This window comes from Pseudomonas sp. TH37 (assembly GCF_016650735.1).
GTDB lineage: Bacteria > Pseudomonadota > Gammaproteobacteria > Pseudomonadales > Pseudomonadaceae > Aquipseudomonas > Aquipseudomonas farris.
Window position 1 is genome coordinate 56,425 of record NZ_JAEKFD010000004.1, and the last position, 54,781, is coordinate 111,205.

The following is a 54,781-nucleotide window of genomic DNA, read 5'->3' on the forward strand; positions in this document are numbered from 1 at the left end:
CAGCCACCTGCACGAGTATCAGGTGCTCGACGGACTGGTCAGCGCCTTGCTGCACAAGGGCGCCAAGGTCGACAGCGATCAGCGCACGCCCATCGAAGAGCGTCCGGCGTTAGTGTTTTCAAGGCGCAGCACCCTGCATGTGACCTTCGCCGAAGTGCAGTGGACGGCGGCCAAATGCGCGCAAGTGCTCGACAGCCGTGAGGAACGCGAATACTTCATGCAGGCCGTCGATCTCGGCCCGGTGCATTGCCAAACCGGCGGCGAGCATCTGTTGACGGTCGCGCAAGGCAAGCAGTGGCTGGCGGAGATTGCGACGGACGCAGCCACTCAAACGCAAACGGAGCAAAGTGCCGACGAGCCGGACGCCGTTCTATTGCCGACGGTGCACGTCAGCGATGCCCCCGCGCACGAACGTGAACCGTATCTGTGGGAACAGCCTCGGCGCTTTCGCGAGGCGCACATTGGCGAGTTTCTCGGGCGGGTGCGCCCGGCTTATCAGGACGACACGCTGTTCCTCGTGGTGCAGGATGACCTCGGCGTTCTGCGCGATCTGGCCGAGTATCAGGACACCGTGGTCGGCTGGGTCGACGACTGGAGCAATGCCGACAACAACGAACGCGATTACCTGCTGGCTTGTTACATCGAATCCTTGAGCCAGCTCAGTCCGGTGGATGTCGGCAAACTGGCCGACGCCAGCGACGATCCACGCGTTAAAGCGTTGTTCGCCGATCTGGAGCAGTTGCCCGAACCGGAGCGGGAAAACACCCGCAATGCCTTGCTCGACTACCTGAACAAGGGTGGCAACATCGAGCCTTCGAATGTACCGGCAACGCCTGAATTGGAGCAGTTGCGCGATAAAGCCATAGACCACGCGCGCGAGATCAGCAGGTTCGACAGCCTCGCCCCCGATTTCACGGCCGAAAACCGCGCCATTGCAGAAGCGGACCGGCGTTATTACACGCGCCAGCATTTCGAAGCCGCCCCCGCCGACTTCGTCGACCGCCACCTGCAAACCCTGATCAACCTCGGCCAGGAGAATAACCGGCGCATCCGGGACGTGCTCGAAGGCCCGGTGTTGAGCGGAAAGCGCGGGGTCAATGATTTCATTGACCGCCCGACCATGGACGCCGCGTTGTTTCAGCATCGCGACGACCTTGGCCGCTGGAACCGGATGCTCGAGCGCATCACCGCCGACCGCACGATGCTGGTGTGTGCCGGGCGTTACCACCGTTCGGCCTGGTATTACGATGCGCACGAGCCAAAACAACTGGGGCAGGCCTTCAGCGCCGAATACGCCTGCCTCAAGGACATCTGCCGCAGTGACCACGCCAGCGAAGCCCTCCTCGATTATCTGGAGAAACACCCCGAGCTGACCCGGCCACTGTTCTACACCTTGCCCCTTCGCTTACAACCTGAACAAGCCGCGCAATACACGACGTTGTTCAACGCCGGCATGGGCATGTTCAACAACCTACCGCACTGGTTGGGCGAGTTGCAGAAAATCGAACAGCCGTACCTGCCGGCCCTCGACGACTTGCCCGAACACACCCGCGCCGTCGCGGACGCAGCCCAGCACAGCCTGAGCCCCGCGCTGAACCTGGGCTTGAGCCGCGCATTGGAAGGTTTCGATCTGGCGGGAGGGAAAATCCCCGACCTTGACGAACTGTTTCGGCGCCTGCCCAAAGCCTTGTCGCCACGGATACTCGACGCCGCAAAAACCACCGGCGTGACCTTCACCGTCGCCAGCCCGGCGGAACATACCGCGCTGCAAACCAACCTCAAGGAACTGCTCAGGGAGCGCGATTACCTGAAGACCCTGACCCGTGAACGTAATCAGCTCACCCACAACAAAAACCGCCAGGGGCACAAGACTCCACGGGCGGTGGAGTTGCAGGGCGAGATCGTGCGGGTGCGCGGGCAGTTGACGCAACTTGAAGGCCGATTGGCCGGGGCGTTGAGCCCGATTGCGGAGTTGCCGGATCAGTCGGTTCGGCTGTATGGCGCGACGCAGGCTCGGGCGGGAGTGACGGTGGTGTTTCCGCCGGCGCAGCAGTTGGAGGTGCGGAGTTTGCTGAAGGATATTCGGCTGGGGGTTAGCTCGGTGCCGAATGGGAAGTTGATTCGGAGCGAGGGGATGGGGTTGTTGGTGTTTTTGGTGCAGGGGGTGAATTTGGTTTCGGTGTATAGGGAGATGATGAATCAGACCAGAAATCCCAAGAAACGGGCCGAGTTCTTTGCCGCGTTTGCCGCTACGGGTGCCGCGGGATTTACGGCTGCGCAAAGTCTGGCGGATACCGCTCTGAAGGCGCGTAGCACGGAACTCGTTGCTGGACTTCAACACCATGCTTTACAGAATGTGCGGGTGCAGATGGGCAAGATGCATGTTGGACTGGGTTTCTTTACCTACCTTTTTGGTTTTGTGTCATCTCTGTCCAGCCTCAATTCCCAACAGCAGAAATGGCAGCAGGCGACGCGCAGTGGGGATCATTTGGCACAGGGTAGTGCGGCGCTTGCCACACTGGGTGCGGGGGGCATGACGGCGGCTAATGCCTATGGTTTGGGTCACACCTTGCACGCGGGGTATACCGTAGCGATTGCCAGAAACGCTGCGGCAAGAACGGCTGCTTGGGCTGCTGCGGGGACAAGGCTATCCACCGTATTCTTCCGCTTCAATCTGGCCGGTGCCCTGTTCACCATTTTGGAATTGGGCGGAACCTGGCTGTACAACCGCTACAACATCAGTGCCCATGATAAGTGGCTGAAAACCACACCCTGGAGCTTGGACGCCGATCATCGCGGCGACCATACCCTGGATGAATATCAGCGTTATCTGGCCTATTTGCTCAACGCCCCGTACGCGCAACTGGGCCCGAATGAGCATGACTCCTGGCTGAAAAACTTGCTGCTAAAAGCCAAGCCCAGCGACATTCACTTGGTGCTGCCAAGGCTCAAGCTCAATGATTTCCAGCCACCGTTGAGTGGACAACCGGCTCATCGTCTTGGGATCGGCGCCCACCGTCTTTCCGTTCCCGTCCACAATCGTGGTGTACCGCGCGAGCGCAAGGACGTCATCTGTGAGGAAGTCGCAAACAGCCTGCGCATCGTGCAAACAGGACCCGACCGGCTGGTGTTATGCCTGCAATATCCCGTGGACCCTGACAGCGAATTTACCCCGGCTTCCGAAACACTGGAGCTGGCCGTTTGCATACAGACCTTGAACGCCAAAGGGGTATGGGAGTCGCTGACTGACGTCATTCACCTCAATCCGCGCGGTAAGGGCCATTTTCCTTCGTTGCCCCGTCAATCCGTTACCGAGCATCCACCGTTGTTGTTGGTTGAAACCCATCTGCTGGAGCTGGCCGACCATGCCCACCAAGATTGATATGCCTCTACCTTCCCCGCACCTTGAGCAGTCCCGCAAAGCCGGCGATGTCGAACCGTTTCCCAGCGGGAGAATCACCTATCTCGCGCCATTGCCATTGCCGACACCGCTACCGCCGCTTGGCCCTCATATCGGGGAATTAAATGAGGTGTACATGGACTTTGGGGTGGGTTCACCTCAGGTGTTTATGTGGCAAGTAACATTGGGCGGGCCATTCAGCGGCACTTTAATGCTCGCTTTTCTACCTCCAATGCTTGCTGCGTTCCTCGGGGTTGTGTTCGGTTACAGCCAAGTAGAAATCTGGGACTCGGTACTCGGCGTGTTTGATGAAAGCTATGGCTACGCGCTAGTAAGTGGCTTTTGCTCTCTACTCATCGGCCTCGCCGTCTGGCACCACAACCACAAAAAACGCCTCCACATCATCCCCACCCGCTTCAACCGCCAACGCCGTGAAGTCTGCTTCATGCCCGAAGACGCCACCGCCCCCGTCTTCGTCCCTTGGGAATCCCTATCCGCCTGGGTCATCGAAGCCCAGGGCGCGACCCAATACGGCATCCACCGCCAATACGGCATGGGCATCGGTTTCCAGCACGGCGAGACCCTGACCAGCGTCGAATTCCCCTGCTTCGGTCTTTCCCTGGCCATCAGCCACTGGGAAGCCATTCGCGGTTACATGGAATACGAAATCCACGACCTCAAACCCATCCAGGATCCGCAAGACCTGCAAGGCCCCGACGACCCGCCCCACGAAGGCCTGCACACTTTCCACAACGCCCGCGCGCGTATGCACCAGCAAATCCGTGACGGCCAACGCAGTCGGCTGTCCGGCTTCTTCTGGTACCTGTATCACGTCATGACACTGTGGACGATTCCCAACCACCTGACCGAATGGGAAGTCCGCCGCCTCCAGAAAATGGCCCCGCATGCCTTGCCTGAAGCAATGCGCCAATGGTCTGAGCCGTTGCCAAAGGAGCAATGGGCGAAGCCGAGCGAAGAACTCACTCGGATGAGCGAACAGGTCCGACAGCTGCATAAACGCCAACCGCGACGCCCAATTACCGAGATTTTTGCCGAGGTTCAGGGCTTGAATCCGACCGACAAACGTCGCGCATGAGCTGTTACAACCGTAAAACCCTGCTCGACTATCAGGAAAAACACCCGCAACTGATCCGGAGTGGCAAAGCGGCTCATCGCCTGGGGATCGGCGCCCACCGTCTTTCCGTTCCCGTCCACAATCGTGGTGTACCGCGCGAGCGCAAGGACGTCATCAGTGAGGAAGTCGCAAACAGCCTGCGCATCGTGCAAACAGGACCCGACCGGCTGGTGCTGTGCCTGCAATATCCCGTGAATCCTGACAGCGAATTTACCCCGGCCTCCGAGACGCTGGAGTTGGCCGTCTGTATCCAGACCTTGAACGCCAAGGGCGCGTGGGTTTCTCACATTCGGGTCATTCGTCTGAACCCTCGGGGTGAGGGCCGTTTTCCGGCGTTGGCCCCTCAATCCGTTACCGAGCATCCACCGTTGTTGCTGGTTGAAACCCATCTGCTGGAGCTGGCCGACCATGCTCACCAAGATTAAAAGCACCCTGCCTGGACCGCACCTTGAGCAGTCCCGCAAAGCCGGAGATGTCGAACCGTTTCCCAGTGGGAGAATCACCTATCTCGCACCGTTGCCATTGCCGACACCGCTGCCGCCGCATGGTCCTCATATCGGGGAGCTGAATGACGTATACATGGACTTCGGACTGGGATCTCCCCAAGTCTTTATGTGGCAAATGACTCTAGGCTTACCATTCAGTGGTGCCTTCACGATTGCATTTCTTTTCCCACTATTTACTGGTTTTCTAGGGATTGTTTTTGATTACGGCTGGGAAGACATCTGGATCTCAGTGACGGCTATATTTCATGAAGGTTATGGATATGCAGCAGTAACCGGCCTTTCCACCCTACTCATCTGCCTCGGCGTCTGGCGACACAACCACAACAAACGCGCCGCCATCATCCCCACCCGCTTCAACCGCCAACGCCGCGAAGTCTGCTTCATGCCCGAAGACGCCACCGAGCCCGTCTTCGTCCCCTGGGAATCCCTATCCGCCTGGGTCATCGAAGCCCAGGGCGCCACCCAATACGGCATCCACCGTCAATACGGCATGGGCATCGGTTTCCAGCACGGCGAGACCCTCACCAGCGTCGAATTCCCCTGTTTCGGTCTTTCCCTGGCCATCAGCCACTGGGAAGCCATTCGCGGTTACATGGAATACGAAATCCACGACCTCAAAGCCATCCAGGATCCGCAAGACCTGCAAGGCCCCGACGACCCGCCCCACGAAGGCCTGCACACTTTCCACAACGCCCGCGCGCGTATGCACCAGCAAATCCGTGACGGCCAACGCAGTCGGCTGTCCGGCTTCTTCTGGTACCTGTATCACGTCATGACACTGTGGACGATTCCCAACCACCTGACCGAATGGGAAGTCCGCCGCCTCCAGAAAATGGCCCCGCACGCCTTGCCCGAAGTGATGCGCCAATGGTCCGAACCGCTGCCGAAAGAGCAATGGGCCAAGCCGAGCGAAGAACTGCTGCGCCTTAGCGATCAGGTCCGACAGCTGCACAAACGCCAACCTCGTCGACCGATTACCGAGATCTTTGCTGAAGTGCAGCGCTTGAACCCGACCGACAAACGTCGGGCGTGAGTTGTTTCAGGTTAATCAACCGACCAACACCAGCGTCAGCCCTACAACGGCTGCCAACACCAACGCCCAGCTCACCATCAACCGCCGCCACAATCGCGGGGCATGGCGCATTTCCATAAAGCCATCGGCAATCAGCCAGGCCTTGCCAACCGCCACCAGCAAAATGGCCACCGACAGCAGCCACGTCGCGCCCATCTGTGCCAGCACCACCGTGCACACGCTTAATGTGGCCAGCGCTGCCCAGCAGACCAGCAAAAACCTGGAAGCGGACATCAGAACCTCCGTCAATTCAGAACGTAGACCAGCGGAAACAGCACGACCCAGATCAGATCGACCATGTGCCAATACAGCACACCCGATTCAAGCCCACTGCGGTTGGCGGCGTTGTACAGGCCACGACGGCAGCGCTCGGCCAGCCATCCGAGGATGACCATGCCGAGCAGTACATGAAGAAAATGAAAACCGGTGAGGATCCAGTAGAGGGTGAAAAACGTGTTGTGCTCCATGCCCAGCCCCGAGACCAGCAAGTGTCGGTATTCCGTGATCTTCAACACCACGTAGACACTGGCGGCGAGCAACGCTGCCAGCAGGTAGACAGCGCCGTGGCGGGACCGAGAGCGCTTGACTTGCTCCTGAGCCAGCGCGGCGAACAGCCCGGCGGTGAGCAGGCTGAGGGTCATCGCCAGGCCGGTAGAGGTGTTGAGCAACAGACGGCTTTCGCCGAACAGCTGCGGGTTGAGCGCCTGGGTCACGGCGAACGTCAGAATCAGGATGGCGAACACCGACAGCTCGGCCAGAATGAAAAACCACATCGCCAGATCGCCCGGCAAGTGAGCCGGCGCAACGCGTCTGGCCTCAGCCGAAGTGGACATCAACCACGTCCATCAGCGCCGCAACCGTCAGCGGATCATCGCTCAGCGGCTCGGCCAGGCAGGCCATGCAAGCCTCACGCGGGCTCATGCCGGAGCGGATCATTCGCGCGGTGAAAATCAGCAGTCGCGTTGAGGCGACCTCCTCCAGGTCATGTTGATCGAGCCGGCGCAGTGCCTGTCCCAACCTGACCACTTGCGCCGCCAGCGCGCTGTCTACCTGCGCCTCCCGGGCGACAATGCGCTCTTCATCGGCCACCGGTGGATAGCCGAAACGCATCGCCACGAAGCGTTGTCGGGTGCTGGGTTTCATGCCTTTGAGCAGGTTCTGGTAGCCGGGGTTGTACGACACCACGAGCATGAATGACGGCGGCGCCTGCAGCACTTCGCCGGTGCGTTCCAGGAACAACTCACGACGATCATCGGCCAGTGGATGCAACACCACCACCGTGTCCTGGCGCGCCTCGACCACTTCGTCCAGATAACAAATGCCGCCTTCACGCACCGCACGGGTCAGTGGCCCGTCCTGCCACCAAGTGCCCTGGGCACCGATCAAGTGACGGCCGATCAAGTCGGCGGCGCTCAGATCGTCATGGCAAGCCACGGTGTACAGCGGCAGTTTCAGCCGATGGGCCATGTGCTGGACAAAGCGGGTCTTGCCGCATCCCGTCGGGCCTTTGATCAGCACCGGCATGCCGTGTCGCCAGGCTTGCTCGAACAGCGCCTCCTCATTATTGAGCGGTTGATAGAAGGGTTCGCAAGACTGGATTCGGTCCATGGGCTGTCTGTTCCAAAAGCGGATTCAAGCCACACGCTACGGGCCCCTGCGACAACCTGGCAAGTGACATGGCCGGCAAACTTGATCGCGGTCAAGCGAGCATTGGCCTGCTCGGGCATAGCCTTGCACGGCACTAAGAACCTGCGTTCTGCGCTGCCGTTTCAGCACATCGCAAAGGTCTTGCCTGAGGAGAAATGGAATGCTGATCAGCAATAGAAAAACGTTTGCTCTGACTGTCGCCACATTGTGTTCGGCGCTGGCCCTTGCGGTGACTCATGCGGCCCGGGCCGAAGAGCCCGCTGCCGCTGCGGCCAGCCCGCTGATGGTCAAATCCGCCGGAGCGCCCGACATGAGTCAGGCCGAGTTCGACTCTTCCAAGGAAATTTACTTCCAGCGCTGCGCCGGCTGCCATGGCGTACTGCGCAAAGGCGCCACCGGCAAACCGCTGACACCGGACATCACCCAGTCCCGCGGGCAACCGTTTCTGGAAGCATTGATTACCTACGGTTCACCGGCGGGCATGCCGAACTGGGGAACGTCGAATGCGCTGACCAAGGATCAGATCACGTCAATAGCCAAGTTCATTCAGCACGCGCCGCCGACGCCGCCGGAATGGGGCATGGCCGAGACGCTGAAAACCTGGAAAGTGCTGGTCAAGCCTGAGGATCGTCCGAAGAAGCAACTGAGCAAACTCAACCTGCCGAACCTGTTTTCGGTGACGTTGCGCGATGACGGCAAGATTGCCCTGATCGACGGTGACAGCAAGAAAATCGTCAAGCTGATCGAGACCGGTTATGCGGTGCACATCTCGCGAATCTCCGCCTCCGGTCGCTACCTGCTGGTGATTGGTCGAGACGCACGGATCGACATGATCGACCTGTGGCCGGTGGAGCCGACCAAGGTCGCCGAAGTCAAAGTGGGCATCGAGGCGCGCTCGGTGGAGACCTCCAAGTTCAAGGGCTACGAAGACAAATACACCGTCGCCGGCTCCTATTGGCCACCGCAATTCACCATCATGGATGGCGAAACCCTGGAGCCCAAACAGATCGTCTCGACCCGCGGCATGACCGTCGACAAGCAGGAATACCATCCAGAACCCCGGGTCGCGGCGATCATCGCCTCCCATGAATGGCCGGAGTTCATCGTCAACGTCAAGGAAACCGGCAAGGTCATGCTGGTCAATTACCAGGACATCAAAAACCTCACCATCACCTACATCGATGCCGCGCCGTTCCTGCATGACGGCGGTTGGGACAGCACGCACCGCTACTTCATGACCGCCGCCAACAACTCCAACAAAGTCGCCGTGATCGACTCCAAAGATCGCAAGTTGGCAGCTCTGGTGGAGGTCGGCAAAACCCCTCATCCGGGGCGCGGCGCCAACTTCAACCACCCGACCTACGGCCCAGTCTGGGCCACCAGCCACCTCGGTGATGACGGCATCTCCTTGATCGGCACCGACCCGGTCAAACACCCGCAATACGCCTGGAAACAGGTTGCCTCACTCAAGGGCCAGGGCGGCGGATCGCTGTTTATCAAAACCCACCCTGACTCCCGTCACCTGTATGTCGACACCACCCTCAACCCCGACGCCAAGCTGAGCCAGTCGGTGGCAGTGTTCAACATCGACAAACTCGACGCCGGCTACACCGTGCTGCCCATCGCCGAGTACGCCGGCATAAAGCAAGGCGCGATGCGGGTGGTACAGCCGGAATACAACAAGGCCGGCGATGAAGTCTGGTTCTCCGTGTGGAGCGGTCAGTCAGAGGAATCGGCGCTGGTAGTGATCGACGACAAAACGCTGAAGCTCAAATCAGTCATAAAGGACAAACGACTGATCACACCCACCGGAAAATTCAACGTCTACAACACCCAACACGACATCTATTGAGCTCCATCAATGCAAGGAACCATCATGAAAAATACTCTGTTTTCACTGTTCGCCCTGACCGCTGCGCTGAGCGTGCAGCCGGCCATGGCTGCCGAGGACGGGCCGGCGCTGTTCAAGAGCAAACCCTGCGCCGCCTGCCATTCCATCGACACCAAGATTGTCGGCCCGGCGCTCAAGGATGTCGCGGCCAAGAACGCTGGCGTGGCCGGGGCCGTGGACACCCTGGCCAGCCACATCAAGAACGGCACACAAGGCAACTGGGGCCCGATGCCAATGCCGGCCAACCCGGTGACGGATGAAGAAGCGAAGACACTTGCAACCTGGGTCCTGAGTCTCAAATAGCCAACTGGAGGGCGTCATGAAGGTTTATCGACACGCTGCGATTCTGGCGGCCCTCCTCCTCATTTGCGCAACCTCGGTTGCCGCGCCCGACGCCAAGCGTCAGGCACAACTCGAACACCTGCTGGCCCAGGACTGCGGCGCCTGCCATGGCCTGCACATGACCGGCGGGCTGGGTCCCGACCTGACCCGCGCAACGCTGGCGGGCAAATCCAGGGACAGCCTGATAGCCACCGTCAGCCAAGGCCGGCCCGGCACCGCGATGCCCGGTTGGGCCCCGCTGCTCAGCCCGGATGACATCCGTTGGCTGGTCGATCTTCTACTTCAGGGATATCCCGCACCATGATCCGTTCAACCCTGCTTTTAGCGGCGACCGGGCTATTGTTGTCCGCGTGTGTTCAGCCACCGTTGCGTGGTACCGGCGATCTGGGCGTGGTAGTGGAGCGCGCCACCGGCAGCGTGCAAATCATCGAAAGCGACACCCGCACGGCACTGGTCCGACTCGAGGGTTTGGGCGATCTGTCCCATGCCTCGGTGGTGTTTTCCCGCGACCAGCGTTATGCCTATGTGTTCGGTCGCGACGGTGGGCTGAGCAAGATCGACCTGCTGACCCAACGCATCGATCAACGGGTGATACAGGGCGGCAACAGCATCGGCGGCGCGATCAGTCAGGACGGCAAACTCATCGCCGTGTCCAACTACGTGCCCGGCGGGGTCAAGGTGTTCGATGCCGAAACCCTGCAACTGGTGGCCGACATTCCGGCCACGCCCCTGGCCGATGGCAGCAAGCGCTCACGGGTGGTCGGCCTGGTCGACGCGCCCAGTCAGCGTTTTGTATTCAGCCTGTTCGATACCGGCGAGATCTGGACCGCCGATTTCAGTCAGGGCAACACGCCTCGGATCAGCCGCTTCACCGACATCGGCCAGCAACCCTACGACGCGTTGGTCACCCCGGATGGTCGCTATTACATGGCGGGACTGTTCGGCGAAGACGGCATGGCGCAACTCGATCTCTGGCATCCGGAGCGCGGGGTGCAACGAGTGCTCGGTGGTTACGGGCGCGGCCAGGCGAAATTGCCTGTCTACAAAATGCCGCATCTGGAGGGCTGGGCCGTCGCCGATCACCAGGCCTTCGTGCCCGCCGTTGGCCGTCACCAGGTGCTGGTGATGGATTCGCGCACGTGGAAGCAGACCGCTGCCATCCCGGTGGCCGGCCAACCGGTGTTCGTCACGTCGCGGCCGGACGGTCGGCAGCTGTGGGTCAATTTCGCCTACCCGGACAACGATCGGGTTCAAGTCATCGACAGCGAAAGCCATGCCGTGGTCGCCGATCTGCGGCCAGGGCCGGCGGTGCTGCACATGGAATTCACCGCTCGCGGCGACCAGTTGTGGCTGTCGTTACGCGATGGCGATCAGGTTCAGGTCTGGGACCCGTACAGCCTGAAGCAGCTGAGCACCCTTCCCGCCACCGCGCCGAGCGGCATCTTCTTCAGCAGTCGCGCGCAAAAAATGGGCTATTGAAATGAACCTGGACCTGCTCAGCCGCCAACTGATCGACCGCTTCCAGCATGGCATGCCGCTGTGCGCGGAACCTTACAAAGAGATGGCGCGGATTCTCGGTTGCCGCGTGGCCCAGGTGATGGCTTGCCTGGAAGAAATGGATCAGGCCGGTACCCTTTCACGGATCGGCCCGGTGTTCGAACACAGTCGCGCCGGGGCCAGCACCCTCGCCGCGCTCGCCGTGCCCGCCGAACGCTTGCAACAGGTCGCCGAGCACGTCAGCCAGTATCCCGAGGTCAACCATAACTACGCGCGGGAGCATTTCTACAACCTGTGGTTTGTGCTGACCGGCCCTGATCGCCAACACATCGAGCGCGTTCTCGAACAACTTGAGAAAGACACCGGCCTCATGCCGCTGGATCTGCCGATGTTGACTGCTTATCGCATCGATCTCGGTTTTGCCCTGGGAGAAAACCCGTGACGCCGGGCTTGAATCCCAAACAGGCACTGGCGCTGCGTCGGCATCTGGAAGGCGGATTGCCGCGGGTATCGCGCCCCTATCAGGCCCTCGCCGAACGGATAGACGCCGACGAAAACCAGGTGCTCGCGCAAATGCATCAGTGGCTCGAGCAAGGGCTGTTTCGCCGGATCGGCCTGGTGCTCAACCATCGCGCGCTGGGTTTTACTGCCAACGCCATGCTGGTGCTGGACGTTCCGGACGCACTGATCGACGAAGTCGGCCAGCGCCTGGGGCGAGCGCCCGGCATTACCCTCTGCTATCAACGGCCACGGCGTTTGCCGCAGTGGCGCTACAACCTCTTTTGCATGGTTCATGGGCGCCAACGTGAGCGGGTCGAAGCGCAGATCCAGGCGTTGTTGGAAAAACACCTGCTGAGCGACCTGCCCCACCAACTGCTGTTCAGCACTCACGCGTTCAAACAGTGCGGCGGACGCTTTACCCCCTCACCAACCGGAGCCCCCAACCATGGATGACCTCGACCGTCGGCTGATCAACCGCCTGCAACTGGGCCTGCCGCTGGTGCGCCACCCGTGGCAGGCACTGGCCGCCGAACTGGAGAGCAGCAGCACCGAACTGCTCGACCGCCTCCATGAACTGCTGGAAGACGGCATGCTCACGCGCTTCGGCCCGATGTTCGACATCGAACGCCTCGGCGGCGCCTTCACCCTCGCTGCGCTGGCGGTGCCGGAGGAGCGTTTCGAAGACGTCGCCGAGCAACTGCAGGCCCTGCCTGAAGTGGCGCACAACTACCGCCGCGAACACGCCTGGAACATGTGGTTCGTGCTCGGCTGCCCGACCGAACAAGGCATCGCCGAGACCCTGCAGCACATCGAAACCCTGACCGGCCTGCCGCTGCTCAACTTGCCCAAAGAGGAGACCTACCATGTCGGTCTGTACTTCCCGGTCTGAAGACACCCTGGCGCAGCGTCTGATCGAGCTGACCCAGGCCGGCCTGCCATTGCTGGACGACCCGTGGGCCTGGCTCGCCGAACAACTGGAGCTGAGCATCGAATCCACCCTGGACTTGCTCAAGCGTTTGCAGGCCGAGGGCGCCATCCGGCGCATCGCCGCCGTCCCCAACCACTATCGCCTGGGCTATCGCTACAACGGCATGACGGTCTGGGATGTGCGCGACACGGACATGCCGCGCCTCGGGGCGCTGATCGGTGCGCAGCCTTTTGTCAGCCACTGCTATCGACGCCCGCGCAAAACCGCGTGGCGCTACAACCTGTTCGCCATGGTCCACGGCCGCAGCCGCGAGGAAATCGACAGCTACCGCGAACACCTGCGCTACTTGCTGGGCGACGCCTGCGTCGCCGACGAGATGCTGGTGAGCAGCCGCATCCTGAAGAAAACCGGTTTGCGGCTGCCGCCAGTGCCACGCTGAACACGCGCTTGTTCAAGGAGATTTGCATGTTGAGGATCAGCCAATACCTGCGTGCCCTGACCGGCCAGGCGCCTGCCCCCAGAACCAGCCCACCGGGCAGCAACCGTCCGCCGGTGGTGATCTGGAATCTGCTCAGGCGCTGCAACCTGACCTGCAAACACTGTTACGCCACGTCCGCCGACAGCGTCTTTCGCGACGAACTCGATACGCCCGCCGCACTGACCGTGATCGACGATCTGCACGACGCAGGGGTGAAGGTGCTGATTCTTTCCGGCGGTGAACCGCTGTTGCGCGACGATCTGTTTGTACTCAGCGCCTATGCCCGCACCAAGGGTTTCTTTGTGGCGTTGTCCACCAACGGCACACTGATCAATGAGCAGAACATCACGCAGATCCGTGCGGCGAATTTCGATTATGTCGGGATCAGCATCGATGGCCTGGAAGCCACCCATGATGCGTTCCGCCAACTCAAGGGCAGTTTCGCCAGTTCCATGCGGGCGATCCGCCTATGTCGCGAACAAGGCATTCGCGTCGGTCTGCGCACCACCCTGACCCAAGAGAACCATCAACAACTGCCCCAATTACTGGCGCTGATGCGCGAGTACGACGTGCAGAAGTTTTATCTGTCGCACCTCAACTACAGCGGTCGCGGCAAACGCAGCCGCAAGCTCGACGCCCGGCAGCAGATGAGCCGCGAAGCGATGACGCTGATCTTCGAACGGGCCTGGGAAGACATCGAGCACGGTCGCGACAGCGATTTTGTCAGCGGCAACAACGATGCCGACGCGATTCTCTTGCTGCAGTGGGTGGGCTTGCATCTCCCCGAACATTACTCGCGCCTGGAAAACATGCTCCGCGCCTGGGGCGGCAACGCCTCGGGCAGCGGCATCGCCAACATCGACAACACCGGTGAAGTGCACCCTGACACCTATTGGTGGCAGCACTCGGTGGGCAACATCCGGCACACGCCGTTTCGCACGCTCTGGCTGGACCAGCCAGACGCCTTGTTGCAGCAGCTACGTGTGCATCCGCGCGGCGTCGGTGGCCGTTGTGGTCAATGCCGCTGGTTGAACATCTGCAACGGCAATACCCGCACCCGCGCCTGGGCCGAAGGCGACCTCTGGGGCCAGGACCCCGGTTGCCACCTCAGCGATGAAGAAATCGGTATGCCGCCATTAATGACCATTCCTTGCGTCATGCACTGAAGCACCCGCCTGGCGAGCCATCTTGCAAAGGATGGGGCCGGCCCACCTGATGAAGAACCAAGGACGTCCCATGCACCCATCGATTGTTTTACCGGCCGCACTTGCGTCCCCGTTCAGACCGGGCGAAGTGGCCCTGGTCGGCGCGGGGCCCGGCGATCCACGCTTGCTGACCCTGCGTGCCTGGAGCCTGTTGATGCAGGCCGACGCCGTGGTTTACGATCGCCTGATCAGCCCCGAGCTGCTGACGTTGATCCCCCTCACCTGCGCCCGGCATTACGTCGGCAAGGCCAGCGGCTGCCATAGCCTGCCCCAGGAACAAATCAACGAACTGCTCGCCGCTCTCGCCGATTCGGGGCAGCGCGTGGTCCGGCTCAAGGGTGGCGACCCGTTCATATTCGGCCGTGGCGCCGAGGAGCTGGAGTATCTGCTGCAACGCAACATTGACTGCCAGGTGGTCCCGGGCATCACCGCCGCTTCCGGCTGCAGTGCTTACGCGGGCATTCCGCTGACCCACCGGGATCTGGTCAACTCCTGCCGCTTCATTACCGGGCATTTGCAGCGCGATGGTGAGTTGCAATTGCCCTGGAGCAGCCTCGCCGACAGCAGCCAGACCCTGGTGTTTTACATGGGGTTATCGAACCTCGGAATTATCGCCCAGCGCTTGATCGAAGCCGGAATGGCCGCCGATACACCGGCGGCGCTGATCAGCAATGGCACACGCCCCGACCAGCACGTCGCCCGAGGCAAGTTGCACCAGTTGCCGACCCTGGCTCTGGATTGCCCACCGGGCATTCCGACGCTGACGGTGATCGGCAAAGTGGTCGATCTGTTCGCTACCCAACAGCAGGAATACCCGGCGCGCTTTTACTCCGCTCCCGTGTTGCAACGCCACGGTAAGGTGGCGATATGAGGCGCATGCTGCTTGCCCCATTGTTATGTATCGGCGCGGCTCATGGCGGTGTAGCGCTTCCATCCTCCGACGCGGCCGCCGACCTCTACCGACAACATTGCCAGAGCTGCCATGGCGCCAACCGTTTCGGCGGTGCGGGGCCGGCCTTGCTGCCGGAGAGTCTGAGCCGGATCAAACCCGATGAAATCCGCAGCGTCATTCAGAACGGTCGGCCCGCGAGTCAGATGACTGGGTATGCCAACGTATTCAGTCCGGCACAGATCGACGCGCTGGTTGATTACCTTCAGCAACCACCCGCCACCCCACCCACCTGGAGTAACGATGACATTCGCGGCAGTCATTCCATTCTCGCCGACATCAGCAAACTGCCCGACACGCCCCAGCATGGCGCCGACCCGCTGAACCTGTTTGTGGTGGTGGAAGCCGGCGACCATCACATCAACATTCTCGACGGCGATCGTTTCGACGTGCTGGCGCGGTTTGCTTCACACTTTGCGGTGCATGGCGGGCCGAAGTTCTCACCGGATGGACGCTTCGTCTACGTGGCCTCACGCGATGGTTGGGTCAGCCTGTACGACTTGCACAACCTGAAGCTGATCGCCGAGGTCCGCGCCGGGCTCAATACCCGCAACCTGGCGGTGAGCAAGGATGGCCGCTGGGTGCTGGTGGGCAACTATCTACCCGGCAATCTGGTGGTGCTCGATGCCCGCGATCTGTCGCTGGTCAAAACCATCCCCGCAATCGGCCAGGACGGCACCGCGTCACGGGTGAGCGCGGTCTACACCGCTCCGCCACGAGACAGTTTCATCGTGGCGCTCAAGGATGTGAAGGAAGTCTGGGAGCTGTCGAGCGCCGGCACACCGGACTTCGAACCACGACGGATCCAGGCCGAAGACGTGCTGGACGACTTTTCCTTTTCACCGGACTACAAGCAACTGCTGGCCACATCGCGCAAGGCCAAGGGCGGCCAGGTGATCGACCTCGACAGTGGCAAGGTGGTCACCGATATACCGCTGCCGGGCATGCCGCATCTTGGGTCCGGGACCTACTGGAAACGTAACGGTGAGTGGGTGTTCGCCACGCCGAATATCAGCAAGGGACTGATCTCGGTCATCGACTTCAAGACCTGGAAACTGATCAAGGAAATTCCGACCCTGGGGCCGGGGTTCTTCATGCGCAGTCATGTCAACTCGCGGTATGCCTGGACTGACGTGTTCTTCGGGCCGGACAACGATGCGATCCACTTGATTGACAAACAGACCCTCGAAATCGCTCACACCTTGCGCCCAATGCCTGGCAAGACGGCTGCCCACGTTGAATTCACTCGCGATGGCCGCTACTTGTTGCTGAGCATCTGGGCCAGCGATGGCGCACTGATTGTGTATGACAGTAATACCCTTAAGGAGATCAAGCGACTGCCGATGAACAAGCCGTCGGGCAAATATAACGTGGGGAACAAGATTGAGTTTGTGGAGGGGACTTCGCATTAGGTCTTGGTGTACATATCCGTTTCTGCGGTCACGGCGGCTATTGGTTCCGCTCTTACAGCGGGTCACTTTCGAAAAGCGCGAAAGTAACCAAAGCGCTTTTGCCCCTTTCGTTCGGTGCCTCGCCTAGGCTCGGCATGCCCTCGCTCCGGTCCTGCTCCGTGGGCCCGCCGCGATCGGCCATCCATGGCCGTGCGCGGCTAACCCGGCATCCATGCCGGGTTGCCCACTGCGCAGAACCTCCACTCGGCCTCTCGAGGGGGCGAGTACCGCAAAAGCACCGCGAGGCGGCCTACCGGCCGGCCTTATTTCGGGTTGTGTACACCCTGATGATCGTTCCCACGCTCCGCGTGGGAATGCATCCCGTGACGCTCTGCGTCACCATTGCGCAGGACTCAAGCCTTGCGTCGACAGCGGGACGCGGAGCGTCCCCGGCGGCATTCCCACGCGGAGCGTGGGAACGATCAGTGTGGGAACGGCTCCTGTTGTTTTGTTTTGCTTTGCTTTGCTTTGCTTTGCTTTGCTTTGCTTTGCTTTGGCTTTTGATGTTGATCTTGACCTGCCCCGTCGGAAGGCCGAGCGCAGGTTCTGCGCAGTGGGCACCGCGGCAAGGATGCCGCGGTAGCCGCCCCCGGCCATGGATGGCCGATGGCGGCGGGCCCACGGAGCAGGACCGGAGTGAGGGTACCCTGAGCCTAGGCGAAGGGCCGTACGTCAGGGGCGAAAGCGTTTTGGTTACTTTGGCGCTTTTCCAAAGTGACCCGCCGTAAGGGCGGAACCAATAGTAGTCGTTACCGCAGCAACGGATATGTACACCATCAAAACCTACGTCACCCGACACGCCGCCATCGCAGGCAAGCCCGCTCCCACAAGGGTCCGGGAACATCCGCAAAATTGTGAGTTCCCCCATCACCCCAAGGTATAACCATTATCAACCTTCCAATCCTGCCCATAGACACCCCGGGCGCCTTGGGACAGTTGAAAAACAATCACATTGGCCACCGCTGACGCATCGAGAAAATGACCAGGCAGCAGACGCTTGCCAAGGGTATCAGCGACGTCATCGAGCTCCCCATCGCTCAACCCCAGGTTGTCCCACATCGAGGTCGCGGTCGGCCCCGGCGAGACCAGATTGATGCGCACGTCATAACGCGCAAACTCCACCGCCAATGTGCGTGCCTGAGCCGCCAGCGCGGCCTTGCTGGCAATACAGGCAGCCAGACCGGGAAAGCTCGAACCGGTCAGAAAACTACCGACAAACACCACCGAAGCCGGGTTCGCCAACTCACCGCGCAACGCCGCCAGGGTGTTCAACGCCCCGGCACCGTTGACCGCCCATTGGCGCTGGAAGGCCGGCATGTCCAGGCTGTCGGCCATTTCGGCAATGCCCGCGTTGGGCACCAGATAATCCACCGGCCCCAACGCCGCAGCCCGACGGGCCAGCTCGTGAAGATCGTCCTGGCAAGTGACATCCCCGGCGCACCATTGCAGCCGTTCACCGTAGATCTGCTGCAAGACTGGCAATTCACCGACAGTGCGTGACATCGCCAGCACCTTGACCCCGCGAGGCAACAGCGCGGCGCACAACGCCAGGCCAATCCCGGAGCTGGCGCCGGTGATCACCGCCAGACGATCCTGAAACTCGGTTTGCATCATGTTCTCCTGGGCATCGTTAATGCCAAGCACTGGGGACGTTGTGAGCCCCTATCTTTGAACAGACGCAGAAATATCGACTTGACGGTGATCACTTTTCTCGATGGCTCGCCGATCAATGAGTCGAATGCGACATCACTGGCTGCTGCTGAAGCACCGCCTGATCGATCTCGCTGAACCGCAGCATACGACCGCCCTGCTCGGCGGCCAGTTTTTCCGCAGCCTGCTGGCTGGAGAAGGACGCCAGCACTACACCCATGGCGCCTTTGAGTTGGGTGCCGACCACGTAAAACGCATCCTTGGCATCGATCAGATGGGCGTCATTGGGTGCGTTCCACGGGCTGCGGCCCATGTCGTGAACATACAACCGGGCCTCGCCATGATGATTTTCCGGTTGCAGCCACCAACCGATCATCTCCGCCGTGGAGCAGAATTTCTTGATGCCGCTGCGCTCGACCACTTCGCCCTTGGGCCCGGGGAAGCCGTCGATGATCATGCCGCAAACATGGCATTCATCACTGGGATGAAAAGCAGCGGCGGCATCGTTGTAGGTGGCTTGCACGGGTTTGTCACAGGCCGCCAGCAGCAGACAAACCATCAGGCCCGCCACGGCGCGTGCCGTCGTCGAATACAGATTACTCATCGTCAGATGCTCCAAAAACCAAGGTGTGAATTCATGTCGCCCGTCGACGGAACAGCAGCCAGGCCAAGCCCAAAGGCACCGCCACCCACAGCAACAGGCACAACCAGAGCATCGAGCCCGGCACAGGCAAATCGCTGCCCAGGGTCAGCACGCCAGCACTGCCGGCGCCGGGCTCGAAACCGGAAAGATTGATCAGGCGATAGATGTCGGCGGGGTTGAGCAGCAGTAACCAGGGCAGCACCTTCGGGTTGAACTGCCCTTCGCTGAGCACCAGCAATGCCAGCAGCGCCAGGTCGAACACCAGCACGAAGAAGAACCACACCCCCAGCGCCAGCCCGGCGGCGGTGGATTTCTCGGCAGACACACTGCTCAGCACATAGGCCAGCCCTAGAAAGCCCCAGCCCAGTAACGTCGACGACAGCATGAATCGTCCAAACGCCCAGAGCAGCAGGTTCAGTTCGACGTCCTCCACCAGCACCGCAATCGCGAGCATCGCGCAGCCAAAACCGATGAGGGTCGCCAGCGCCAGGATCAATCCGTGACCGACGAATTTGCCGAGCAGGATGTGCCCGCGTCCCAGCGGGTAGGTCAGCAACAGCAACAACGTGCCGCTTTCGTCTTCGCCGACAATCGCGTCATAAGCCAGCAGCAAGGCAATCAGCGGCATCAGGAACGTCGCCAGGCTGGCGAGGCTAGCGATGGTGGCGGGCACCGAAGTAAAGCCCAATTGCCCGGAAGCCGCCGCACCCAACCAGGCGATGCCGGTCGCCAACACCGCGAACAACAGGCTGATCGCCAACAACCAGCGGTTGCGCAAACCGTCATTGAATTCCTTGCGGGCCATGCTCCAGATCGGGTTCATACAGTCTCTCCACTGGGGGTCGCGCCGGCCCGGCCCATGTAATAGCGGTAGATGTCCTCCAGGGACGGCGGGTCGATTTCCACATCAGCTGGCTCGTGTTCATTAAGCAGTTCGCGCAACAGGTCCAATTTGTTGCCATTGAGCGCAGCCACTTCAAGGCCCTCCACGCCCCAGCGCTGGGTGACGTGCCCGGCGTTGTTCCAGGATCGCTGCAATGGCTCGGTGTGCTTGAGGCCATTGGCGCGAATCAGCGTCGGCAACCCGGCTTCCTCGCGCAAACTGCGTAGACTGCCGAGGGCCAGCAGGCGCCCCTGGGTCAGAATCGCTGCACGGTTGATATGCGCCTCGACTCCCGGCAATACGTGGGAACAGAGAATGATGCTGGTGCCCTGGCTGCGCAGCCGATCGAGTAACCGATAGAGGTCTTGAGTGGCGATGGGATCGAGGCCGACGGTCGGCTCGTCGAGCAGTAACAAACGCGGCTCGCCGAGCAAGGCTTGCGCCAGTCCCAGGCGCTGGCGCATGCCTTTGGAATAGGTCTTGACCCGTCGATGCGCCGCGCCCGCCAGACCGACTTCCTCCAGCAGCACGTCCACCTGCGCGAGCGCTGCGCCTTTGAGTCGGGCGAAATGACGCAAAGTCTCCAGGCCGCTCATCTGCGGATAGAAGGTCACGTTCTCCGGCAAATAGCCCAGCAAACGCCGAACGTGCGGATCACTGGGCATGCGACCGAACACCCTGACCGATCCTTCACTGGCCTGGAGCAGACCGAGCACCAGTTTCATGCTGGTGGTCTTGCCCGCGCCGTTGTGCCCGAACAAGCCCAGCACTTCGCCTTCGCCCAGGCTCAGGTTCAACTGATGCAACACGGTGGTGTACCCATAGCGCTGGCTGACGCCTTCCATGTCGATGACGTTCATGCGGTGGGCTCCTGGGTCAGGGGTCGTGTGGTGGGATTCATCAGTGGATGGCTGTCCAGGACGCCCGGCGATTTCATGACCGGAAAGGCCCGTTGGACCCAACGCAGCAATTCGATCCCGGGGCTGTTCATCAACAGCCGCACCTGCGGGTACAGCCACAGCAAGCGGTCGACGTTGTCGTTGGGTTCGTAGGCGATATCGCCCAGGCCATCGTTGTTGCGATCCCAGCCCAGGTAATCACTCCAGTAATTACCCCGGCCATCCGCCGACCATTCCTGCAAGCGGGTGGCGACGTATTTGACCTGCCGTTGGTTGCCGATAAACGCGTTGTCGGCGATGCGGTTGTCTTCGGAGCCGGCGGTGAGGTGAATGCCCACGGCGCTGTGCTCGAAGTGGTTGTGTTCGATGCTGTTGAACAGCGAGTTGTAGATGAACAACGCCTTGCCTTCGGCGCCGCTGATCATGCTGTCGCCGGTCGAGCCATCGCGCACGTCCGTGACGAAATTGTCGCGCAAGGTTGAATAGGTGATGTAGTTCATCAGGATGCCGTAGTTCTGATCCTGTTCGGAGCGGTTGCCGATCACCGTGAGCTTGCGGCTTTGCATCAAGGCGTAGCCGGTGCGGGTGCGGCGGGTGGTGTTGCCGATCAACCGGTTGTCGTTGGCAAACATGTAATGCACGCCGTAACGCAGGTCTTCCAGGGTATTGCCCTGCAGCAGGTTGCCGTTGGAGGTATCGATGTAGATGCCATCGCGGGTGTCGCGCACCTGGTTGCCGATGACTCTGGCGCCATGCACCGCATACAGATGAATACCGTTGCCGCGATCCTGGGAGCGCAGCGCCGGATCCCCCTGGATGCGGTTGTCGATCAGGCTCGCATCCTGCGTGCTGTCGACCCAAATACCGAAGCCCTGGCCCTGCAGGCGATTGCCTTTAATCACCGCGCCACGGGCCTTGGGCTGGAGAAACACCGCCGCATTCATGGCGGTAAGGTCGTGCCCCCAATCCAGAAAGGTACAGCCCTCAATCCGCACATCGGGCGCGCTGACAATCACGCCGTTGCCCTGCCCTTGCGCCTGAAACACCGCGCCGGGGTCGCAAACAATCTGCATCGGTTGATCGACGCTGAACGAGCCACGGTACTCGCCCGCCGGCAAGTGCCAGCGTTGTTCAGCGTCAACCCACAACGGCAACGTGGTGATGGGTTGCACCGCCGCCAGTGCCCCGCCTGACATCAACAGGAGCACAAGGGCAATGGCCTTTACCGGACTTTCCTTGATTTCGATCATCGGCCCGCTCCCGTCGAATGCCAACCGTCAGGCCCGCTCGACCTTCATGCGACCGACCATTTCCATGTGCAGCGCATGGCAGAACCAGCTGCAGTAGTACCAATGCAGGCCGGCCTTGTCGGCGGTGAAGGTGATGGAAGACGTTTGCTGCGGGCTGATCTCCATGCTGGCGCCATGGTTGGTCATGACGAAACCGTGGGTCACGTCTTCAATCTGGTCGATGTTGGTGATGATCACGGTGACCTCGTTGCCCTGCTTGACGGTGAACTCGGTCAGACCATAGGCCGGCGCCATGGAGGTCATGTAGACCCGCACATGATTGTCGTCGCGGATGACCTTGTTGTCGGTCTCCAGGTTGATCCCGTCTTTCTTGGCCTGCTCCACGGTGGCGGCGAAGAACGGGTCGTTGCGGTTCCAGATCTTTTGGGTCTTGATCTGGTCCCGGCGCGCCAGGATGCAATCGTGGGGTTCGGCAAACGCAGGGCCGTCATGCACCAGCTTCATCTCCTCGCCGGAAATGTCGATCAACTGGTCGTTTTCCGGATGCAGCGGACCGGTCGGCAGGAAGCGGTCCTTGGAGAATTTGCACAACACCACCAGCCACTTGCCATCCGCTTCACTGGTTTCGGTCAGCGAAGCATGGTTATGGCCAGGCTGGTACTGCACGTCGAGCTTCTGCTTGATGTAATTGACCTTCTCGCCCTTGTAGGCGCGTATCGCTTCCTCCATGTTCCACTTCACCACCTGGCTGTCGATGAACAACGTGGTGTAGGCATTGCCGCGACCGTCGAAGGTGGTGTGCAAAGGCCCCAGGCCCAGTTCCGGCTCGGCAACGATAACTTCGCGCGGGTCCTTGAATTTATCGGCGAACAGGTCGTCCAGCCGGTCGATGGCAATCATCGAGACCGTTGGCGACAGCTTGCCGTTGGCAATGAAGTACTTGCCATCGGATGAGGTGTTGAGGCCGTGGGGGTTCTTCGGCACCGGGATGTAGCGAGTGAATTCGGAGTCCTTGCCATCGGTTTTACGACCGTCGACCACCGGCACTTTCGAGTCTTCCAGGGTGATGAATTTGCCGGCCTTGATCGCAGCCTCGATGCGCGGGATGTTGAACACCACGACCCAGTCGCGCTCGTTGCGCATCATGCCGCCAAGGTCGTAAGCCTTCTCCGAGTTGTAGCAGGTGGACGCGGCGTACTTGCCGGTGTAATCGGCGTCGGAGTTGTCCAGGTTGCCGTCGACGATCACCTGGAAGGCCATCTCCATTTTCTCGGCATCGATGGCGTTGAACATGGTGAAGCTGTTCTTGTCTTGCAGGTCGAAGGTGCTGCCGTCATTGGGGTGCGGGATGACGAATTCGGCATTGGCGAACACGTACTTGGTGTAAGGCACTTTTTGCAGACGCAGGCCGTGGATGGCCTGCACGTTCGGCACGGTGAGGATCTTGTCGCACTTCATGATGTCCAGGCGGATGCGCGCGACCCGGGAGTTGGCCTTGTCGTTGATGAATAAGTATTTGCCGTCGTACTTGCCATCGGTCATGGAGATATGCGGGTGATGGCAATCGCCATTCTGGAACTTTGCACTGTCGCCCAGAATCCGTTTGCTTTCGTTGGTCAGGCCCCAACCGGTGGCCGAGTCGACGTTGAACACCGGAATACGCATCAACTCACGCATCGACGGCACGCCCAGCACTCGCACTTCGCCCTGATGACCACCGCTCCAGAAGCCGTAGTATTCGTCCAGCTCACCGGGGCCGACATGGATTTTCGCCTGAGCATCCTTGACCGCCGCGGCCCACGACTCGCGGCTGAACACTGCGCCGCCCAACGTCGTGGCGCCCGCCAGCACCGCACCGGTGACGGCACTGCTGCCCAGAAAACCGCGACGACTGAGTCCCGCGCGTTCTTCTTCCTGCACGGGTTTTGTGGATTCTGTGTCAGTCATGTTGCGTACTCCTTGAAGGGATAAAACGGTCACTGCGGACGTGCGCTCGCGAGCTTCATTCAGCAGCCGGCGCTTCCACGACAGGTATCAGTTGCACCGCCACGGGTGCCGGTTTGCCGCGCTTTTTGCGCTTGTTGATCAGCGGCGGGCATTTGTTTTCGTTGTGATAGGTCATCTGGCAATCGAGGCAGTAGTGGCACTCGTTGGCATTGATCCGGCCATCGGGATGGATCGCCTGGATCTCGCATTCCTTGGCGCACAACTGGCAGGGGCTGCCGCATTCCTTGCGGCGCTTGAGCCAGTCGAACAGGCGTAATTTGGTCGGGATCGCCAGCGCCGCGCCCAAGGGGCAGATGTAGCGGCAATAGACCTTGCGCGTGAAAATGTTGATCACCAGCAGCCCCACCGCGTAGAGCACGAACCACCACTGGCGGTCGAACTTGAGGGTAATGGCGGTCTTGAACGGTTCCACCTCGGCGAACAGTTCGGCGGTGGACATCGATTCCAGGGAGATGCCGAAAAGCAGCAGCAAGATGATGTATTTGATCGCCCACAGCCGCTCATGCACCGCAAAGGGCAATTCGTACTGGGGAATTTTCAACGTGCGCGCGGCTTCGTTGATCAACTCTTGCAAGGCGCCAAACGGGCACAGCCAGCCGCAGAACACGCCACGGCCCCACAGCAGGATGCTCGCGGCGGTGAAGACCCAGAGCATGAAGATCAGCGGATCGGTGAGAAACAGCTCCCAGCGAAAGTGCTCGAACAGCGCATGCACAAAGGTCAGGACATTGACCACCGACAACTGCCCCAGGGCATACCAGCCCAGAAAGACCACGGTAAAAAGCAAGTAACCACGACGCAGCCAGTGCAGAAAACGTGGCCGGCGGGTGAGTTTGTCTTGCAGGAACAGGATGGCCGTCAGCAGCAACAACGCGCTCGCGAGGACGGCGATCTGGAAGTGTTTCTGGTACCAGATGTTCAACCACATCGGCCGGCTGGCTTCCTCGATGGCCACCTGTTCTTCGGCACTGGGCGCGGGTCGCTCAAGGTAGGGCTCGGGCAGTTGATAAGGCAGTTCGAAGCTGCTGAAGGTGCCGCTGACCGGTCCCGTCTGACGCCGCACCAGGAGCTCCAGCGACCAGGGCGATCCCGGGTCGAATCCGGCCGGTTTGCGGACAATGAAAATCGACATTTCATTGAACTCGGGCATGCCCTCGGCAAATACATCGGAGAGTCGCTGATGGTCCATGTCGCGAAAGCTGATGACGTTGCCGAACTGGCGCAATTGCACCCGATCGAAAATCCCGCCGCGCACATAACCCGAGCCTTTATAGGAAAACAGCCCACGCCCCAGCACCACGATGGCCTGCTCGCCGGGTTTGAGTTCCTGCATGAGAAAGCGATATTGGTTATCGCCCAGCAACGCGCGGCCAATGGTCGGCGGGTTCAAGTCGGCGGTGTACAGCTCGATAAAGGTGTCATCGACTTGATCCGGGCCAGCGTTGTCGACGCCTTCGGCTTCGGTGCCCTTGAAGGCGGCATCGACCTGCCCACGGGTCAGGTTCAACCGGCGAATGGCGCCGTTACCGGTCAGTTGCTCCCAGGTGGCAGGCTCGAAAAAATCCTGGCGCACGATGGCGGGCTTGTTCACCACCCCGCCCCTGTCCTCGATCAGCTTCAACGATACGGCCACCTCATGGGCGGCACGCATGATGACCTCATTGACCACCATGGCGGTGACGGTTGCGCCGGCGATGGCATCCACGGTGACCGCGCTCGGGTCGCTGGAATGGCCGACCACCACCCGCTGACTGACCTTGATCCCTTTGTATCGGGCGCTGAAACCGTGGAGTTTTTCCTCGGGAATGCCGATCAGCAGAATCGGTTCGTGGTGCTCCAGCACATAGGCGTCCTGAATCACCCCGGCGGTGTCGAGGATCACTTGGGTGTTGATGGGTTTGCCCGAGTAGGCCGGAATATCCACCACATCCAGGCTCTGGAACACATAACCGATGACCTTGCCGGCGGCGGACAGCGTGCGCACCTTGAACTTGCCTTCGGCTGCGGACACCGAATCGGTTTGAGGGAAAACCTTCTCGATGCGCTGCTGCTCGATGTCGCCGTATGACTTGGCCTGCACCGTCGCGAACGCTGCGATCATCAGCAAGACCATCACCACCAGCCCGACGCTCCAGATGCGCAGGTTGCCATGTATCGAAGGCTGATGGATTGTCATGAGCTCGCAGATTTCAAAGGGGCTTGCGGCAATGTTAGGGAGCGCTGTGTGCCCCGCCCTTGATTGAAATCAACTCGATAAAATTCCTCGCGCCAGAGCGCCAGAAGCCTCAAACGGTGCGGGAAAACCGGCCTTTTTGCTCCCCTCCCAGATAGGCGTCAAATGCCATCGCGGCACTGCGCATCATCAAATGCCCTTGCGGCAACAGCACCAACTCGTCGCCGTGAATCTGCAACAGTCCGTCACGCACCTGCTCGTCCAGTTGCGTCAGCGCATCGGCAAAATACTCGGTGAAGCAAATGCCATGACCGGCTTCGAACTTGGCGAAATCGATCCTGCCGTGGCACATCAGGTCGCTGATCACTTCGCGGCGCAGCAAGTCATCAGCGCTCAAGCGATAACCACGATGCACCGGCAACAAACCTTGATCGATACGGGCGTAGTACTGCGAAAGCTCCTTGACGCTCTGGCTGTAGCTGTCGCCGACCTTACCGATCGAAGACACTCCCAGGCCGATCAAGTCGCAGTCGGCATGGGTCGAGTAGCCCTGAAAATTGCGTTGCAGGGTGCCATGGGTGCGGGCCAGCGCCAGCTCGTCGTCCGGCAAGGCGAAATGATCCATGCCGATATAGACATAACCGGCTTCGGTCAGACGGCGGATCGTCAGCTCGAGCAACTCCAGCTTGCGCTCCGGTGGCGGCATGTCCGCCGGGCGAATCAGCCGTTGCGCGCGCACCAGCTCCGGTAAATGGGCGTAGCTGTAAGCGGCAATCCGGTCCGGGCGCAGGGCGATGATCTTGCCGAGGGTGACGTCGAAACTGTTCACCGTTTGCAGTGGCAGGCCGTAAATCAGATCGACGCTGATCGACTTGAATTGCGCCTCGCGCGCCGCCGCGACCAGCGCGTAGATCTGTTCTTCACTTTGCTGGCGATTGACCGCGGTTTGTACGTCGGGATCGAAGTCCTGTACGCCGAAGCTCAGACGATTGAACCCCAGTTGGCGCAGCGACTGGATTTGCTCGGTGTTGATGGTGCGCGGATCGACCTCGATGGAAAACTCATGATCATCGCTGTCGTCCATGTCGAACGCCTGGTGCAGGCAGTCCATCAGGTCCGCCAGCTGTTCACTGGTCAAATACGTCGGCGTGCCCCCGCCCAGGTGCAGTTGCGTGAGTTTGCGCGAGCTGTCGAACAAGGCGGCCTGCATCACGATTTCACGCTTGAGGTACGTCAGGTATTCGACGGCCCGATGGGTTTTCTGGGTAATGATTTTGTTGCAGGCGCAGTAGTAGCAAAGGCTCTTGCAGAACGGAATGTGGATATACACCGACAACGGCTTGGGCACCGCCGCCAGGTTGCTGTCGGAGGCGGCACGCTGGTAGTCGTCAACGGCAAACGCCTGATGAAACTGCGGCGCCGTGGGATAAGAGGTATAGCGCGGCCCGGGACGGTCATACTTTTCGACCAGGGCTCGATCGAAATCGAATGCAGGTTTCATGATCAATCGACTCGCAGGTGGGTTAATGCCTTGCACTGTCCGAATCCTTTTCAAACAGGTTGCAGATGGCATCCACTTCCGGCCGGCCGGCGGGAAGAATGCTGATGAAACGGTCCGACAATTCAATCAACCCGTCGCGACTCAATTGCTCCAGCAATGGCCAGACAGATGCAAAGTACTTGGAGAAAATCAGCCCATAGCGCCGCTCGATGACGCGGATATCCAGCTCTTGATCACACGCCAGTCGCTCCATGACCATGTGTCGTATCTGATCCCCCGCCTCGAAACGCCAGCCACGAGACGTCGGCAATTGGCCCCGGTCCAGTTGCTGCTGATAACGCTCGATGGCGTCGGTGTTTTGCGTATACAAATCGTCGATCTGACTGATAGCCCCCAAACCGAAGCCGATATGGTCGCAATAGCCGTGACGGGTAAAACCGTCACACGTGCGACGTAACCGGCCCCGCTCCTGAGCGATCGCCAGATCATCGTCGGGCCGAACAAACTGCCCCATACCGATGTAGTGATAGCCCACGGCGATCAACTGTTCGAAGGCGATCTGGCGCATCGCGCCTTTATCGTCCTGACTGCACAGTTCCCTGACCTTGTCGCCGAGCCTTGGCCGATAGCGGCGTGGTGGTCGGGCATAGTCGAACACCATCAGCCTGTCCGGCTCCAGCTCAATGATCGCCGCCAGCTTAAGCGCGAAGCTTTCTGGCGTTTGCCAGGCATGACCAAAACCCAGATCGACATTGATCGATCGATAACCAAAGGTGCGGGCGGCATCAATCAGTGAATGAATAGGGGCCGGGTTCTGGTAGCAGGCCACCGACATATCACAGTCGGTGTCGATATCCGGAACGCCAATGCTGACATGATTGAATCCCTGGTTGCGCAACGCGCCCATGGTCGACCAATCGGTATGGTGAAGGTCGACATCGACACTGTAGTCGCCGCACTCATGCTCGAGAAAGTTGAATCGATCACGCAGGTGATTCATCAGGCGCTCGAGATGAGCGATGGTGGGTGTTCCGCCGCTCAGATGAAATTGTTCGACCCGTTGCTCCGCTCCCAGATGACAACCGACGAGGTCGATCTCCTGTTCCAGGCGTTGAAGGTACTGTTCGATTTCGCCGTGCTCGCAGGCGACATCGCGCGGGGAACAAAAGGATGGCTTGAGGCTGGAAGGCAGCTGCACGTTCAGGGCGATCGGGCGTCGTTTCTGGCGGCTGACGCGCAAGGCACGAAGCAAATCCAGAGAGCCGATGCCGTCATGAAACTTTTGCGTGTCGGCATGGCAGTTGGGGTCGAGTACGCCCGGATCGCACCGAGCGATCAGATCGCCGGGGGCGTGAGAAAAATCGAGCATGACAGGTCTCCGAGACTGGCTGCGGATCAACAGTGTCCGGGATAGGCGATCAATGCTCCTTGACTTGTATCAAGCGCAAGCCAAGTGCTTGCAGGACAGACCTTGGGGCAAGGCCGCTCACCACGTCAGGTAAAACATCCCCTTGGCCAGCAGCACAATGACGACCATATGGCAGAACACACTGCCATGGATGAAATGCAGGTATCGAGCGTTCATTCGGCCGCTTTTGAACAGAAACATGGCGGCCAGGAAATGCAGCAACACGCTCACGGCGACCATGATTTTCAACAGCAACAAGGTGCTGAACGATGAGGCCATTGGCGTTGCAAGGACGGGCAAATAGCGCAGCCAGACCATGCCCAGCCCCGCGCCGAACAATACCAGTAGCACCCACGGCATCAGGGTGCGGGCTCGGCGGCCAATACCCTCCTCGACCAGCAGCATCACTTTGGCGGGCAACTGTTTGCGGATGCTCTCCAGGAACAGGACTTCGAAGAACACCGTGCCGATAAAGATCAAAGCGGCAAACAGATGAAAGGTTAGAAACAGCGGATAGAGCATGAATGTTCGCCCTCAATTCAGCTGTCGGTTTCTCCAGAGAATACAGAGCAGCTCGACTCAGGCGATTGACATCAATCAAGAAACCCCCGAATCCGCGCCGCCAGGGGCCGCGCGACACCGATCCTGTGCGGCGCGATCGGCCAGGCTATCGAACACAAGTTCGACTTCGCGCCATTCATCGACAATACTCAATAGTCGAAAGTACCTGCCGATAGTCAAAACAATGCCCCGGCATTAGGGGATTTCAGAACGTGTAGTAGTGGGTTCAAGCTTATGAAAGACATCTATCTGCTGATCGAGCATGGAATGGATCAGGGCGAAGTTTATGTACTTGGCTGGTTCGATGATGAGAAAAGGGCCAAGGAAGTGGCCGAGGAGAAGGAGTGGGAGGTGTACCGCGCCAGCTTGAAAACCGAGCATCCCTGGTCAAATCACAAACCGCTGGCGCCAGACCAGACTAAATATCGTCGTTTCTGGATCAAAGAGATTTCCAGATTTGATCACGTCCCGGTTCCCAGGTCCTCAGCGGTTCATTGACCCCATCCGACTTCGGCTGCTCGGGGTACGCCCCACCCTGAAACTATTGTCTAAGCTCAGGATTAAGCATGAGGGCTCAGCCATGTGCGGACGACTTTCGCAGTATCGAGGTGTTCACGAGTTCGTGGCGGCGTTGAGTATGCCCAACGCCCTGGTCAACAATGCTGGCGATCAGCCGCTCGAACTCTACAACGCCGCGCCGTCGACTCAGCTCGCCTTGTTCCACGAGGAAAGCGGCATGCTGCACGCCGACAGGGTTCGTTGGGGCTGGCGACCGCACTGGGCCAGGGATCACGCGACACCGATCAACGCCCGGGTTGAGAAAGTCGCCCACGATCCATTCTTCAAGGAGATATGGCCGCACCGGGCAATTATTGCCATCGACAACTGGTTTGAATGGGTTTACGAGGGCGGTCCGAAGAAACAGCCTTACCTGATCCGTCGCAAGGATCACGCGCCGATCCTGTGCGCCGCAATTGGTCAGTATCCAAGGTACGAAAAGGAGCCGGACGAGCATGACGGCTTCGTGATCATCACCGCGGACAGTGAGGGTGGCATGGTGGATATTCACGACCGTCGGCCTGTGACGCTCAGTCCCGAACTGGCGCGGGAATGGATTGATCCCTACACGCCCAAGGAGCGCGCCGAGCAGATACTCCTGCAGCAACGCGAACCTTGCGATGCCTTCGAATGGTTCAAAGTGGACATGGCCGTGGGCAATGTGAAGAACCAGGGCTCAGAATTGATAGAGCCTATCTAGGGCCTGAGCACCATGACCCGCCCCAATCAATCCGTCACCATGACGAGTGGGGATAAAACAATCTGAACCCGCCCTTCCCCTCCAAAGTCAAAAAAACTGGCAGCCCTTAATCACTGAAGCAGCACTTTAAAGGAGTCTTTTCATGAAGATTTCGGAAGTTATGACGAAAGATGTTTTAACAGCCAAGCCAAGCCAGACGATCCAGGAGGCCGCGAACATGATGGCCAGGATCGATAGCGGCGCCATCATGGTTGAGGAGCAAGAGCGTCTGATTGGCATGATCACGGACCGGGATATAGCCATCAGAGCTGTAGCCGAAGGACTCCCTGGCAAAACCCCTATCAGTAAAGTAATGACTGGCGGCATCCGCTATTGCTTTGAGGATGAAGACATAGAGCATGTGGCAAAAAACATGGCGGACGTGCAACTGCGTCGCCTGCCCGTGCTCAACCGAGACAAGCGTCTGGTTGGAGTCGTGTCGCTGGGAAACATTGCCAGCACTCGATCTCAATCCGCCGCTGCGACGGTTTTGCGCGGAGTGGCACAGGCTCATCATTAACCGAGCCGCTTAAGCGTTCTCAGGATTAAAACTCGCATGGATCTGGCACGCTCGCCTGGCCTGAAATCCCGTTCGAAACCCGGCTTCAGGGTCAGGCGAGTCCTTGTGTGCGCATCTACCGCAATCGCCTCGCAGAGATAACCTTCCCACACCCAGCGCGTCGTTCGCTGGGGCGCATGCTTATTGCGCGACACATCAGTTTGGCTCGACGAGCAGGTCTTTGTCCTCCGCGCCTAGCGCCGGCTCTTGGTCTTCCAATTTGTCGGTTTCACGCTTCTTTTTCAGTCGGGCTCGAGTGCGCTCGGTGTCATAGGTTTTTCCGTCGGCCAAGGCATTCAGGGTTGTTGAAATCCGATAGAAACCACCACACGGCTCACAATAAATGCGCAAGCCGCCCCCGAACGAAAGATCTTCCAGCGCATTAGTGTTTCCACACAGCGGACAGCTCATAGCCACCTCCTGATCATTCAGTTAGCCGCTTTCAGCCCGCCATAAATGCTGACAACCTGGGTAGGGTGTGATGACGAATAGCGGGGACATGTTGATATCGACAGGGGCTATCCATGGAGGTTGCTTGTTTTTTGTCGATAGATCGAGCAATGCCTGCGTGAGCCCCTGCAGGAGCTGCCGAAGGCTGCGATCTTTTGATCTTTCAGGAGCCGCTGAAGGTCAAAAGATCGCAGCCTTCGGCAGCTCCTACGGGTGGACAGGGTTACAGCCAGGACAGACGGATTCTAATCCGAAGTCAGCGGCTGCCTGGAGCGAATCGGCGCGATGACCGACCTTTCCTCGGTGTCGCGATGCAATAGGGAAACGAAGTAGTCATAGGTGGATATCAACGGCACCGGATCGTCATTGCGCGCCATCTCAAGCCATCGTCTTGTGCGTTCGATGTCAAAGAACTCGTTCTTGAATTTCATTTTCGCCACAAGGTTCGCCGAGACCTTGTAGCGTCCACATCCAGCCGAGCATTTGACTTCTGACCATTCTCCAGCCGCGTGAACAGTATTAGAGGCAGCCTGACAGATTAGGCACTTCATGTTCGATCTCCGTATCCATGAACTACCAACTGTAGACGATCCGCGACCAAGGAGCGTTCACTTGGAAGAAAGATAAGAACATCAAAAAGTGAAGAGCCCAGCGCAATGGCTGGGCTCCGGTTATCTTCTGTTTTCCAGCATCTTATCGGCGAGTGCTTTGGCCCTTTGGATTAACAGATTCTGCCTGTCTTCGTGGGTGGCCTCTCCAACCACCGGTGCCGTCAGATTGCTTTCCGCAATCAACGCGGCACAGAAGTATTGATCCCAAACAGCGCTTTGCTCCGACTCCTGTCTATTCATTTGGTCGGCGATCATATGCGGCTCCTTTTGATGAGGTAGCCTCTTAAGTTTACGCCCGAATCATGGACCACCCGCGTCGCGAAGGATGACCGGCACCTCATTGCAATCCGTTCACTGGCGACAAGTCGTTTCCTCAACTAGGATTTTTAGCGCACAGGACTTCGCCCACTGTGTTGTCGGGCGATTCATCAAAGGAGAGATAGATGACATCTACTCGAATTTCCGAGCAAACCTATCGTGGATGGTCCAACCCCATCTTGCTCGAACTCAAGGAGAGAGAACATCAGCTAAGCCCCTCGGCACGCCAGGCCCTGCAAAATGTCCTGGTGGAGAGGAGGCTTCTTGACACTGGCAACCCATCCGGCAGCGATCGCCGCAAGGCTGATCCGGCCGGGTAACGACAGGTATCAATAACGTTTGTCCTTCACGCTCATCATCGACGCTGCTGGCTCTCTGCCGGCAGCGCGCTCATAAGCCATTCCAAATTCCAGACAAAAAAAAAGCCCAGGCAGCTGATGGACGCCTGGGCTTTAAAAATGCATAAACCGTGGTGGTGAACGCGGGGCAATATTACCCAATCGCGCGACTTGTAACAAGATATTCTGACTCACTATCCAGTTACTAAATCTCCTAACTCATTAAATATCCACACTATTTTTAAGTCATCTACTGACTGATCCACTCCCGACACCGTCGATTGCAGCGGAAAAAGCCCCTCGCGCACCGCGCACCAGTTCACGCCATTCAGCGTTGTTGATGAGCCCGGCTCCCTCCATTTCATCCGCCGCTTTCAGCAGTTTGTCGTAGTGTTCTTCACAATCCATCCCGGCCTCCGGTTCTCTCAAGAGCCGGTACCAGGCATCGAGGGCTGCCTTTTTTCGATCATCATTCATAGCCAAACTCCCGGGGACTGTTTGCTCTTGGAAGTTATTTCAGGAATGACCGTTCCTGGATTCCGACATATGGCTCCGACATACGGCACAGGCCGTCACGCACGAACGAACAAAGTACGAACGAAGCGAGCGTTACAAACAATCCCGGACAGCTTGGCGTAGCGCCCCTGACTTGGCCCACGGTGGCCCTTGGTAAAGCGATACCTGGCTGCCATCCTTCGATTTCACGATAACCAGAATTTCGTCAGCCGTGATGATGCTCGGTGCGGTGATCCGGTAGCCATTGGAAATTGCTGATTGCGTCGATCCCGGAATGTCCTGACGCCACAACGGCAATACACACGCGGCATATTCCTTGGGCGCCTTATCACTGTATTTGCTGATATTGGGCTCGCCGGGAACCACGGATGCGGGTAATGAACAGCCTGCCAACACAGCCACCGCTACTCCCGCTATCAATATGCGCATAACGCTTCCTATCCTGAAAAACGGGAAATGTAATCTGTACATCCAGCGGACACCCGACGGTCTCTATACAGGGGCTTCGCCCTGCCCCGGCTCGGCCCCCGAGCCAGAATCGGGATACGACCTCGCATTCAGATACGTCATCCATCGCTCGTACGCTTCATGCTGCCATTTTGTGACCCGCTCCCATTCCGGGCCGCTCAACTGATGGGCCGAGATGAGTTTCATCATTTCCGTGGTTGCCGCATCCAGGTCAACAATCAGCTCATGCGCATGGTGTCTGAAATCATCGGTAGTCGTCATTCGAGATGGCCTCCCTAGCGAATAGATCATTACCTCAATACGACAGCAGAGCTGTTCACTCGCGTTAATGTTCCCGACCAATGGAGGTCCTTCCCTTCCTACCCCTTCACGCAGACCACCTGTCGCAAGGTGTGCAGTACTTCCACCAGATCACGCTGGGCGTACATGACTTTGTCGATGTCCTTGTAAGCCATCGGAATCTCATCGATGACCGCCGCATCCTTGCGGCACTCCACATGAGCGGTCGCGCGGATCTGGTCTGCGACAGTGAAAGTATTTTTGGCTTTGGTGCGGCTCATGGTCCGACCGGCACCGTGACTGCAGGAACAGAACGATTGTTCGTTGCCGAGCCCTCGAACGATGAAGCTTTTGGCCCCCATGGAGCCGGGAATGATCCCCAGCTCGCCCTTCTTCGCTGACACCGCGCCCTTGCGGGTGACCAGGACGTCTTCACCGAAGTGCCGCTCTTTCTGCACGTAATTGTGGTGGCAGTTCACAGCCTCCAGCGCGACCTCGAAAGGTTTGCGAATCACTTGCCGCGCGGCCTGAATCACCGCCTGCATCATCAACGCGCGGTTCTGCCGGGCGAAGTCCTGAGCCCAGCCCACCGCTTCGACGTAGTCGTCGAAATGCAGGCTGCCTTCCTTGAAATAGGCCAGATCGCGGTCCGGCAGATTGGCGATGTGCTGGCGCATGTCCGCCTGGGCCAATTGAATGAACAGGGTCCCGATGGCATTGCCAACGCCGCGAGAACCGCTGTGCAGCATGAACCAGACGCGATTGGCCTCGTCCAGGCAGACCTCGATGAAGTGATTGCCGGTACCGAGGGTGCCAAGGTGATGGCGGTTGTTGGTACTGGCAAGTTTCGGGTACTTGTCGGTGATCGCCTTGAACCGTGAACTCAGCGCCGCCCAGGCTTGATCGGCTTGATGTGGAACGTGATTCCAGGCGCCTTCATCGCGGCGGCCACGGCTCAACGTGCGGCCATGGGGCACGGCCTTTTCGATGGCGCTGCGCAGGCCGTGCAGGTTGTCCGGCAAGTCGGCGGCGGTCAGTGAAGTGCGCGCGGCAATCATGCCGCAGCCGATGTCCACCCCCACGGCCGCCGGAATGATCGCGCCCACGGTGGGGATCACGCTGCCGATGGTGGACCCTTTGCCCAGATGCACATCCGGCATCACTGCCAGGTGCTTGAAGATGAACGGCATCTTCGCGGTATTGATCAATTGCTGCCGGGCTTCGCTTTCAACCGGCACACCCTCGGTCCAGAGTTTGATCGGCTTGCCGTTGGCGACTTCCAGCAGTTGGTAGACGGGTTGTTGCATGATTTCGACTCTCTTGCGATCAGACGAACATAACGCTCCAGACAGGTAAATGGGACTACTATTTCGTAGCGGGGAATTGCAGGAGGTCATCATGTGGCTTAATGAATATGAACAGCAACTTCGGCGCGACCTGCAAGGTGTGGCCTCGGATCTGAGGTGGTCGGCGGTAGAGCTTTTGCGCATTGCAGAGCAGTTGCGCCTGGCCGGCAATGATGTGGACGCAGAGGCAACGCTAAGGCTGTGCGCGTTGTTCCAGGGCGATGAAGAGCGACTGGCGGGCTATGCTGAAGAAGTAAAAGCAAAATCCATCAGTCGGATGAAAGCTCATTAGAGAGCGCTGCCATGAACAAGCGTCTATGCGCGCTGATCGCCGTGCTGGCGGCGTCAGGTGGCTGCAACACGGAATCACACGTTTATCGAGACCAACCGCTGGTCGCCAAGGTCGAGACCGGCATGAGCAAGGAACAAGTCCAGCAGATTGGCGGCCAGCCTTTATCGATAACGCAGCGCACGGTGGAACCTGGCACCTGCTTTGACTACAAGCTGACCCAGGCCGGCCATCAGCAGCCGTATAATGTCAGTTTCGACAGCCAGGGCAAGGTCGACCACAAAAGTTTCATGACCTGCGCGCAATGGAGTCGTGCCCAACAAAAAGCCAGAGAGTACTCCCCGTCCACAGGCGGGATGGGTGGCAGCGGTTACTGATCTCCACGCCTGACAGCGATTAAAAGCCCCGGCGAACCGGGGCTTCAGGCGCACTATTTGTCTGATTTGTGGCTTTCTGATTTGTGGCTGCGCGACGCTTTACCCGACCGGGCTCTGTAGGCGGGAAGCGAAGCCGCATAGGCCAGTGCTTCCTCTCTGCTGCCAAAGGCTCCAAGCCGGTCACCTTTGGTGCACACCCGCCAGGGGCCGTTGTTCACGCTGAGTACGTCATAGCCGTTCATGTGCATTTTAGTCAGCATCGGAACGCTCATAGTCACCTCCATTTCGGCAGTGATAGTCCTGGATCGACTCAACTACCTTACACCCGACCTTCACTGAGGTGCCAACCAGACGTCGCGTCAGGATTCCGGCATTTCATTGCACTTTCAGCCGCCCTGTCGACTCCAACCCTTGAAGCACACACTTCTGCGGATTTCGGTCTGAATATTGCATTTTCATAACTGTTTTGTGACAGATAGCAGTCGGGTAATCCATGAAAGTACGTGCAACCGTCATTTGCGAGCAGGATCGGCATATCCTCTTCGTGCGCAAACCCAGGGGGCGCTGGACCCTGCCGGGCGGAAAAATCGAGCCTGGCGAAACTGCTGCGGGCGCGGCCACAAGAGAGCTTTACGAAGAAACAGGGCTTGAGGTCGACGACCTGCTGTACTTGATGGAGTGGGAAACGGCCAGCACTCGGCACCATGTCTACGAGGCGTTGGTCGTAAACTTGGCAAAGGCTCGGCCACAAAATGAAATCTTTGATTGCATCTGGTATCCGCTGGACGCGGTACAGAACCTGAACACAAGCGACGCCACACTCAGAATCGTCAAAGCGTTTCAGCGTCGCTTGTAGATCACAGGTATTAACCGCGCGACTGCAAGCCACTCAACCCAAATCACCGCCACCGACCGGCATGATCATGCCGGTGATGTAGGAGGCTTCGTCGCTGGCCAGAAACAGGATAGCGCTTGCCTGCTCATCCAGCGTGCCATAGCGCTTCATCAAACTGCTGTCGAGGGTCTGGTCGACAATCTGCTGGTACCAGAGTTTTTCCTGAGCGCTTTGCTGCGCGGTGTTGCGCGGGATCAGCCGTGGCGGCGCCTCGGTGCCACCGGGGGCGGTCGCGTTGACCCGCACGCCACGACCGGCCGTTTCGAACGCCAGGCAAGCGGTCAGCGCATTGACCCCGCCCTTCGCCGCGCCGTACGGCACGCGATTGACGCTGCGGGTCGCAATGGACGAAACGTTGACGATGGCGCCGCTGCCTTGCTCAAGCATGAACGGCAGCGCAGCATGGCAACACCACAACGTAGGGAACAATGAACGGCGGACTTCGGCCTCGATCTGCGCCTCTTCATAGTGCTCGAAAGGCTTGGCCCAGATCGTGCCGCCAACGTTGTTGACCAGCACATCGAGGCGATCAAAACGTTCGACAGCGGTGCGCATCACGCGGCTGCATTCGCTGTACTGCTCAAGGTCGGCGGTCAGGGCGAGCACCTGGCTACTCTTACCCAATTCCTTCTGGAGTTCGAACACCAGATCGGAGCGGTCGACCAGAATCAACCGCGCACCTTCGGCGGCCATGCGTTCAGCCACACGCCGGCCGATACCTTGGGCGGCACCGGTAATCAGCGCGACTTTTTCGTGGAATCTGTTCATGTGTACCTCTATTGCGAAAATTGTTTTCACGGGAAACACGATCTGTAGCAGCTGTCGAGCTCCAGCGAGGCTGCGTTCGGCTGCGAAGCCGTCGTAAAATCAGAAACTGCGATACATCAGGCAGACCGCATTAGCCGGACTCACGACTGCTTCGCAGCCGAACGCAGCCTCGCTGGAGCTCGACAGCTGCTACAGCCGAACGCAGGCTTCGCCAGCGGCTACAAAGGTGCATCGCCGCGAAAATACTTACGCCGCGCTGGCGGCAAATTTTTCGTAGTAGAAGTTCACCGGCGCAATGCCTTGTTCGCGGATGAACTGGCTGACCGCTTCGACCATCGGCGGCGGGCCGCACAGGTAGACGTCGACGTCGCCATCGTTCAAATGCCGTGGCTCGATGTGTTGGGTCACGTAGCCCTTGAGCGGGTGCCGACTGTCGGGATTGGCCACGCAGGCGCTGAAGCTGAAGTTCGGAATTCGCGCCGCGAAAGCTTCAAGCCGATCGAGCTCCACCAGATCGAAGTCGTTGGTCACGCCGTAGATCAAATGCAGCGGATGCTCGCTGCCCTGTTCGGCGACTCTTTCAAGCATCGCGGTGAACGGCGCCAGACCGGTGCCACCGGCCAGCAGCAACAACGGACGGCGGATGTCGCGCAAATAGAAGCTGCCCAACGGTCCGGCCAGGCTCATGCTGTCGCCGGCCTTGGCCATGCTGGTCAGGAAGCTGCTCATCAAGCCGCCAGGTACGTTGCGAATCAGAAAGCTGACTTCGCCGTCACGCTGCAACGAGCTGAACGAGTAAGCGCGAGTCTGCTCGCTGCCGGGAACCCCGAGGTTCACATACTGCCCCGGCAGGAACGCCAGTTTGCTCAAGGCTTCGCCCTTGATCGACAGCGCGATGGTGCTGTCGGACAACTGACGCACGGCGCTGATGGTCGCGTCATAACTGGCCTGACGGGTACGGCAGACATCCGATGAAACCGGCACCCGCACCACGCAATCGCTCTGCGCCCGCATCTGGCAGGTCAGGACAAAACCCTGTTGCGCTTCGTCGGCGCTGAGGGCGTCTTCGATGTAGTCCTCACCCAAGTCGTAGCGGCCAGCCTCGGCGAAGCACTTGCAGGTTCCGCAAGCGCCATCTCGGCAGTCCAGTGGAATATTGATGCCTTGGCGATACGCGGCATCGGCCACGGTTTCCCCAGCATTGGCGTCGATGAATCGGGTGACGCCGTCTTCAAAATTGAACGCAATGGAATGAGTCATGACGGCCGCCTCAGAGGTGGTAAACATCAATGACCTGTCGAACGTAGTCGTTCTTCAGGATCACTTTCTTGGCCTTGATCAACGGGTTTTCACCGCGCACATCCAGGGTGTAGAAACTGCTGCCGAAATAGCTGTCGACGGTCTTGTAGCGAAAGCTCAGGGTGTGCCAGTTGAAGCGCACCTTGCACAGCCCGTCGGCCTGTTCGATCAGCTCGATATTGCTGAGGTTGTGCGAGGTGCGGGTGTCCGGAATGCTCGCACTGGAACGCTCGGTCTTGATGCGGAAAACGCGATCTTCCAGGCCCGTGCGGTTGCCGTACCAGATCAGCGAAATTTCCCGCTGCGGGTCTTCAGTCAGCTCGTCGTGATCGTCCCAGGACGGCATCCAGAATGTTGCGTCCGGCGCGTACAACTCCAGCCAGTCATCCCACTGTTTGTCGTCTAGGTAGCGTGCTTCGCGGTAGAGAAAATCGCGCACAGCGTCATAGGTAATGGTCATTGCACGGCCTCCACTGCAATCAGTTCGGACTGTTCAGCGGCCAACGCCTTGAGCATCGTTTGCTGCCAATACTTGTGTTGCAGCACGAACAGGCCTTCGTCTTCGGTACGCACGCCGCTGAGCAGCGGGTGCAGGTCGATCTCTTTAGCCGCGTCATCGGCGCCTTCAACCCAATGTTCGGCGCCACGGGACATGTCGTTCCAGGCGGTAACGCTGCCCTGGTAACCTGTTTGACAGGAACGAAACTCTTCCAGATCGTCCGGGGTCGCCATGCCGCTGACGTTGAAGAAATCCTCGTACTGACGAATCCGGCTCGAACGGGCGTGGTCGCTTTCGCCTTTGGGGGCGATGCAGTAAATGGTGATTTCCGTACGGTTGACCGAGATCGGCCGGGCGATGCGAATCTGCGAGCTGAACTGGTCCATCAGGTACACGTTCGGGTACAGGCACAGGTTGCGCGAGTTCTCGATCATCCAGTTGGCGCGGGCCTGGCCGAAGTCCCGGGCCAACTCGTCGCGACGCTCGTACAGCGGACGGTCCTCGGGGTTGGACCAACGGGTCCAGAGCAGCATGTGGCCCTTGTCGAAGGAATAGAAACCACCGCCCTGCTTGGCCCAGGTGCCGGCGCTCATGGTCGGATTGCAATCGCCGGCTTCGCGCTGTTTGCGCTGGTTCTGGGTCGCCGCGTAGTTCCAGTGCACCGAGCTGACGTGATAGCCGTCGGCACCGTTTTCGGCGGTGAGTTTCCAGTTGCCTTCGTAGATGTAGCTGGAGGAACCGCGCAGCACTTCCAGGCCATCGGCGGACTGATCGACGATCATGTCGATGATCTTCGCCGACTCGCCCAGGTGTTCTACCAATGGCACCACGTCAGCCTTGAGGCTGCCGAACAGGAAACCGCGATAGGATTCGAAACGCGCGACTTTGGTCAGGTCGTGGGAGCCTTCGCAATTGAAGCTCGCCGGGTAGCCAGCCGCCGCCGGGTCCTTGACCTTGAGCAGTTTGCCGGAGTTGTTGAAGGTCCAGCCGTGGAAGGGGCAGGTGTACGAACTCTTGTTGCCGGTCTTGTGCCGGCAGAGCATCGCGCCACGGTGGCTGCATGCGTTGATAAAGGCGTTCAGTTCACCGTCCTTGTTGCGCGCGATGAAGATCGACTGACGCCCCATGGTGGTGGTGTAGAAATCGTTGTTGTTGGGGATCTGGCTTTCGTGTGCGAGGTACAGCCAGTTGCCTTCAAAGATGTGTTCCATCTCAAGGTCGAACAGCCGCGGATCGGTGAACATCTCGCGTTTGCAGCGATAGATGCCCTGCTCAGGGTCTTCTTCAAGCAGGGAGTGAAGGTATTCAGGTCGCAGGGTCATGGCCGCCGCCTCCATTGTTTTTATTCAGGCAGGGCCATGCTAGGACGAGGGGATGGGGCGCACTATCCGCCGGGTGCAGACCTGTATCCGTTTTGTGCAGAGGGTATCGCGCACGCCCGTAACATATCGGGCGGACACAAAACTGTAGGAGCTGCCGAAGGCTGCGATCTTTTGATCTTGTCTTTTAAAAACAAAGTCAAAAGATCGCAGCCTTCGGCAGCTCCTACAGGGATTGGGGGCACGTTCAATGGCGGCGCTTGAGGGTGTCCGATGGCAATTCGCCGAACTGTCTGCGGTAGCTGTCGGAGAACCGGCCCAGGTGCAGAAAGCCGTAATCCATGGCCACTTCCGTGACGTTGCGCACGTTGCAGGTCGGGTCGCTCAGGTTGGCGTGGATGCGTTCGAGCTTTTTCTGCCGGATGTAGTTTTTCGGCGTGTCCCCCGCATTGCGTTCGAACAACCCGTACAGCGAACGCAGGCTCATTCGCGCCTGGCGTGCCAGTTCTTCGCTGTCGATGTCCTGCTTGAGGTTGCACGCGATGTAATCGACCAGCGCCTCGAACGTGGCCGAGGGTGAGCCGGGATCAGTGCGCATAACGTTGGTCTTCATCAGGCCAAGCATCTTGCTGACAACGATTTGCGCATAGTGCTCCTGCACCCGGGGAATCTGCTCGGTGGCCTCGGCTTCCTGGCAAATCATCGCCAGCAGACCGACGAAACCTTCCAGCTCATTGAGCTGATAACGGTTCTCCAGAAACCGCACGCCCTGCCCTGGATACCGCCAGCGCTGCTCTTCGCACACCGACTCCAGCAGCCGCGTGGGAACTTTCAGGATGAATTTTTCGCAATCACTGGAATAGGTCAGATCCACCGGATCATCGGGGTTGATCAGCAGTAACTCGCCAGGCGCGAAGTAATGTTCCTGACCATGGCCACGCCACAGGCAGTTGCCGCGCAGCAGCACTTGCAAGTGATAGATGCTGTCCAGCGCATGGGACACAACCCGCACGCTGGCGCCGTAACTTATACGGCACAGGTCGAGGCTGGCGAATTTGCGATGATCCAGGCTGGCCAGCGGCCGGCCGGACCTGGGCATCTGGAGGCAATGATTGCCGACATGCTGATTGACGTAGCCTGATACCGCGTAAGGGTCGGCGTGGTCGAAGACTCTGCTGCGATGACTCAACAATTGCGCTTGCATCATCGGTTCGCTCTCATTGTTGTTTTAGGGTGCGTCGGGCGATTCTAGAGCAGTGCTCGCATCGATGTGTCAGTTGACCGACCTGTGGGAGCGGCCTGCTCGCGAAAGGGTCATCAGCTTCAACATCAACGTTGACTGACACTCCACTTTCGCGAGCTGGCTCGCTCCCACAAAGGTTCGGCTGATCGAAGGTATCAGTCCTCGAGCGCGCGAACCCGTTCGTGGCGTTGCTGCTCCTCAGGCTGGGCAGACGACTGCAGCGTGAAGTCAAAATCGATTTCGGCAAAACGACCGCTGACGCCATGGGCCGCCGCACGCTGCGGATCATCGCTGAAGGTGATTTTGGCAATCAGCTCATCACGGGTGGCATAGGCAAAATCGTCATGCAGGTACTGATCGCCGTCGAGGTTGATCTGGGTGGTCAGGTGACGATGATCCGCTGCCGAAATGAAGAAGTGGATGTGCGCCGGCCGCTGACCATGACGGCCCAGTTGATCGAGCAGTTGCTGAGTCGGACCGTCCGGCGGGCAGCCGTAGCCCGACGGCACGATACTGCGAAAACGGTAACGGCCCTCGGCATCGGTGACGATGCGTCGACGCAGGTTGAATTCCGATTGAGTGGTATCGAAGTAGGAATAAGTGCCGCCGGTATTGGCGTGCCAGACATCCACCACCGCGCCGGCCAACGGTTCACCGGCGGTGTTGCGCACTTGGCCTTGCATGAACAGCACCACACCCGGATCGACGCCGTCATCCAGCCGCGCTTCGCCTTCCGATATTGGCGCACCCGCCACGTACAGCGGCCCTTCGATGGTCCGCGGTGTGCCGCCGGCCTTGCCGGCCTGCTCGTCTTCGGCGTCCATCAGCAGGTCGAGGTAATGCTCCAGACCGAGCCCGGCCACCACCAACCCGGCCTCTTGACGCGCGCCCAGCACGTTGAGGTAGTTGACGGCTTTCCAGAACTCTTCCGGGGTCACGGCCAGGTCTTCGATGATGTTCACCGAATCGCGCAGGATGCGATAAACCAGCGCCTTGACTCGCGGATCGCCGGCGTCATTGAGCAGACCGCTGGCCTCTTCGAGAAACTTCTGGACACTGGCAGTGTGGGAAATCTTGACGTTCATGGTGGTTCCTCATCTTGTAATTATTAGCGTAGCGAACTGAACAGGCTGGGTTCAGCGGTCATCCTCGCGAATGGAAGAAGGATGCCGGCACAGCGCGTTGACCTCGATGGCCATGTACGGGTACAGCGGCAATTGCATCAGCAGGTCGTGCAGGTCCTGAACGCTGTCGACATCGAACACGCTGTAATTGGCATAGAGCCCGGCGATGCGCCACAGATGACGCCACTTGCCTTGCTCTTGCAGGCGCTGGGCCAGGGCTTTTTCGTCGGCCTTGAGCTGAGCGGCGCGTTCCGGGTTCATGTCGACCGGTAAATTCACAGTCATTTTTACGTGAAACAGCATGATGCCCTCCTCAGGCTTGATGAACGGCAGTGGATGTGGCATTGGATATTTTGTCCCGACGGAAAAACGCCAGGCGCTCTTCATCCAGAACAAGGCCCAACCCCGGTGTTTGCGGGACGTGCAATTGGAAATCGCGGTAGACCAATGGCTCACTGAGGATGTCTTCGGTGAGCAGCAGCGGGCCGAACAGCTCGGTATCCCAGCCCAGTGTGTTCAGTGTGACAAAGGCATGGGCCGAGGCCAGCGTGCCGATACCGCCTTCAAGCATGGTGCCGCCGTACAGGCCGATGCCGGCCGCCTCGGCAATCGCGGCGGTTCGCAGCACGGCGCGTGGGCCGCCGTTCTTGGCGATTTTCAGGGCGAATACCGAAGCGGCGCCCTCGCGGGCCAGGTTGAAGGCATCCTCCACGCATTCGATGGACTCATCGGCCATGATCGGCGCCGGGCTCATGGCATTCAGGCGCACCATGCCGGCGCGGTTATTGCGCGAGATCGGTTGTTCGATCAGGTCGATACCGTTGGTTCCGAGGATCCGGCAGGCCCGCAGGGCAACCGCTTCGTCCCAGGCCTGATTGACATCGACCCGCACGCTGGCGCGATCGCCCAGCGCCTTTTTGATCGCAATGACGTGGGCCAGGTCGCGGTTGACCTCGCCAGCGCCGATTTTCAGCTTGAAGATCCGATGCCGGCGCAGGTCGAGCATTTTTTCCGCTTCGGCGATGTCCTTGGCGGTGTCTCCGCTGGCCAGGGTCCAGGCCACCGGCAGCGCATCGCGAACGCGGCCGCCCAGCAGTTCGCTGACCGGCAGGCCAAGGCGCTTACCCTGGGCGTCGAGCAAGGCACTTTCGATACCTGATTTGGCGAAGGTGTTGCCACGAATGCTGCGCTCCAGGCGCAACATCGCGGCATTCACATTGCCGCTGTCCTGGCCGATCAGCAGTGGCACGAAGTGTTTGTCGATGTTGGTCTTGATGCTGTCCGGGCTTTCGTTGCCATAGGCCAGACCGCCAATGGTGGTCGACTCACCGACACCTTCAATGCCGTCGGCACAGCGCACACGAATGATCACCAGGGTCTGGTTCTGCATGGTGTGCATCGCCAGCTTGTGCGGGCGAATGGTCGGCAGATCGACGATGATCGTCTCGATCGATTCAATGGCAGTTGCACGCATGTCGATACCCGTCAGGTTCTTAAAGTTCTGGAACGGATTCTCGTACGGCTTTTTCCGGGCGGCCAATATAGAATTGGTCTGGCTCGATACCTTAAAGGTATTTAACAGATCAACGTCCGGAGGCCTCATGGAACTGCGTCACCTGCGGTATTTTCAGGTGTTGGCTCAAACCCTCAACTTCACCCGCGCCGCCGAACTGCTGCACATCGCCCAACCGCCGCTGAGCCGGCAGATCCAGCAGCTGGAAGACGAACTCGGGGTGCTTCTGCTGGAGCGCGGCCGACCGCTGAAGCTGACCGACGCCGGGCGGTTTTTCCATGAACATTCCACCGCCCTGCTCGAACAGTTGGGCAAGGTGTGCGACAACACACGACGGATCGGTTTGGGTGAAAAGACCTGGCTGGGCATCGGCTTTGCGCCATCGACCCTCTATGGCGTGCTGCCGGAACTGATTCGCCGACTGCGCAGCGGCGAGCCGCTGGCGCTTGAGTTGGGGCTCTCGGAAATGACCACGTTGCAACAGGTGCAGGCGCTCAAGGCCGGGCGCATCGACATTGGTTTCGGGCGAATCCGCATCGACGACCCGGCGATCATCCAGACTGTTTTGACCGAAGACCGGCTGGTCGCCGCCCTCCCCGCCGGCCATCCATTACTGGCCGGGCCCATCAGCCTTCGTGAACTGGCAAAAGAACCCTTCGTGCTCTACCCCGGCAACCCGCGCCCCAGTTACGCCGATCATGTGATCGCGCTTTTTGAATCCTATGGCGTACACATCAACGTGGCGCAATGGACCAACGAGCTGCAAACAGCAATCGGTTTGGTAGGTGCGGGAATCGGGGTGACGTTAGTGCCGGCTTCAGTGCAGTTGCTGCACCGCGACGACATTGGCTTCACCCCGGTACTGGAAGACAACGCCACCTCGCCGATCATCCTCAGCAGGCGCGTGGGCGATGTATCGCCGGGGTTGAATCATTGTTTGCAGATGATCGATGAACTGCTGCCGCGCGACAGGCTTGAAAACTAAGCCATTACCCCGGCGAAGGCTCTGCGCCCGGCGCGCATTTCGGTGCGAAGTTCGCCGATCAGATTGGAAATATCGCGGACACTGGTCAACTCGTCGGGCGATACACCGGTAATCAACAGTTCAACCCGCCCGGTGCTGTGATCGAAGACCTTGATCCGCAATGTTTCATCGCGATTCACGGTGCATTCGCAGGACAACGGTTTGAAACCGGACTCCACAATGCTGCAAAGCTGGGGAACTGGAACCATGGCGGGCGCCCTCGGGGACGGTTTTCCGATTGGATCCACTCAGAGTAGATCAACTTGCGCAACGCGCCAGCGAGTTTTGTAGCAGCTGTCGAGCTTGCGAGGCTGCGTTCGGCTGCGCAGCAGTCGTCAAACCAGAACCTGCGGCATCAGGCAAACCGCGTCAAGCGGATTCACGACTGCTGCGCAGCCGAACGCAGCCTCGCAAGCTCGACAGCTGCTACACAGTCAATCGTCCGGCATCGTTCAGTGAGCATCCCCGTCCCACAACCAGTTCCAGATCCCTGGTAGCTCAACCGCCTCAGAACTGTCACGGACCGTACGCGCCATGGCCGCCCGCTGCAGCGCTGCCGTGTCGTCGTAAAACGCTTTATGCGCCGTGACCAGACCTGTGGCACTGGCACTGTCGAGAAGGATTTGCAGGTATTCCCGGGTATGCCGGGCGGTATAACGATTCAGGTCATGAAAGGTCACTACCACCGGTATCACCCCGTCCACCGCCGGCAACTCGCCGAGGGCAATGCGCTCGCGGACTTCGGACAGTTGCCGCAGCATATTGGCCCGCCGACGGGGGCTGGCGTTGAAGCCCCAGATCTTGCCGTCATTGGCGCTCAGGTCGGTCAGCAGTACGTGCATGCCATGCTGTTGATAGGCCGCAAAGGTGCGCTTGTCATAGTTCCAGAACGGCGGACGGACCAGGGTCGGCGAGGCGCCAGTGATCGCGGCGATGTCTGCGCTGCCATCAGTGAGCGACTGCTCCAGTTCTTCCGGGTCCAGTGAACGATGATTGGTGTGCCGGGGCGTAGCCGTGTGGAAGGCCAGCAGGTGTCCTTCGGCATGTTCGCGACGCATGATCTGTCGACCCGCTTCACCGCCGCCGGCGCGTGAGTCACGGGTCTGCACGAAGAACACGGCTTTAATGTCGGGTTGCAGCGGATTGCGCGCGAGGCTATCGAGCACGGTGACGGTCGGGTTGTAAAAACCGGACGCGCTGGGCCCGTCGTCGAAGGTCAGCAGAAAGCGGATCGGCGCTTGTGTGCGCAGACCCTGTTGCGTCTGCGGCGTCATTTCAATGGGCGCGGCGATGCAGCCAAACAAGCCGACTGCGATGGCGAACGCGGAGAGAACCTTGACCAGCTGCTTCATGTTTTGCCTTGGACCAGACCTTGCGGTCATCACGTTTAATGGCAAAAACCCCTCGCCCATTCATCCCTTGACCGGCCCGCAGACCGCTGCAAGCCGAGGTTGGATAAGGGTACACAGTGTTTGGTTCCAGCGCCCGCTCTCGGAGGCGCCCGTCAGATTGTTTTGCCCCCAAAAATCAAAAGATCGCAGCCTTCGGCAGCTCCTACATTAAATGGCGTAGGAGCTGCCGAAGGCTGCGATCTTTTGATTTTGATTACCAGCCGATCAGGGCTTCAGCGGGCGCTCCTGGTCACGCTCCGACAGTTCTTTACCGTCGTCAGGATGCTTCCAGTCCGGCCTCGAACGCCTTTGCTGCTCGAGCTCCTCCTCCGTCGGTTCATCGATGTCCTCATCCGGGTCCGGACGCGTTGGTTCAGTGGCCATGTCCACCTCCCTTCCTTTCTCAAAAAGATCTGTCATCTGTTTTAAGCGTAGAACAGTTTCGGATAAGACGACTCAGAGCCACCATCGCAGCAAAAAGAAGAACCCCATGCTCAACAACATGCTGAGCAACGTATTGCGGGTGTAAAGCACCAGGCCCACGGCCACCAGCGAACTGATCAGATAAGGGTTGTCCCACTGCAGGTTCAACTGCTTGTCGGGCATGAACACGATCGGTCCGCAGATTGCTGTAAGCATGCCCGGCACCGCGAAACCGAGGAATTGCCGGGCATTGCTGCTCAAGCGCACCGGCAGCCGAGGCTCGAGAAATACGTAGCGGTTCAGGAACACCAACAGGCCCATCCCGATAATCACAGCCCAGACCATCATGTGCGCCCCACATAGAGTTTGTTGCAGATAAAGCCCGCGGTCATGCCCGCCAACCCCGACAACACCAGGGCCGAGCCCCATTGCCAATAGCTGAACAGCACCGAACAGAACAGCGAAACCGCCACGCAGACCACCGTCGGAACGTTGCGCACCACGGGTGTGATCAAGGCGATAAAGGTCGCCGCGATGGAGAAGTCCAGCCCCAGGTGTTCAAGACCCGGAATGCTGCTGCCCAGCACAATGCCCGCCAGAGTGAAGAGGTTCCACGCGATGTAGAACGTCAGGCCCACCCCCAGGGCGTACCAGCGATTGAACTGCTGTTTGTCATGCTGACTGGTCAGGGCGAACAACTCGTCGGTGAGCAAAAAGCCCAGCCCCACACGCCAGCGGCCTGGCAACGGGGAAATCACTGAACGCATGCTCATCCCGTAAAGCAAATGCTGGGAGGTCAGCAACAGCGTGGTCAACAGAATCGAAAAGACCCCGGCACCGCCCTTGAGCATGCCGATGGCGACCAATTGAGCCGCGCCGGCAAACACGATGCTCGACAGCCCCTGGCCTTGCAGCGGTGTGAGATTGGCCTCGATGGCCATGGATCCGGCCAGCAACCCCCAAGGCGCAGTCGCCAGGGACAACGGCATGATGGCCGCGGCACCGCGAAGGAATGCACTGCGCGGCATGAGTGAGTTGGACATAACGCTCTACAACCAGGGAAGGACCCCAGACTGTGCCAGCAGTCGCGGTGGATGGCTTGAACAATCTTGCGCAATTGCACGCAACCGGTGCTGATTTTCGAGATTGACAAATATCGCACCAACTTTTAAAACTGAGCACCTCATTCAGGGTGTAAGCAACCATGTCCGCAACCTTCAACCTCAACACTGTCGTCATTGGCTTGAATGCCAAGGCGCAAGGTTGCGTTGCGCACGCCCTTAAATCGAAGAAACAGTCGCTCATGTGACCGGGGCGCGCTGTCCCGTCAGATGAGCTGACAGGACATTGAGCGCGGCGGACACTCCCTCCTTCTTGCTGACTTCCTTCTACGCTTCTGACGGTGACGAAATCGGTCAACCTTCAGGAGAAAGTGCATGTCATCGTTTCAAGGTATCTGGGTTCCCATCGTTACGCCGTTTCACCATGGAGCGATCGACTTCGACGGGTTGCGGCGGCTGGTCAGTCATCTGCTGGAAAAAGGCGTCGATGGCATTGTGGTCTGCGGCACCACCGGGGAAGCCGCAGCGCTGGGCAAACATGAGCAGCTGGCGGTGCTCGATGCGGTGCTGGAACTGGTTCCGCCAGAACGTGTGGTCATGGGCTTGGCCGGCAACAATCTTGCCGAATTGCTGACATTTCAAAGCGAAATCCTGAAACGTTCTCTGGCGGGTTTGCTGGTTCCACCGCCGTACTACATCCGCCCGTCCCAGGCTGGCCTTGAAGCCTTTTTCAAGACCGTCGCGGATGCTTCCAGCGTCCCGGTCATTCTCTACGACATTCCCTATCGCACCGGCATAGCCTTCGAGCAGGCAACCTTGCTCCGGATCGTCGCCCATGACCGGATCGTCGCGATCAAGGACTGCGGCGGCAATCCAGCCACCACGCTTGCGCTGCTCGCCAGCGGCAAGGTTGACGTGCTGTGCGGTGAAGATAACCAGATCTTCGGCGCTTTGTGTCTGGGTGCCAAAGGCGCGATTGCCGCCTCGGCCCATGTTCATCCCGAGCTGTTCGTGGCGCTGTATCAACAGATCCGCGACAACCGGTTAGCGGCCGGCCGAACGACCTTCTTCCAGTTGCTGCCGCTGATTCACAGCCTGTTCATCGAGCCCAATCCTGCCCCGGTGAAAACCGCCCTGGCCCTTGAGGGGTTGATCCATGACGAGCTGCGCGCGCCGATGCAATGCAGCAGCGAAGCCACGGCGGTGCGTTTGAAAGAAGTATTGACAGTGCTTGAAAACAGCAATCGATAGAGTACACGCACCCAGCCCGAGTACCATGGAGCGATTCACATAACGCGTCAGGGAATCGACATGCTTTACCGAATCGCCGCCGACGGGCTGGTGCTGTCTCACTTGTTGTTCATTCTGTTCGTGCTGTTCGGCGGGCTGCTGGTGCTCAAATGGCACCGCCTGGCCTGGTGGCACCTGCCCGCCGCCGCGTGGGGCGTGATCGTGGAAGTTTTCCACCTGACGTGCCCACTGACCGATTGGGAAAACCTCATGCGCCAAGCGGCCGGGCAAACCGGCTACGGCGGCGGTTTTATCGAGCATTACGTGTGGCCGATTATTTATCCGGCCGGGCTGACACCCACGATTCAGCTGGGGCTGGGCAGCGTGGTGCTGGCGATCAACGTGCTGATCTACCTGCGGCTGATCCGCTTATGGAAGCTGCGGCACCCAACCCGTTCGGGGCAGTGACCGGTCTGGCTGAGTTCAGTTGGCAATGACGCTCATGTTCCGGCCGCTGGCCTTGGCCACATACAGCGCCTTGTCTGCTGCGCCGATCAAGTCTTCGGGCTGGTTCTGCGCCGTCTGGTTGTAGGCACAGACCCCAATACTGACCGTGACGAGGCCTTCGGGACTGCCGCTATGCTTGATGTCCGTTTGCTGAACCGCGCGACGGATTTTTTCCGCCACCAGAAACGCCCCCACATAATCGGTGCCGGGCAGCACCACCGTAAACTCCTCGCCACCGAAGCGGGCAGCAAGATCGCCGGGGCGCTGGATGTTGTCAGTGATGATGGTGCTGATCTTGCGCAAACACTCATCGCCCGCCAAATGACCGTAGTGATCATTGAAACTCTTGAAATGATCGACATCGATCATCAGCAACGCCAGGCTGGTGTGGGTACGCCTGGCACGACCCATTTCCGCCAGGATGAACAAATCGAACTGACGCCGGTTGGAAAGCCCGGTCAGTGCATCCTCCAGAGCCAGCAATTTAAGGCTGTGGTTGACCTCAATGAGTTTCTCCTGAGCCTCCAGCAATTCGGTCTGAATATGATTCTGCTGCTTCATGACACGGATCAGGCGATAGCCGAGAACGCCCAGAAACCCCAGCAGCAATAACACGAGGCTCGCACTGAGTACTGACTCCTGCTTCCAGCTGGCCAGGACTTCATCCTTTTCGAGCGCGGCAAAGACCACAAGCGGATAACCCTCTACCCGCCGAAACCCCACCACCCGCTCCACCCCGTCCACGTAGGATTTGACGATGGCCGTACCGGAATCGCCCTTGGGCAACAGCTGGGTAAACAGCGGCCCCTTGGCGACGCTGGTGCCGATATCGGCTTCGTTGAACGGGCGGCGAACGACGATGGTGGCGTCGTTGGCGATCAGATTGACCACCCCGTTACTGCCCATGTCGATGCTGTTGTACAGGTCCAGGAAATGGTTGAGATAGATCGTAGCCAGCGCCACGCCGGCAAACCGGCCATCGGCGTGATTGATCCTGCGTGACACGGTCATGATCCATTCACCGGTCGAGCGACTTTTTATCGATGGACCGATATGAGGACCGCGGTCGGGATGATCACGGTGGTAGATGAAATATTCACGGTCGGCGTTATTGGCATTGGGCAGCACAGCGTTATTGGAGTTGGCGAGCCAGCGCCCGTCTTCGTCGTAAACGAACAGCCCATGGATTTGTGCCAGTTCACTGCGCTGGGCGTGGAGCAAAGTTTGCAATCTGGGTATCTTCGCCGGTTCCATGCCATCGTTTTCGAGGCGGTCCACCAAGGCAAACAGCAGCGTGTCGGCCTGCTTGATCGATGCCTGCGCCTGTGACGCCAGGGTTTGCGCGAGGTTGGACATCTCCACTTCGCTGCCGTGCAAATGATACTGACGCGAGTTCCAGCCTTCCCCTATCACAATGGCCGTCATGGACAGGCATACCGCAACAAGCAGAGAAACCGCGTATCTAACCTTGAGTTTCGACTCAACCTGCCCGGCTACCCACGGCGTGGCGAGCCGGGTGCTTTCAGTGCGATCTTTGACGAACGGATGCCCCATGACGCTCCCTTAATCCCTTATGACATGGCGAATTTTCCCGTTCGCCCTTTTAACGCCAGCCAGCCGTGGCTGGCGCTCGGACCACTATGACTCATCAACGAATACGATAGGTGATTTGCACGAAATTGCTCATCGCCAGTGATCGTCAGCCTACATCTGCGTCTGCTTCACCGCCTCAAGCCAGGCCGGATTCAATTGCGTCTGTTCGGTCTCGATGCCCAGCGCCTCCATCCGCGCCTTGTGCTGGTCCATCTCACGGGTCAGCTGGCTATGGTCGCTGGAATTGCCGTCCAACTGGTGCATCTGGCTCAGTCCCAGATGATAAAAACGCAGCAGCTTCATGGCGCTCGGATCGCCCTTCTCCACTGCCGCCGTCACCTGGTGCATGACGTTGGTGATGCTCATCAGGCTGCGTTTGAGCTGCCAACCGTAGACCGCTGGCGCCATCCATTCCTGGGTCCAGAACTTGCCGCGCATCAGCGCCGCCATCAGCAACAATGCGGCAAACACGCCACCCACGTTAAAACGCAGATTGTCACCGCCGGGCTCACCGAACAGCGCCACCGCCGCCGTGGACAGCGCCATCGCCAGCGCCAGGAACATCAGGGCGATGATTACCGTGCTGCGTCGCGTCTGGCGTCGATAGGTTTCGGCATTCATTGGCTGGATTTCGAACATCGCGACGGGGTTCCTTGCATCAATGGGAAAGGCTCTGTAGCAAAAAGACTGCGGGGCATTATCGCCTCCCCGAAGGATTTAGCTATGCTGGGGCTCCTTTTCATCTTTCCATCGTCAAACGGGGAACATGGCGATACAGCGCAGTTCGTGCCATCTTCTCCATGGATACACACTATTCGGATGCCATGCGCCTGCCGGCGGGTGACATCGTTTTAAGGATCATTGAATGACCCAACGACATGTAATCAACGCCTCGGTCAGCCCTAAAGGCAGCCTGGAAACACTGTCCCAACGTGAAGTACAGCAACTGAGCGAAGCCGGAACCGGCCTCACCTACACCCTTTTCCGCCAGTGCGCCCTGGCCATCCTCAATACCGGCGCCCACGTCGATAACGCCAAGACCATCCTGGAAGCCTACAAAGACTTCGAAATCCGCATTCACCAGCAAGACCGTGGCGTACGCCTGGAACTGCTGAACGCCCCGGCCGACGCTTTCGTCGATGGCGAAATGATCGCCAGCACCCGTGAAATGCTCTTCAGCGCCCTGCGCGACATCGTCTACACCGAAAACGAACTCGACGCCTTGAGCATCGACCTGAGCACCTCCCAGGGCATCAGCGACTACGTCTTCCACCTGCTGCGCAACGCCCGCACCCTGCGCCCCGGTGTCGAACCGAAAATCGTGGTGTGCTGGGGTGGCCACTCGATCAACACCGAAGAATACAAGTACACCAAGAAAGTCGGCCACGAACTCGGTCTGCGCAGCCTGGACATCTGCACCGGTTGCGGCCCGGGCGTGATGAAAGGCCCGATGAAAGGCGCGACCATCGCCCACGCCAAGCAGCGCATCCACGGTGGCCGCTACCTCGGTTTGACCGAACCCGGGATCATCGCCGCCGAAGCGCCGAACCCGATCGTCAACGAACTGGTGATCCTGCCGGACATCGAGAAACGCCTGGAAGCGTTCGTCCGCGTCGGCCACGGCATCATCATTTTCCCGGGTGGCGCGGGCACGGCCGAAGAGTTCCTGTACCTGCTCGGCATCCTGATGCACCCGGACAATGAAAGCCTGCCCTTCCCCGTGGTCCTCACCGGGCCGAAAAGCGCCGCGCCGTATCTGGAGCAGTTGCACGCCTTCGTCGGTGCCACCCTCGGTGAAGCCGCGCAGCAGCACTACGAGATCATCATCGACGACCCTGCTGAAGTGGCGCGGCAGATGACTCAAGGCCTCAAAGCGGTCAAACAGTTCCGTCGCGAGCGCAACGACGCGTTCCATTTCAACTGGCTGCTGAAGATCGACGAAGGCTTCCAGCGCCCGTTCGACCCGACCCACGCCAACATGGCCAACCTGCAACTGAGCCGCAACCTGCCGTCCCACGAACTGGCCGCCAACCTGCGCCGCGCGTTCTCCGGCATCGTCGCCGGCAA

General features: G+C 59.3%; 62 protein-coding genes (2 of these 62 running past the window's edge). 26 read left to right on the top strand and 36 right to left on the bottom strand.

The genetic code is table 11. The features are described 5' to 3' along the window. The 4 genes from JFU11_RS12220 to JFU11_RS12235 form a co-directional block, all read left to right on the top strand. Positions 1–3,382 carry the 3' portion of a toxin VasX gene (locus tag JFU11_RS12220; protein ID WP_201060724.1) on the top strand. It extends 233 nt beyond the left edge of the window, so only the last 3,382 of its 3,615 coding nucleotides appear in the window; its start codon lies off the left edge, out of view; it ends in the stop codon at positions 3,380–3,382. A 229-nt stretch (positions 3,383–3,611) separates the two neighbouring features. Beyond that, positions 3,612–4,496: a hypothetical protein gene (locus JFU11_RS12225; protein WP_201060725.1), complete on the top strand. Its 885-nt coding sequence runs from the start codon at positions 3,612–3,614 to the stop codon at positions 4,494–4,496. Then, complete coding sequence (locus tag JFU11_RS12230) at positions 4,493–4,960, top strand: hypothetical protein (RefSeq protein ID WP_201060726.1); 468 nt, start codon at positions 4,493–4,495, stop codon at positions 4,958–4,960. Before JFU11_RS12225 ends, JFU11_RS12230 begins: the two co-directional genes overlap by 4 nt. Before the next feature lie 310 nt (positions 4,961–5,270). Next, positions 5,271–6,074, top strand: a complete 804-nt coding sequence (locus tag JFU11_RS12235; protein WP_201060727.1) for a hypothetical protein — start codon at positions 5,271–5,273, stop codon at positions 6,072–6,074. A 15-nt stretch (positions 6,075–6,089) separates the two neighbouring features. On the opposite strand, the gene JFU11_RS12240 is transcribed toward JFU11_RS12235, so the two are convergent. From JFU11_RS12240 to JFU11_RS12250, 3 genes are read right to left on the bottom strand one after another with little or no spacing between them, the layout of a single operon-like run. Further along, positions 6,090–6,347, bottom strand: coding sequence for a cytochrome C oxidase subunit IV family protein (locus JFU11_RS12240; protein WP_038982737.1), 258 nt, complete (start codon positions 6,345–6,347; stop codon positions 6,090–6,092). 11 nt (positions 6,348–6,358) lie between these two features. Then, positions 6,359–6,946, bottom strand: a complete 588-nt coding sequence (locus tag JFU11_RS12245; RefSeq protein ID WP_201060728.1) for a cytochrome c oxidase subunit 3 — start codon at positions 6,944–6,946, stop codon at positions 6,359–6,361. After that, entirely contained in the window at positions 6,930–7,721 is a 792-nt protein-coding gene (locus JFU11_RS12250; RefSeq protein ID WP_038982739.1) for a CbbQ/NirQ/NorQ/GpvN family protein, read from the bottom strand. Before JFU11_RS12250 ends, JFU11_RS12245 begins: the two co-directional genes overlap by 17 nt. A gap of 322 nt (positions 7,722–8,043) precedes the next feature. Between JFU11_RS12250 and nirS the strand changes: the two genes are divergently transcribed. The 11 genes from nirS to JFU11_RS12305 all read left to right on the top strand — a co-directional run bounded on the left by nirS (position 8,044) and on the right by JFU11_RS12305 (position 16,963). Beyond that, positions 8,044–9,612 (top strand): nitrite reductase, encoded by a 1,569-nt coding sequence (gene nirS, locus JFU11_RS12255; RefSeq protein ID WP_242483606.1) that lies wholly within the window; start codon positions 8,044–8,046, stop codon positions 9,610–9,612. A 24-nt stretch (positions 9,613–9,636) separates the two neighbouring features. Beyond that, positions 9,637–9,954 (top strand): c-type cytochrome, encoded by a 318-nt coding sequence (locus tag JFU11_RS12260; RefSeq protein ID WP_123722309.1) that lies wholly within the window; start codon positions 9,637–9,639, stop codon positions 9,952–9,954. 16 nt (positions 9,955–9,970) lie between these two features. Further along, positions 9,971–10,297, top strand: coding sequence for a cytochrome c (locus JFU11_RS12265; RefSeq protein WP_123722308.1), 327 nt, complete (start codon positions 9,971–9,973; stop codon positions 10,295–10,297). Beyond that, on the top strand, positions 10,294–11,472 hold the full coding sequence (locus JFU11_RS12270) for a cytochrome D1 domain-containing protein (protein ID WP_201060730.1): 1,179 nt from the start codon (positions 10,294–10,296) through the stop codon (positions 11,470–11,472). Before JFU11_RS12265 ends, JFU11_RS12270 begins: the two co-directional genes overlap by 4 nt. Position 11,473: 1 nt before the next feature. Further along, the gene (locus JFU11_RS12275; protein ID WP_201060731.1) at positions 11,474–11,932 is read left to right on the top strand and encodes a hypothetical protein; all 459 of its coding nucleotides are present in this window, start codon (positions 11,474–11,476) and stop codon (positions 11,930–11,932) included. After that, positions 11,929–12,444: a hypothetical protein gene (locus tag JFU11_RS12280; RefSeq protein WP_201060732.1), complete on the top strand. Its 516-nt coding sequence runs from the start codon at positions 11,929–11,931 to the stop codon at positions 12,442–12,444. The genes JFU11_RS12275 and JFU11_RS12280 overlap by 4 nt, the downstream gene beginning before the upstream one ends. Continuing rightward, on the top strand, positions 12,437–12,880 hold the full coding sequence (locus JFU11_RS12285) for an AsnC family transcriptional regulator (RefSeq protein WP_008075024.1): 444 nt from the start codon (positions 12,437–12,439) through the stop codon (positions 12,878–12,880). Before JFU11_RS12280 ends, JFU11_RS12285 begins: the two co-directional genes overlap by 8 nt. Next, positions 12,855–13,358, top strand: coding sequence for a hypothetical protein (locus JFU11_RS12290; RefSeq protein ID WP_201060733.1), 504 nt, complete (start codon positions 12,855–12,857; stop codon positions 13,356–13,358). The genes JFU11_RS12285 and JFU11_RS12290 overlap by 26 nt, the downstream gene beginning before the upstream one ends. Positions 13,359–13,384: 26 nt before the next feature. Next, on the top strand, positions 13,385–14,563 hold the full coding sequence (nirJ, locus tag JFU11_RS12295; protein ID WP_201060734.1) for a heme d1 biosynthesis radical SAM protein NirJ: 1,179 nt from the start codon (positions 13,385–13,387) through the stop codon (positions 14,561–14,563). Positions 14,564–14,633: 70 nt separating this feature from the next. Further along, positions 14,634–15,473, top strand: coding sequence for a uroporphyrinogen-III C-methyltransferase (gene cobA / locus JFU11_RS12300; RefSeq protein ID WP_201060735.1), 840 nt, complete (start codon positions 14,634–14,636; stop codon positions 15,471–15,473). After that, a complete protein-coding gene (locus tag JFU11_RS12305; protein WP_201121299.1) occupies positions 15,470–16,963 on the top strand; it encodes a nitrite reductase in 1,494 nt (497 codons plus the stop codon). The genes cobA and JFU11_RS12305 overlap by 4 nt, the downstream gene beginning before the upstream one ends. A gap of 906 nt (positions 16,964–17,869) precedes the next feature. Here JFU11_RS12305 and JFU11_RS12310 read toward each other — a convergent pair. The 10 genes from JFU11_RS12310 to JFU11_RS12355 all read right to left on the bottom strand — a co-directional run bounded on the left by JFU11_RS12310 (position 17,870) and on the right by JFU11_RS12355 (position 29,938). Then, complete coding sequence (locus JFU11_RS12310; RefSeq protein ID WP_123722300.1) at positions 17,870–18,613, bottom strand: SDR family oxidoreductase; 744 nt, start codon at positions 18,611–18,613, stop codon at positions 17,870–17,872. A 115-nt stretch (positions 18,614–18,728) separates the two neighbouring features. Beyond that, positions 18,729–19,256 (bottom strand): nitrous oxide reductase accessory protein NosL, encoded by a 528-nt coding sequence (locus JFU11_RS12315; protein ID WP_201060736.1) that lies wholly within the window; start codon positions 19,254–19,256, stop codon positions 18,729–18,731. A gap of 31 nt (positions 19,257–19,287) precedes the next feature. Continuing rightward, the gene (locus tag JFU11_RS12320) at positions 19,288–20,118 is read right to left on the bottom strand and encodes an ABC transporter permease subunit (protein ID WP_201060737.1); all 831 of its coding nucleotides are present in this window, start codon (positions 20,116–20,118) and stop codon (positions 19,288–19,290) included. Beyond that, entirely contained in the window at positions 20,115–21,038 is a 924-nt protein-coding gene (locus tag JFU11_RS12325; RefSeq protein ID WP_201060738.1) for an ABC transporter ATP-binding protein, read from the bottom strand. Before JFU11_RS12325 ends, JFU11_RS12320 begins: the two co-directional genes overlap by 4 nt. Next, on the bottom strand, positions 21,035–22,327 hold the full coding sequence (locus tag JFU11_RS12330; RefSeq protein ID WP_201060739.1) for a nitrous oxide reductase family maturation protein NosD: 1,293 nt from the start codon (positions 22,325–22,327) through the stop codon (positions 21,035–21,037). Before JFU11_RS12330 ends, JFU11_RS12325 begins: the two co-directional genes overlap by 4 nt. A 27-nt stretch (positions 22,328–22,354) precedes the next feature. Beyond that, positions 22,355–24,274, bottom strand: coding sequence for a TAT-dependent nitrous-oxide reductase (gene nosZ, locus JFU11_RS12335; RefSeq protein ID WP_201060740.1), 1,920 nt, complete (start codon positions 24,272–24,274; stop codon positions 22,355–22,357). Positions 24,275–24,329: 55 nt separating this feature from the next. Beyond that, positions 24,330–26,510, bottom strand: coding sequence for a NosR/NirI family protein (locus JFU11_RS12340; RefSeq protein WP_201060741.1), 2,181 nt, complete (start codon positions 26,508–26,510; stop codon positions 24,330–24,332). 109 nt (positions 26,511–26,619) lie between these two features. Next, positions 26,620–28,008, bottom strand: a complete 1,389-nt coding sequence (gene hemN / locus JFU11_RS12345) for an oxygen-independent coproporphyrinogen III oxidase (RefSeq protein ID WP_201060742.1) — start codon at positions 28,006–28,008, stop codon at positions 26,620–26,622. A gap of 22 nt (positions 28,009–28,030) precedes the next feature. Next, positions 28,031–29,377 (bottom strand): hypothetical protein, encoded by a 1,347-nt coding sequence (locus JFU11_RS12350; protein ID WP_201060743.1) that lies wholly within the window; start codon positions 29,375–29,377, stop codon positions 28,031–28,033. Positions 29,378–29,494: 117 nt separating this feature from the next. Further along, a complete protein-coding gene (locus JFU11_RS12355; protein WP_038982768.1) occupies positions 29,495–29,938 on the bottom strand; it encodes a membrane protein in 444 nt (147 codons plus the stop codon). Positions 29,939–30,211: 273 nt separating this feature from the next. On the opposite strand from JFU11_RS12355, the gene JFU11_RS12360 reads away from it, so the two are divergent. From JFU11_RS12360 to JFU11_RS12370, 3 genes are all read left to right on the top strand, one after another. Beyond that, on the top strand, positions 30,212–30,475 hold the full coding sequence (locus tag JFU11_RS12360) for a hypothetical protein (protein WP_048396972.1): 264 nt from the start codon (positions 30,212–30,214) through the stop codon (positions 30,473–30,475). An 82-nt stretch (positions 30,476–30,557) separates the two neighbouring features. After that, entirely contained in the window at positions 30,558–31,235 is a 678-nt protein-coding gene (locus JFU11_RS12365; RefSeq protein ID WP_201060744.1) for an SOS response-associated peptidase family protein, read from the top strand. A 142-nt stretch (positions 31,236–31,377) separates the two neighbouring features. Continuing rightward, entirely contained in the window at positions 31,378–31,794 is a 417-nt protein-coding gene (locus tag JFU11_RS12370) for a CBS domain-containing protein (protein ID WP_038982771.1), read from the top strand. A gap of 195 nt (positions 31,795–31,989) precedes the next feature. Here JFU11_RS12370 and JFU11_RS12375 read toward each other — a convergent pair whose 3' ends face one another. The 3 genes from JFU11_RS12375 to JFU11_RS12385 form a co-directional block, all read right to left on the bottom strand. Next, entirely contained in the window at positions 31,990–32,244 is a 255-nt protein-coding gene (locus tag JFU11_RS12375) for a hypothetical protein (RefSeq protein ID WP_038982773.1), read from the bottom strand. A 284-nt stretch (positions 32,245–32,528) separates the two neighbouring features. Next, positions 32,529–32,834, bottom strand: a complete 306-nt coding sequence (locus JFU11_RS12380; protein WP_123722293.1) for a hypothetical protein — start codon at positions 32,832–32,834, stop codon at positions 32,529–32,531. A 120-nt stretch (positions 32,835–32,954) separates the two neighbouring features. Then, complete coding sequence (locus JFU11_RS12385; RefSeq protein ID WP_030130625.1) at positions 32,955–33,149, bottom strand: hypothetical protein; 195 nt, start codon at positions 33,147–33,149, stop codon at positions 32,955–32,957. 188 nt (positions 33,150–33,337) lie between these two features. On the opposite strand from JFU11_RS12385, the gene JFU11_RS12390 reads away from it, so the two are divergent. Next, the gene (locus tag JFU11_RS12390; protein WP_008074997.1) at positions 33,338–33,532 is read left to right on the top strand and encodes a hypothetical protein; all 195 of its coding nucleotides are present in this window, start codon (positions 33,338–33,340) and stop codon (positions 33,530–33,532) included. 264 nt (positions 33,533–33,796) lie between these two features. On the opposite strand, the gene JFU11_RS12395 is transcribed toward JFU11_RS12390, so the two are convergent. The 4 genes from JFU11_RS12395 to JFU11_RS12410 all read right to left on the bottom strand — a co-directional run bounded on the left by JFU11_RS12395 (position 33,797) and on the right by JFU11_RS12410 (position 36,120). After that, a complete protein-coding gene (locus tag JFU11_RS12395; RefSeq protein WP_201060745.1) occupies positions 33,797–34,027 on the bottom strand; it encodes a hypothetical protein in 231 nt (76 codons plus the stop codon). A 132-nt stretch (positions 34,028–34,159) separates the two neighbouring features. After that, positions 34,160–34,495, bottom strand: a complete 336-nt coding sequence (locus JFU11_RS12400) for a hypothetical protein (RefSeq protein WP_201060746.1) — start codon at positions 34,493–34,495, stop codon at positions 34,160–34,162. Between the two features lie 63 nt (positions 34,496–34,558). Continuing rightward, positions 34,559–34,795 (bottom strand): hypothetical protein, encoded by a 237-nt coding sequence (locus JFU11_RS12405; protein WP_052964462.1) that lies wholly within the window; start codon positions 34,793–34,795, stop codon positions 34,559–34,561. Positions 34,796–34,893: 98 nt separating this feature from the next. Next, complete coding sequence (locus tag JFU11_RS12410; RefSeq protein WP_123722291.1) at positions 34,894–36,120, bottom strand: RtcB family protein; 1,227 nt, start codon at positions 36,118–36,120, stop codon at positions 34,894–34,896. Between the two features lie 91 nt (positions 36,121–36,211). On the opposite strand from JFU11_RS12410, the gene JFU11_RS12415 reads away from it, so the two are divergent. Together JFU11_RS12415 and osmE are read left to right on the top strand one after the other, a co-directional pair. Next, a complete protein-coding gene (locus tag JFU11_RS12415) occupies positions 36,212–36,451 on the top strand; it encodes a hypothetical protein (RefSeq protein ID WP_095054805.1) in 240 nt (79 codons plus the stop codon). 11 nt (positions 36,452–36,462) lie between these two features. After that, positions 36,463–36,825 (top strand): osmotically-inducible lipoprotein OsmE, encoded by a 363-nt coding sequence (osmE, locus tag JFU11_RS12420; protein WP_123722290.1) that lies wholly within the window; start codon positions 36,463–36,465, stop codon positions 36,823–36,825. Positions 36,826–36,878: 53 nt separating this feature from the next. On the opposite strand, the gene JFU11_RS12425 is transcribed toward osmE, so the two are convergent. Further along, positions 36,879–37,097 carry an SPOR domain-containing protein gene (locus tag JFU11_RS12425; protein WP_123722289.1) on the bottom strand — a complete coding sequence of 73 codons (219 nt, stop codon included), beginning with the start codon at positions 37,095–37,097 and terminating at the stop codon, positions 36,879–36,881. A gap of 221 nt (positions 37,098–37,318) precedes the next feature. Between JFU11_RS12425 and JFU11_RS12430 the strand changes: the two genes are divergently transcribed. After that, the gene (locus JFU11_RS12430) at positions 37,319–37,681 is read left to right on the top strand and encodes an NUDIX hydrolase (protein ID WP_201060747.1); all 363 of its coding nucleotides are present in this window, start codon (positions 37,319–37,321) and stop codon (positions 37,679–37,681) included. 33 nt (positions 37,682–37,714) lie between these two features. Here JFU11_RS12430 and JFU11_RS12435 read toward each other — a convergent pair whose 3' ends face one another. The 8 genes from JFU11_RS12435 to JFU11_RS12470 form a co-directional block, all read right to left on the bottom strand. Next, entirely contained in the window at positions 37,715–38,488 is a 774-nt protein-coding gene (locus JFU11_RS12435) for a 1,6-dihydroxycyclohexa-2,4-diene-1-carboxylate dehydrogenase (RefSeq protein WP_123722287.1), read from the bottom strand. A gap of 246 nt (positions 38,489–38,734) precedes the next feature. Further along, positions 38,735–39,748, bottom strand: coding sequence for a benzoate 1,2-dioxygenase electron transfer component BenC (gene benC / locus JFU11_RS12440; RefSeq protein WP_201060748.1), 1,014 nt, complete (start codon positions 39,746–39,748; stop codon positions 38,735–38,737). Positions 39,749–39,758: 10 nt separating this feature from the next. After that, positions 39,759–40,247, bottom strand: a complete 489-nt coding sequence (benB, locus tag JFU11_RS12445) for a benzoate 1,2-dioxygenase small subunit (RefSeq protein ID WP_038982789.1) — start codon at positions 40,245–40,247, stop codon at positions 39,759–39,761. Next, on the bottom strand, positions 40,244–41,608 hold the full coding sequence (gene benA / locus JFU11_RS12450) for a benzoate 1,2-dioxygenase large subunit (protein ID WP_201060749.1): 1,365 nt from the start codon (positions 41,606–41,608) through the stop codon (positions 40,244–40,246). Before benA ends, benB begins: the two co-directional genes overlap by 4 nt. 244 nt (positions 41,609–41,852) lie before the next feature. Then, a complete protein-coding gene (locus JFU11_RS12455) occupies positions 41,853–42,812 on the bottom strand; it encodes an AraC family transcriptional regulator (protein WP_274610038.1) in 960 nt (319 codons plus the stop codon). 191 nt (positions 42,813–43,003) lie between these two features. Continuing rightward, the gene (gene catA, locus JFU11_RS12460) at positions 43,004–43,933 is read right to left on the bottom strand and encodes a catechol 1,2-dioxygenase (RefSeq protein WP_201060750.1); all 930 of its coding nucleotides are present in this window, start codon (positions 43,931–43,933) and stop codon (positions 43,004–43,006) included. A 51-nt stretch (positions 43,934–43,984) separates the two neighbouring features. Further along, positions 43,985–44,275 carry a muconolactone Delta-isomerase gene (gene catC, locus JFU11_RS12465; protein ID WP_123722282.1) on the bottom strand — a complete coding sequence of 97 codons (291 nt, stop codon included), beginning with the start codon at positions 44,273–44,275 and terminating at the stop codon, positions 43,985–43,987. Positions 44,276–44,285: 10 nt separating this feature from the next. Then, positions 44,286–45,446, bottom strand: a complete 1,161-nt coding sequence (locus JFU11_RS12470) for a muconate cycloisomerase family protein (RefSeq protein ID WP_201060751.1) — start codon at positions 45,444–45,446, stop codon at positions 44,286–44,288. A gap of 127 nt (positions 45,447–45,573) precedes the next feature. Here JFU11_RS12470 and JFU11_RS12475 point away from each other — a divergent pair, with 127 nt between their 5' ends. After that, positions 45,574–46,470 carry a LysR family transcriptional regulator gene (locus tag JFU11_RS12475; protein ID WP_123722280.1) on the top strand — a complete coding sequence of 299 codons (897 nt, stop codon included), beginning with the start codon at positions 45,574–45,576 and terminating at the stop codon, positions 46,468–46,470. On the opposite strand, the gene JFU11_RS12480 is transcribed toward JFU11_RS12475, so the two are convergent. The 5 genes from JFU11_RS12480 to JFU11_RS12500 all read right to left on the bottom strand — a co-directional run bounded on the left by JFU11_RS12480 (position 46,467) and on the right by JFU11_RS12500 (position 49,366). Further along, positions 46,467–46,718, bottom strand: a complete 252-nt coding sequence (locus tag JFU11_RS12480) for a DUF1652 domain-containing protein (protein WP_123722279.1) — start codon at positions 46,716–46,718, stop codon at positions 46,467–46,469. The two genes, JFU11_RS12475 and JFU11_RS12480, sit on opposite strands and share 4 nt — an antisense overlap. Positions 46,719–46,961: 243 nt before the next feature. Further along, on the bottom strand, positions 46,962–47,861 hold the full coding sequence (locus JFU11_RS12485) for a polysaccharide deacetylase family protein (RefSeq protein ID WP_201060752.1): 900 nt from the start codon (positions 47,859–47,861) through the stop codon (positions 46,962–46,964). Positions 47,862–48,125: 264 nt separating this feature from the next. Beyond that, complete coding sequence (locus tag JFU11_RS12490; protein ID WP_201060753.1) at positions 48,126–48,284, bottom strand: hypothetical protein; 159 nt, start codon at positions 48,282–48,284, stop codon at positions 48,126–48,128. Positions 48,285–48,356: 72 nt separating this feature from the next. Next, the gene (locus JFU11_RS12495) at positions 48,357–48,668 is read right to left on the bottom strand and encodes an AzlD domain-containing protein (RefSeq protein ID WP_162830927.1); all 312 of its coding nucleotides are present in this window, start codon (positions 48,666–48,668) and stop codon (positions 48,357–48,359) included. After that, positions 48,668–49,366, bottom strand: coding sequence for an AzlC family ABC transporter permease (locus tag JFU11_RS12500; protein WP_032830637.1), 699 nt, complete (start codon positions 49,364–49,366; stop codon positions 48,668–48,670). The genes JFU11_RS12495 and JFU11_RS12500 overlap by 1 nt, the downstream gene beginning before the upstream one ends. A gap of 393 nt (positions 49,367–49,759) precedes the next feature. Here JFU11_RS12500 and dapA point away from each other — a divergent pair, with 393 nt between their 5' ends. Then, positions 49,760–50,635 carry a 4-hydroxy-tetrahydrodipicolinate synthase gene (gene dapA, locus JFU11_RS12505; protein WP_201060754.1) on the top strand — a complete coding sequence of 292 codons (876 nt, stop codon included), beginning with the start codon at positions 49,760–49,762 and terminating at the stop codon, positions 50,633–50,635. Between the two features lie 60 nt (positions 50,636–50,695). Then, entirely contained in the window at positions 50,696–51,082 is a 387-nt protein-coding gene (locus tag JFU11_RS12510; RefSeq protein ID WP_123722276.1) for a DUF2784 domain-containing protein, read from the top strand. A gap of 15 nt (positions 51,083–51,097) precedes the next feature. On the opposite strand, the gene JFU11_RS12515 is transcribed toward JFU11_RS12510, so the two are convergent. Next, complete coding sequence (locus JFU11_RS12515) at positions 51,098–52,675, bottom strand: sensor domain-containing diguanylate cyclase (RefSeq protein ID WP_201060755.1); 1,578 nt, start codon at positions 52,673–52,675, stop codon at positions 51,098–51,100. A 150-nt stretch (positions 52,676–52,825) separates the two neighbouring features. Then, a complete protein-coding gene (locus tag JFU11_RS12520; protein ID WP_123722274.1) occupies positions 52,826–53,353 on the bottom strand; it encodes a DUF3087 domain-containing protein in 528 nt (175 codons plus the stop codon). A gap of 226 nt (positions 53,354–53,579) precedes the next feature. On the opposite strand from JFU11_RS12520, the gene ppnN reads away from it, so the two are divergent. Further along, positions 53,580–54,781, top strand: partial view of a nucleotide 5'-monophosphate nucleosidase PpnN gene (gene ppnN / locus JFU11_RS12525; protein WP_201121300.1) — the 5' portion only. It continues 172 nt past the right edge of the window; the window shows 1,202 of its 1,374 coding nt (coding positions 1–1,202); its start codon is at positions 53,580–53,582; its stop codon lies off the right edge, out of view.

Excerpts from the sequence above, each read along its gene's own strand:
- JFU11_RS12260 (WP_123722309.1), top strand. The coding sequence starts at position 9,637 with ATGAAAAATACTCTGTTTTCACTGTTCGCCCTGACCGCTGCGCTGAGC.
- nirJ (WP_201060734.1), top strand. The coding sequence starts at position 13,385 with ATGTTGAGGATCAGCCAATACCTGCGTGCCCTGACCGGCCAGGCGCCT.
- JFU11_RS12455 (WP_274610038.1), bottom strand. The coding sequence starts at position 42,812 with ATGATGCAAGCGCAATTGTTGAGTCATCGCAGCAGAGTCTTCGACCAC.
- JFU11_RS12325 (WP_201060738.1), bottom strand. The coding sequence starts at position 21,038 with ATGAACGTCATCGACATGGAAGGCGTCAGCCAGCGCTATGGGTACACC.
- benC (WP_201060748.1), bottom strand. The coding sequence starts at position 39,748 with ATGACTCATTCCATTGCGTTCAATTTTGAAGACGGCGTCACCCGATTC.
- JFU11_RS12430 (WP_201060747.1), top strand. The coding sequence starts at position 37,319 with ATGAAAGTACGTGCAACCGTCATTTGCGAGCAGGATCGGCATATCCTC.
- JFU11_RS12285 (WP_008075024.1), top strand. The coding sequence starts at position 12,437 with ATGGATGACCTCGACCGTCGGCTGATCAACCGCCTGCAACTGGGCCTG.
- catA (WP_201060750.1), bottom strand. The coding sequence starts at position 43,933 with ATGAACGTCAAGATTTCCCACACTGCCAGTGTCCAGAAGTTTCTCGAA.
- JFU11_RS12275 (WP_201060731.1), top strand. The coding sequence starts at position 11,474 with ATGAACCTGGACCTGCTCAGCCGCCAACTGATCGACCGCTTCCAGCAT.
- JFU11_RS12365 (WP_201060744.1), top strand. The coding sequence starts at position 30,558 with ATGTGCGGACGACTTTCGCAGTATCGAGGTGTTCACGAGTTCGTGGCG.
- nirS (WP_242483606.1), top strand. The coding sequence starts at position 8,044 with ATGGTCAAATCCGCCGGAGCGCCCGACATGAGTCAGGCCGAGTTCGAC.
- JFU11_RS12410 (WP_123722291.1), bottom strand. The coding sequence starts at position 36,120 with ATGCAACAACCCGTCTACCAACTGCTGGAAGTCGCCAACGGCAAGCCG.
- JFU11_RS12265 (WP_123722308.1), top strand. The coding sequence starts at position 9,971 with ATGAAGGTTTATCGACACGCTGCGATTCTGGCGGCCCTCCTCCTCATT.
- JFU11_RS12395 (WP_201060745.1), bottom strand. The coding sequence starts at position 34,027 with ATGAATGATGATCGAAAAAAGGCAGCCCTCGATGCCTGGTACCGGCTC.
- JFU11_RS12475 (WP_123722280.1), top strand. The coding sequence starts at position 45,574 with ATGGAACTGCGTCACCTGCGGTATTTTCAGGTGTTGGCTCAAACCCTC.
- osmE (WP_123722290.1), top strand. The coding sequence starts at position 36,463 with ATGAACAAGCGTCTATGCGCGCTGATCGCCGTGCTGGCGGCGTCAGGT.
- JFU11_RS12385 (WP_030130625.1), bottom strand. The coding sequence starts at position 33,149 with ATGATCGCCGACCAAATGAATAGACAGGAGTCGGAGCAAAGCGCTGTT.
- JFU11_RS12340 (WP_201060741.1), bottom strand. The coding sequence starts at position 26,510 with ATGACAATCCATCAGCCTTCGATACATGGCAACCTGCGCATCTGGAGC.
- JFU11_RS12390 (WP_008074997.1), top strand. The coding sequence starts at position 33,338 with ATGACATCTACTCGAATTTCCGAGCAAACCTATCGTGGATGGTCCAAC.
- JFU11_RS12500 (WP_032830637.1), bottom strand. The coding sequence starts at position 49,366 with ATGTCCAACTCACTCATGCCGCGCAGTGCATTCCTTCGCGGTGCCGCG.
- dapA (WP_201060754.1), top strand. The coding sequence starts at position 49,760 with ATGTCATCGTTTCAAGGTATCTGGGTTCCCATCGTTACGCCGTTTCAC.
- JFU11_RS12495 (WP_162830927.1), bottom strand. The coding sequence starts at position 48,668 with ATGGTCTGGGCTGTGATTATCGGGATGGGCCTGTTGGTGTTCCTGAAC.
- JFU11_RS12515 (WP_201060755.1), bottom strand. The coding sequence starts at position 52,675 with ATGGGGCATCCGTTCGTCAAAGATCGCACTGAAAGCACCCGGCTCGCC.
- JFU11_RS12375 (WP_038982773.1), bottom strand. The coding sequence starts at position 32,244 with ATGAGCTGTCCGCTGTGTGGAAACACTAATGCGCTGGAAGATCTTTCG.
- JFU11_RS12240 (WP_038982737.1), bottom strand. The coding sequence starts at position 6,347 with ATGTCCGCTTCCAGGTTTTTGCTGGTCTGCTGGGCAGCGCTGGCCACA.
- JFU11_RS12310 (WP_123722300.1), bottom strand. The coding sequence starts at position 18,613 with ATGCAAACCGAGTTTCAGGATCGTCTGGCGGTGATCACCGGCGCCAGC.
- cobA (WP_201060735.1), top strand. The coding sequence starts at position 14,634 with ATGCACCCATCGATTGTTTTACCGGCCGCACTTGCGTCCCCGTTCAGA.
- JFU11_RS12380 (WP_123722293.1), bottom strand. The coding sequence starts at position 32,834 with ATGAAGTGCCTAATCTGTCAGGCTGCCTCTAATACTGTTCACGCGGCT.
- JFU11_RS12320 (WP_201060737.1), bottom strand. The coding sequence starts at position 20,118 with ATGAACCCGATCTGGAGCATGGCCCGCAAGGAATTCAATGACGGTTTG.
- JFU11_RS12400 (WP_201060746.1), bottom strand. The coding sequence starts at position 34,495 with ATGCGCATATTGATAGCGGGAGTAGCGGTGGCTGTGTTGGCAGGCTGT.
- JFU11_RS12330 (WP_201060739.1), bottom strand. The coding sequence starts at position 22,327 with ATGATCGAAATCAAGGAAAGTCCGGTAAAGGCCATTGCCCTTGTGCTC.
- JFU11_RS12290 (WP_201060733.1), top strand. The coding sequence starts at position 12,855 with ATGTCGGTCTGTACTTCCCGGTCTGAAGACACCCTGGCGCAGCGTCTG.
- JFU11_RS12470 (WP_201060751.1), bottom strand. The coding sequence starts at position 45,446 with ATGCGTGCAACTGCCATTGAATCGATCGAGACGATCATCGTCGATCTG.
- nosZ (WP_201060740.1), bottom strand. The coding sequence starts at position 24,274 with ATGACTGACACAGAATCCACAAAACCCGTGCAGGAAGAAGAACGCGCG.
- JFU11_RS12490 (WP_201060753.1), bottom strand. The coding sequence starts at position 48,284 with ATGGCCACTGAACCAACGCGTCCGGACCCGGATGAGGACATCGATGAA.
- JFU11_RS12480 (WP_123722279.1), bottom strand. The coding sequence starts at position 46,718 with ATGGTTCCAGTTCCCCAGCTTTGCAGCATTGTGGAGTCCGGTTTCAAA.
- benA (WP_201060749.1), bottom strand. The coding sequence starts at position 41,608 with ATGACCCTGCGACCTGAATACCTTCACTCCCTGCTTGAAGAAGACCCT.
- JFU11_RS12350 (WP_201060743.1), bottom strand. The coding sequence starts at position 29,377 with ATGCTCGATTTTTCTCACGCCCCCGGCGATCTGATCGCTCGGTGCGAT.
- catC (WP_123722282.1), bottom strand. The coding sequence starts at position 44,275 with ATGCTGTTTCACGTAAAAATGACTGTGAATTTACCGGTCGACATGAAC.
- JFU11_RS12355 (WP_038982768.1), bottom strand. The coding sequence starts at position 29,938 with ATGCTCTATCCGCTGTTTCTAACCTTTCATCTGTTTGCCGCTTTGATC.
- JFU11_RS12520 (WP_123722274.1), bottom strand. The coding sequence starts at position 53,353 with ATGTTCGAAATCCAGCCAATGAATGCCGAAACCTATCGACGCCAGACG.
- JFU11_RS12250 (WP_038982739.1), bottom strand. The coding sequence starts at position 7,721 with ATGGACCGAATCCAGTCTTGCGAACCCTTCTATCAACCGCTCAATAAT.
- JFU11_RS12405 (WP_052964462.1), bottom strand. The coding sequence starts at position 34,795 with ATGACGACTACCGATGATTTCAGACACCATGCGCATGAGCTGATTGTT.
- JFU11_RS12270 (WP_201060730.1), top strand. The coding sequence starts at position 10,294 with ATGATCCGTTCAACCCTGCTTTTAGCGGCGACCGGGCTATTGTTGTCC.
- JFU11_RS12315 (WP_201060736.1), bottom strand. The coding sequence starts at position 19,256 with ATGAGTAATCTGTATTCGACGACGGCACGCGCCGTGGCGGGCCTGATG.
- JFU11_RS12425 (WP_123722289.1), bottom strand. The coding sequence starts at position 37,097 with ATGAGCGTTCCGATGCTGACTAAAATGCACATGAACGGCTATGACGTA.
- JFU11_RS12245 (WP_201060728.1), bottom strand. The coding sequence starts at position 6,946 with ATGTCCACTTCGGCTGAGGCCAGACGCGTTGCGCCGGCTCACTTGCCG.
- JFU11_RS12510 (WP_123722276.1), top strand. The coding sequence starts at position 50,696 with ATGCTTTACCGAATCGCCGCCGACGGGCTGGTGCTGTCTCACTTGTTG.
- benB (WP_038982789.1), bottom strand. The coding sequence starts at position 40,247 with ATGACCATTACCTATGACGCTGTGCGCGATTTTCTCTACCGCGAAGCA.
- JFU11_RS12360 (WP_048396972.1), top strand. The coding sequence starts at position 30,212 with ATGAAAGACATCTATCTGCTGATCGAGCATGGAATGGATCAGGGCGAA.
- JFU11_RS12435 (WP_123722287.1), bottom strand. The coding sequence starts at position 38,488 with ATGAACAGATTCCACGAAAAAGTCGCGCTGATTACCGGTGCCGCCCAA.
- JFU11_RS12305 (WP_201121299.1), top strand. The coding sequence starts at position 15,470 with ATGAGGCGCATGCTGCTTGCCCCATTGTTATGTATCGGCGCGGCTCAT.
- JFU11_RS12485 (WP_201060752.1), bottom strand. The coding sequence starts at position 47,861 with ATGAAGCAGCTGGTCAAGGTTCTCTCCGCGTTCGCCATCGCAGTCGGC.
- JFU11_RS12230 (WP_201060726.1), top strand. The coding sequence starts at position 4,493 with ATGAGCTGTTACAACCGTAAAACCCTGCTCGACTATCAGGAAAAACAC.
- JFU11_RS12370 (WP_038982771.1), top strand. The coding sequence starts at position 31,378 with ATGAAGATTTCGGAAGTTATGACGAAAGATGTTTTAACAGCCAAGCCA.
- hemN (WP_201060742.1), bottom strand. The coding sequence starts at position 28,008 with ATGAAACCTGCATTCGATTTCGATCGAGCCCTGGTCGAAAAGTATGAC.
- JFU11_RS12225 (WP_201060725.1), top strand. The coding sequence starts at position 3,612 with ATGCTCGCTTTTCTACCTCCAATGCTTGCTGCGTTCCTCGGGGTTGTG.
- JFU11_RS12415 (WP_095054805.1), top strand. The coding sequence starts at position 36,212 with ATGTGGCTTAATGAATATGAACAGCAACTTCGGCGCGACCTGCAAGGT.